Annotated in this window: 53 protein-coding genes and 1 pseudogene (1 of these 54 running past the window's edge); 30 read left to right on the top strand and 24 right to left on the bottom strand. The window is 70.9% G+C overall.

Annotated elements, in window-relative coordinates; genetic code table 11:
• The 3 genes from ACFY0D_RS01375 to ACFY0D_RS01385 form a co-directional block, all read right to left on the bottom strand.
• Positions 1–248 carry the beginning of a PP2C family protein-serine/threonine phosphatase gene (locus ACFY0D_RS01375; RefSeq protein WP_390796391.1) on the bottom strand. 589 nt of this gene lie to the left of the window's left edge, so only the first 248 of its 837 coding nucleotides appear in the window; the start codon lies at positions 246–248; the stop codon falls past the left edge of the window.
• A 202-nt stretch (positions 249–450) separates the two neighbouring features.
• Entirely contained in the window at positions 451–939 is a 489-nt protein-coding gene (locus ACFY0D_RS01380) for a carboxymuconolactone decarboxylase family protein (protein ID WP_390796392.1), read from the bottom strand.
• A gap of 159 nt (positions 940–1098) precedes the next feature.
• The gene (locus ACFY0D_RS01385) at positions 1099–2382 is read right to left on the bottom strand and encodes an adenylosuccinate synthase (protein WP_390796393.1); all 1284 of its coding nucleotides are present in this window, start codon (positions 2380–2382) and stop codon (positions 1099–1101) included.
• A gap of 184 nt (positions 2383–2566) precedes the next feature.
• Between ACFY0D_RS01385 and ACFY0D_RS01390 the strand changes: the two genes are divergently transcribed.
• Together ACFY0D_RS01390 and ACFY0D_RS01395 are read left to right on the top strand one after the other, a co-directional pair.
• Positions 2567–3400, top strand: a complete 834-nt coding sequence (locus ACFY0D_RS01390) for a diacylglycerol kinase (protein ID WP_390796571.1) — start codon at positions 2567–2569, stop codon at positions 3398–3400.
• Positions 3397–3966, top strand: a complete 570-nt coding sequence (locus ACFY0D_RS01395; protein ID WP_390796394.1) for a hypothetical protein — start codon at positions 3397–3399, stop codon at positions 3964–3966. The genes ACFY0D_RS01390 and ACFY0D_RS01395 overlap by 4 nt, the downstream gene beginning before the upstream one ends.
• On the opposite strand, the gene ACFY0D_RS01400 is transcribed toward ACFY0D_RS01395, so the two are convergent.
• The 5 genes from ACFY0D_RS01400 to ACFY0D_RS01420 all read right to left on the bottom strand — a co-directional run bounded on the left by ACFY0D_RS01400 (position 3929) and on the right by ACFY0D_RS01420 (position 8752).
• The gene (locus ACFY0D_RS01400; protein ID WP_390796395.1) at positions 3929–4627 is read right to left on the bottom strand and encodes an alpha/beta hydrolase; all 699 of its coding nucleotides are present in this window, start codon (positions 4625–4627) and stop codon (positions 3929–3931) included. The two genes, ACFY0D_RS01395 and ACFY0D_RS01400, sit on opposite strands and share 38 nt — an antisense overlap.
• 133 nt (positions 4628–4760) lie before the next feature.
• Positions 4761–7157: an ATP-binding cassette domain-containing protein gene (locus tag ACFY0D_RS01405; RefSeq protein WP_390796396.1), complete on the bottom strand. Its 2397-nt coding sequence runs from the start codon at positions 7155–7157 to the stop codon at positions 4761–4763.
• Positions 7158–7215: 58 nt separating this feature from the next.
• Complete coding sequence (locus ACFY0D_RS01410) at positions 7216–7632, bottom strand: VOC family protein (RefSeq protein WP_390796397.1); 417 nt, start codon at positions 7630–7632, stop codon at positions 7216–7218.
• 10 nt (positions 7633–7642) lie between these two features.
• On the bottom strand, positions 7643–8062 hold the full coding sequence (locus tag ACFY0D_RS01415; RefSeq protein ID WP_351147871.1) for a helix-turn-helix transcriptional regulator: 420 nt from the start codon (positions 8060–8062) through the stop codon (positions 7643–7645).
• 171 nt (positions 8063–8233) lie between these two features.
• Complete coding sequence (locus ACFY0D_RS01420) at positions 8234–8752, bottom strand: GbsR/MarR family transcriptional regulator (protein ID WP_390796572.1); 519 nt, start codon at positions 8750–8752, stop codon at positions 8234–8236.
• 84 nt (positions 8753–8836) lie between these two features.
• On the opposite strand from ACFY0D_RS01420, the gene ACFY0D_RS01425 reads away from it, so the two are divergent.
• Together ACFY0D_RS01425 and ACFY0D_RS01430 are read left to right on the top strand one after the other, a co-directional pair.
• Positions 8837–9730 carry an ATP-binding cassette domain-containing protein gene (locus ACFY0D_RS01425; RefSeq protein ID WP_390796398.1) on the top strand — a complete coding sequence of 298 codons (894 nt, stop codon included), beginning with the start codon at positions 8837–8839 and terminating at the stop codon, positions 9728–9730.
• Positions 9727–11328, top strand: coding sequence for an ABC transporter permease (locus ACFY0D_RS01430; protein WP_390796399.1), 1602 nt, complete (start codon positions 9727–9729; stop codon positions 11326–11328). The genes ACFY0D_RS01425 and ACFY0D_RS01430 overlap by 4 nt, the downstream gene beginning before the upstream one ends.
• Before the next feature lie 22 nt (positions 11329–11350).
• Here the strand turns inward: ACFY0D_RS01430 and ACFY0D_RS01435 are convergent, their stop codons facing one another.
• From ACFY0D_RS01435 to ACFY0D_RS01485, 11 genes are all read right to left on the bottom strand, one after another.
• The gene (locus ACFY0D_RS01435; protein WP_390796400.1) at positions 11351–12559 is read right to left on the bottom strand and encodes a cytochrome P450; all 1209 of its coding nucleotides are present in this window, start codon (positions 12557–12559) and stop codon (positions 11351–11353) included.
• Positions 12560–12587: 28 nt separating this feature from the next.
• Positions 12588–13247, bottom strand: a complete 660-nt coding sequence (locus ACFY0D_RS01440; RefSeq protein ID WP_390796401.1) for a response regulator — start codon at positions 13245–13247, stop codon at positions 12588–12590.
• Positions 13244–14521 (bottom strand): sensor histidine kinase, encoded by a 1278-nt coding sequence (locus tag ACFY0D_RS01445; RefSeq protein WP_390796402.1) that lies wholly within the window; start codon positions 14519–14521, stop codon positions 13244–13246. Before ACFY0D_RS01445 ends, ACFY0D_RS01440 begins: the two co-directional genes overlap by 4 nt.
• 149 nt (positions 14522–14670) lie before the next feature.
• A complete protein-coding gene (locus ACFY0D_RS01450; protein WP_030383691.1) occupies positions 14671–15342 on the bottom strand; it encodes a response regulator transcription factor in 672 nt (223 codons plus the stop codon).
• Positions 15339–16658, bottom strand: a complete 1320-nt coding sequence (locus ACFY0D_RS01455; protein ID WP_390796403.1) for a sensor histidine kinase — start codon at positions 16656–16658, stop codon at positions 15339–15341. Before ACFY0D_RS01455 ends, ACFY0D_RS01450 begins: the two co-directional genes overlap by 4 nt.
• A gap of 22 nt (positions 16659–16680) precedes the next feature.
• Entirely contained in the window at positions 16681–17883 is a 1203-nt protein-coding gene (locus ACFY0D_RS01460) for an acyltransferase (protein ID WP_390796404.1), read from the bottom strand.
• Positions 17876–18934: an alpha/beta hydrolase gene (locus ACFY0D_RS01465; RefSeq protein WP_390796405.1), complete on the bottom strand. Its 1059-nt coding sequence runs from the start codon at positions 18932–18934 to the stop codon at positions 17876–17878. The genes ACFY0D_RS01460 and ACFY0D_RS01465 overlap by 8 nt, the downstream gene beginning before the upstream one ends.
• Before the next feature lie 199 nt (positions 18935–19133).
• Entirely contained in the window at positions 19134–19766 is a 633-nt protein-coding gene (locus ACFY0D_RS01470; protein WP_390796406.1) for a LysE family translocator, read from the bottom strand.
• A gap of 5 nt (positions 19767–19771) precedes the next feature.
• Positions 19772–20161: a nuclear transport factor 2 family protein gene (locus tag ACFY0D_RS01475; protein ID WP_351147899.1), complete on the bottom strand. Its 390-nt coding sequence runs from the start codon at positions 20159–20161 to the stop codon at positions 19772–19774.
• Between the two features lie 165 nt (positions 20162–20326).
• Positions 20327–20788, bottom strand: a complete 462-nt coding sequence (locus ACFY0D_RS01480; protein ID WP_390796573.1) for a MarR family winged helix-turn-helix transcriptional regulator — start codon at positions 20786–20788, stop codon at positions 20327–20329.
• Positions 20789–20948: 160 nt separating this feature from the next.
• Positions 20949–21578 (bottom strand): DJ-1/PfpI family protein, encoded by a 630-nt coding sequence (locus ACFY0D_RS01485; protein ID WP_390796407.1) that lies wholly within the window; start codon positions 21576–21578, stop codon positions 20949–20951.
• 178 nt (positions 21579–21756) lie between these two features.
• Here ACFY0D_RS01485 and ACFY0D_RS01490 point away from each other — a divergent pair, with 178 nt between their 5' ends.
• The 3 genes from ACFY0D_RS01490 (at position 21757) to ACFY0D_RS01500 (ending at position 24748) form a co-directional block, all read left to right on the top strand.
• Entirely contained in the window at positions 21757–23118 is a 1362-nt protein-coding gene (locus ACFY0D_RS01490) for an aspartate aminotransferase family protein (RefSeq protein ID WP_390796408.1), read from the top strand.
• Between the two features lie 216 nt (positions 23119–23334).
• Complete coding sequence (locus tag ACFY0D_RS01495) at positions 23335–24000, top strand: GntR family transcriptional regulator (RefSeq protein ID WP_390796409.1); 666 nt, start codon at positions 23335–23337, stop codon at positions 23998–24000.
• 97 nt (positions 24001–24097) lie between these two features.
• Positions 24098–24748 (top strand): hypothetical protein, encoded by a 651-nt coding sequence (locus tag ACFY0D_RS01500; protein ID WP_301368553.1) that lies wholly within the window; start codon positions 24098–24100, stop codon positions 24746–24748.
• A 180-nt stretch (positions 24749–24928) separates the two neighbouring features.
• Here the strand turns inward: ACFY0D_RS01500 and ACFY0D_RS01505 are convergent, their stop codons facing one another.
• Positions 24929–25675 carry an SLATT domain-containing protein gene (locus ACFY0D_RS01505; protein ID WP_030726452.1) on the bottom strand — a complete coding sequence of 249 codons (747 nt, stop codon included), beginning with the start codon at positions 25673–25675 and terminating at the stop codon, positions 24929–24931.
• A 268-nt stretch (positions 25676–25943) separates the two neighbouring features.
• Between ACFY0D_RS01505 and ACFY0D_RS01510 the strand changes: the two genes are divergently transcribed.
• The 7 genes from ACFY0D_RS01510 to ACFY0D_RS01540 all read left to right on the top strand — a co-directional run bounded on the left by ACFY0D_RS01510 (position 25944) and on the right by ACFY0D_RS01540 (position 32046).
• The gene (locus ACFY0D_RS01510) at positions 25944–26288 is read left to right on the top strand and encodes a YbaB/EbfC family nucleoid-associated protein (protein ID WP_094744798.1); all 345 of its coding nucleotides are present in this window, start codon (positions 25944–25946) and stop codon (positions 26286–26288) included.
• A 38-nt stretch (positions 26289–26326) separates the two neighbouring features.
• Complete coding sequence (recR, locus tag ACFY0D_RS01515; protein ID WP_390796410.1) at positions 26327–26926, top strand: recombination mediator RecR; 600 nt, start codon at positions 26327–26329, stop codon at positions 26924–26926.
• Positions 26919–27566, top strand: a complete 648-nt coding sequence (locus ACFY0D_RS01520) for a DUF5063 domain-containing protein (RefSeq protein ID WP_390796411.1) — start codon at positions 26919–26921, stop codon at positions 27564–27566. The genes recR and ACFY0D_RS01520 overlap by 8 nt, the downstream gene beginning before the upstream one ends.
• A 129-nt stretch (positions 27567–27695) precedes the next feature.
• Positions 27696–28970, top strand: coding sequence for an aspartate kinase (locus ACFY0D_RS01525; protein ID WP_390796412.1), 1275 nt, complete (start codon positions 27696–27698; stop codon positions 28968–28970).
• Complete coding sequence (locus ACFY0D_RS01530; RefSeq protein ID WP_390796413.1) at positions 28967–30040, top strand: aspartate-semialdehyde dehydrogenase; 1074 nt, start codon at positions 28967–28969, stop codon at positions 30038–30040. The genes ACFY0D_RS01525 and ACFY0D_RS01530 overlap by 4 nt, the downstream gene beginning before the upstream one ends.
• 222 nt (positions 30041–30262) lie before the next feature.
• Positions 30263–30964 (top strand): SigE family RNA polymerase sigma factor, encoded by a 702-nt coding sequence (locus ACFY0D_RS01535; protein ID WP_390796574.1) that lies wholly within the window; start codon positions 30263–30265, stop codon positions 30962–30964.
• Positions 30961–32046 carry a hypothetical protein gene (locus ACFY0D_RS01540; RefSeq protein WP_390796414.1) on the top strand — a complete coding sequence of 362 codons (1086 nt, stop codon included), beginning with the start codon at positions 30961–30963 and terminating at the stop codon, positions 32044–32046. Before ACFY0D_RS01535 ends, ACFY0D_RS01540 begins: the two co-directional genes overlap by 4 nt.
• A 147-nt stretch (positions 32047–32193) precedes the next feature.
• Here ACFY0D_RS01540 and ACFY0D_RS01545 read toward each other — a convergent pair whose 3' ends face one another.
• Positions 32194–32958, bottom strand: coding sequence for an SURF1 family protein (locus tag ACFY0D_RS01545; protein ID WP_390796415.1), 765 nt, complete (start codon positions 32956–32958; stop codon positions 32194–32196).
• Positions 32959–33001: 43 nt separating this feature from the next.
• Positions 33002–34807 (bottom strand): prolyl oligopeptidase family serine peptidase, encoded by a 1806-nt coding sequence (locus ACFY0D_RS01550; RefSeq protein WP_390796416.1) that lies wholly within the window; start codon positions 34805–34807, stop codon positions 33002–33004.
• 97 nt (positions 34808–34904) lie between these two features.
• Between ACFY0D_RS01550 and ACFY0D_RS01555 the strand changes: the two genes are divergently transcribed.
• The 5 genes from ACFY0D_RS01555 (at position 34905) to ACFY0D_RS01575 (ending at position 38182) form a co-directional block, all read left to right on the top strand.
• The gene (locus ACFY0D_RS01555) at positions 34905–35072 is read left to right on the top strand and encodes a hypothetical protein (protein ID WP_390796417.1); all 168 of its coding nucleotides are present in this window, start codon (positions 34905–34907) and stop codon (positions 35070–35072) included.
• A gap of 35 nt (positions 35073–35107) precedes the next feature.
• Positions 35108–36409 carry a cytosine deaminase gene (codA, locus tag ACFY0D_RS01560; RefSeq protein WP_390796418.1) on the top strand — a complete coding sequence of 434 codons (1302 nt, stop codon included), beginning with the start codon at positions 35108–35110 and terminating at the stop codon, positions 36407–36409.
• 6 nt (positions 36410–36415) lie between these two features.
• Positions 36416–37012 (top strand): HD domain-containing protein, encoded by a 597-nt coding sequence (locus ACFY0D_RS01565; RefSeq protein ID WP_351147941.1) that lies wholly within the window; start codon positions 36416–36418, stop codon positions 37010–37012.
• Positions 37013–37286: 274 nt separating this feature from the next.
• The gene (locus ACFY0D_RS01570) at positions 37287–37799 is read left to right on the top strand and encodes a DUF5956 family protein (RefSeq protein WP_390796419.1); all 513 of its coding nucleotides are present in this window, start codon (positions 37287–37289) and stop codon (positions 37797–37799) included.
• A gap of 104 nt (positions 37800–37903) precedes the next feature.
• Positions 37904–38182, top strand: a complete 279-nt coding sequence (locus tag ACFY0D_RS01575; protein WP_390796420.1) for a hypothetical protein — start codon at positions 37904–37906, stop codon at positions 38180–38182.
• 9 nt (positions 38183–38191) lie between these two features.
• On the opposite strand, the gene ACFY0D_RS01580 is transcribed toward ACFY0D_RS01575, so the two are convergent.
• Positions 38192–38692 carry a MarR family winged helix-turn-helix transcriptional regulator gene (locus tag ACFY0D_RS01580; protein ID WP_390796421.1) on the bottom strand — a complete coding sequence of 167 codons (501 nt, stop codon included), beginning with the start codon at positions 38690–38692 and terminating at the stop codon, positions 38192–38194.
• 95 nt (positions 38693–38787) lie between these two features.
• Between ACFY0D_RS01580 and ACFY0D_RS01585 the strand changes: the two genes are divergently transcribed.
• Positions 38788–39387 (top strand): SgcJ/EcaC family oxidoreductase, encoded by a 600-nt coding sequence (locus ACFY0D_RS01585; protein ID WP_390796422.1) that lies wholly within the window; start codon positions 38788–38790, stop codon positions 39385–39387.
• Positions 39388–39412: 25 nt separating this feature from the next.
• Here ACFY0D_RS01585 and ACFY0D_RS01590 read toward each other — a convergent pair whose 3' ends face one another.
• On the bottom strand, positions 39413–39718 hold the full coding sequence (locus tag ACFY0D_RS01590) for a hypothetical protein (protein ID WP_390796423.1): 306 nt from the start codon (positions 39716–39718) through the stop codon (positions 39413–39415).
• Between the two features lie 508 nt (positions 39719–40226).
• Between ACFY0D_RS01590 and ACFY0D_RS01595 the strand changes: the two genes are divergently transcribed.
• The 10 genes and pseudogenes from ACFY0D_RS01595 to ACFY0D_RS01640 all read left to right on the top strand — a co-directional run bounded on the left by ACFY0D_RS01595 (position 40227) and on the right by ACFY0D_RS01640 (position 56489).
• Positions 40227–40799 (top strand): hypothetical protein, encoded by a 573-nt coding sequence (locus ACFY0D_RS01595; protein ID WP_390796424.1) that lies wholly within the window; start codon positions 40227–40229, stop codon positions 40797–40799.
• A gap of 78 nt (positions 40800–40877) precedes the next feature.
• Complete coding sequence (locus ACFY0D_RS01600) at positions 40878–41582, top strand: ABC transporter ATP-binding protein (protein ID WP_390796425.1); 705 nt, start codon at positions 40878–40880, stop codon at positions 41580–41582.
• 53 nt (positions 41583–41635) lie between these two features.
• Positions 41636–43756, top strand: coding sequence for an FtsX-like permease family protein (locus tag ACFY0D_RS01605; RefSeq protein WP_390796426.1), 2121 nt, complete (start codon positions 41636–41638; stop codon positions 43754–43756).
• 1017 nt (positions 43757–44773) lie between these two features.
• A complete protein-coding gene (locus ACFY0D_RS01610) occupies positions 44774–46816 on the top strand; it encodes a hypothetical protein (RefSeq protein WP_390796427.1) in 2043 nt (680 codons plus the stop codon).
• Entirely contained in the window at positions 46803–48434 is a 1632-nt protein-coding gene (locus tag ACFY0D_RS01615; protein WP_390796428.1) for an N-6 DNA methylase, read from the top strand. The genes ACFY0D_RS01610 and ACFY0D_RS01615 overlap by 14 nt, the downstream gene beginning before the upstream one ends.
• Positions 48431–49687, top strand: a complete 1257-nt coding sequence (locus tag ACFY0D_RS01620; protein WP_390796429.1) for a restriction endonuclease subunit S — start codon at positions 48431–48433, stop codon at positions 49685–49687. Before ACFY0D_RS01615 ends, ACFY0D_RS01620 begins: the two co-directional genes overlap by 4 nt.
• The gene (locus ACFY0D_RS01625) at positions 49684–52911 is read left to right on the top strand and encodes a type I restriction endonuclease subunit R (RefSeq protein WP_390796430.1); all 3228 of its coding nucleotides are present in this window, start codon (positions 49684–49686) and stop codon (positions 52909–52911) included. Before ACFY0D_RS01620 ends, ACFY0D_RS01625 begins: the two co-directional genes overlap by 4 nt.
• A 243-nt stretch (positions 52912–53154) precedes the next feature.
• A pseudogene (locus tag ACFY0D_RS01630) lies at positions 53155–53520 on the top strand (ATP-binding protein); the annotation flags it as partial.
• A gap of 159 nt (positions 53521–53679) precedes the next feature.
• Positions 53680–56133 carry an AAA family ATPase gene (locus ACFY0D_RS01635; RefSeq protein WP_390796431.1) on the top strand — a complete coding sequence of 818 codons (2454 nt, stop codon included), beginning with the start codon at positions 53680–53682 and terminating at the stop codon, positions 56131–56133.
• Complete coding sequence (locus ACFY0D_RS01640; protein ID WP_390796432.1) at positions 56130–56489, top strand: hypothetical protein; 360 nt, start codon at positions 56130–56132, stop codon at positions 56487–56489. Before ACFY0D_RS01635 ends, ACFY0D_RS01640 begins: the two co-directional genes overlap by 4 nt.
• Positions 56490–56870: the final 381 nt, after the last annotated feature.

The raw sequence follows: 56870 nt of genomic DNA on the forward strand, positions 1-56870 counted from the left end.
GGCAGCCGGAAGCCGTCGTACCAGTCGCCGCCGATGTCCAGGCCGTGCCGGGCCGGCGCGTACCGGGCGGCGGTCCGCAGGCCCGGCAGCGCGGGCAGCGAGGCGGGCAGCATCTCGCTCTGCAGCGCCTCGGCCAGGTCCACCCGGGCCTGCTGCAGCTCCACCCCGCGGCGGGCCTGGTCGGCGAGCCGCCCGAGCGTGCTGAGCAGGTCGGCGCTGGCCGCCCGCGGGGCACGGCGAGGAGTCACGGAACGCTCCGAGGTGCATCCATTCGTCCCTGCTTCCGCTGCGCGAAAAGCCCGTGGACATCATATTTCCGGCCACCCGGAAACCGCCCCCCGAGACCGGGCCCGCCCTGCGGGGGCGGGCGGTGGCCTTGCCGGGGCCCGCGGTGGCCTTGCCGGGGCCCGCGGTGGCCTTGCGGGGGCCTGCGGCGGCCCACGGGCCGCCTCAGCCCCACTGCTCGTCGGCGAGCGAGGTGACCGGCTGCGGCTTGCCGATGACGGCCAGGGCGATGAAGAAGCCGATCTGCCCGATCGCGATGGTGAGGGTGGCGAGGGCCTTCTCGTCGTAGTGCGCGGCGACCTCGGCGTACAGCTCGTCGGTGACCCGCTCCCGGCCGTGCGGGGCGGGCTGGAGGGTGGCCTCCACCAGGGCGAGGGCGGCGCGCTCGGCGGCCGTGTACCAGGGGGCGTCCTGCCACGAGGAGACGGCCGTGATGCGCTCCTCGGACTCCCCGGCCTTGCGGAGGAAGCCGGTGTTCAGGACGGTCAGGTAGGTGTTGCCGACGATCTGCCCGGCCCGCAGGTGGACCAGGCTCATCGTGGTCCGCGGCACCGAGCAGTTGCCCGTGGCCCGGAAGAGGGCGGCGCTGATGTCGTTCAGTTCGGGGACGAATTCGGCCGGGTTCGGCATCCGCGAGATGGAGGTGTTCGTCATGGCTGCTGCTCTCCTTCGGTCGGTGTCTGCACAGCACTGACGGAGGGGAGCGCACGGATGTGACAGGCGCGGGAGATTTCTTTTCCCGGAAAACGCCGGAGGGGCGGCGGGCGCGGGTGCGCCTGCCGCCCCTCCGGGGGGACCGGGTCTGCGGGTCTCCTAGAGGAACGAGTTGATCTCGATCGTCTCGGTACGGCCGGGGCCGACGCCGATCGCGGAGATCGGGGCGCCCGACATCTCCTCCAGGGCCTTGACGTACGCCTTGGCGTTCGCCGGGAGCTCCTCGAAGGTCTTGGCCTTGGTGATGTCCTCGGACCAGCCGGGGAGGTATTCGTAGATCGGCTTCGCGTGGTGGAAGTCCGTCTGCGAGTACGGCAGCTCCTCGACGCGCTTGCCGTCGATCTCGTACGCGACGCAGACCGGGATCTGCTCCCAGCCGGTCAGTACGTCCAGCTTGGTGAGGAAGAAGTCGGTGAGGCCGTTCACGCGGGTGGCGTAACGTGCGATCGGCGCGTCGAACCAGCCGCAGCGGCGGTCACGTCCGGTGGTCACGCCGCGCTCGCCGCCGATGCGGCGCAGGTCCTCGCCGTCCTGGTCGAACAGCTCGGTCGGGAACGGGCCCGCGCCGACTCGGGTCGTGTAGGCCTTGAGGATGCCGATGACGCGGCTGATCTTCGTCGGGCCCACGCCGGTGCCGGTGCAGGCGCCGCCGGCGGTCGGGTTGGACGAGGTGACGAAGGGATAGGTGCCGTGGTCGACGTCGAGCAGGGTGCCCTGGCCGCCCTCGAACAGCACGACCTTGTCCTCGTCCAGCGCGTTGTTGAGGATCAGGGTGGTGTCGGCGACGTACGGCTTGATCTGCTCCGCGTACTGGAGCATCTCCTCGACGATCTGGGCGGCGTCGATCGCGCGGCGGTTGTACAGCTTCGCGAGGAGCTGGTTCTTGCCCTCCAGCGCCGCTTCGACCTTCTGGATGAGGATCGACTCGTCGTAGAGGTCCTGGACGCGGATACCGATGCGGTTGATCTTGTCCGCGTACGTCGGGCCGATGCCGCGACCGGTGGTACCGATCTTGCGCTTGCCGAGGAAACGCTCGCCGACCTTGTCGAGGGTGACGTTGTACGGCGTGATCAGGTGCGCGTTGCCGCTGATGAGCAGCTTGGAGGTGTCGATGCCGCGCTCGTTCAGGCCGCGCAGCTCGGAGAGCAGGACGGCCGGGTCGACGACGACACCGTTACCGATGACCGGGGTGCATCCGGGGGAGAGGATGCCGGAGGGGAGAAGGTGCAGCGCGTACTTCTGGTCGCCTACGACGACCGTGTGGCCGGCATTGTTGCCGCCCTGGTAGCGCACTACATAGTCAACGGATCCACCGAGCAGGTCGGTGGCCTTTCCCTTGCCCTCGTCACCCCACTGAGCTCCGAGCAGCACAAGAGCGGGCACAGGCGTACACCTCTTCCGGATGGGGCATGTCCAAGGTCAGGGGGCGTACGACGATGTACACCGCAGGCTGAGCCGTCGGACCGGTACCCCGGAATAGACGAAGGCCCTGGCGCAATAGCGCAAGGGCCTCTTGCACAAAGATGCTACCCGAGGAAGGACCGAGGTGTCGGCTCCAGAGCCCACCATGAGCCAAGCGGGCGCGCCGGTAGGCGGCCTGCTCGTGCTCGTCGACCCGGTCGCCCGCCGTCTTGACGGCGAGTCCGTGCGGATCGCGAAGGATGTGTTGTCAGCGGGCGCGGCAGCGAAAATCTGCCTCCCGGATTCGCAGGAGGAATTTGCGCGGGCTCTTGCCCGCCGGGGTCATCGGCGGCTGGTGATCGTCGGTGACGACCGGGCCCTGGTGCGCGCCGTGGGGCTGCTGCACCGCGAGCGCGGGCTGGGGGAGGGACCCCTGGCGCTGGTTCCGGTGGGCCCGGTGGGGTCGCTGGGGCTGGCGAGGTCCCTCGGCGTGCCGCTTTCGGCCGTCGCCGCGGCCCGGGCCGTCCTCGACGGGTCGGTGCGGATCTGCGACCTGCTGGTCGACGACAGCGACGGGGTGGTGCTCGGTGCGCTGCGGATCCCGCCGGTGCACGGGGTCCCGCGGCCCGCCGGGCCGTCGGTGTGGAGCGCGTACCGCTCGCTGGTCCGGACGCTGGTCCGGCCGGTGGCGGCGGCCGGCGGCGCGGCCACCGGCCGGCACCGGCTGCGGGTCGAGGCCGACGGGGTGCTGCTGGCGGACGTGGACCGGCCCGTGGAGGACGTCTCGGTTCGCACCCGGGACGACGGCGGTCCGGCGGAGGTCGTGGTCCGGACGGGTGGCGGCAGCTCCGCCGAATCGACGGTCACGGCGCGGGCGAAGACGGTGACGGTGTCGGGCGCGGATTTCCGCTACCGCGCCGACGCGGCGCTGACCGGCCCGGTCCGCCGCCGTACGTGGACCCTGCGTCCCGGGGCATGGACGCTCACCGTGCCCCGGTGACCACACCGGGTGCACGGGAACGGTGTGAACGGGGTGCACCGGACGCACCGGATCCGCGGGACGCGCTGGACGACTGGCGGCGCGACGCGCTGCTGCTGTGCCTGCTGCCGGTGTTCTGCTGGCCGGTGGTGGTCGCGGCCCTCCTCGGCCGGCCGCCGGCGCCGGCGGCCGCGCTGGGCGTGGTGCTGAGCCCGGTGCTGCTCGGGGCGCGGGAGCTGCTGGCCGTCCGGCGGGTCCGGCGCCTGCTGCGGGACCCCGCGGTGCGCTGGACCCCGTACGAGGCCGTGGTCGTCCGGGCGGGGTGGCGGCCGCCGGTGCTGGTGCTCGCCGGCGGGCGGCACGTGCTGACCCTGGGCCTGCTGGGCCGGCGGGTGCTGCCGCCGCGCCCGTGGCCCCGTACGGCCGCCGCCCCGGCCACGGTGGTGGTGCGGCTCGCGGGTGACCCGGCCGCGGGTGGGGCCCTGTGGGCCTCGCACTCCGGCGCTCTGGGCCACGCCCGGCCCGCGCGCCGCGGGCGCGCGCTCCCGGTCAGGGCGTGGACAGGGCGAGCGCGGCCTCTTCGATGAGATGGGCGACCGGCGCGGGCTGAGGGGCGAGCGACGCGTGACCCGCGTCGAGCTCGATCACCTTGCGCGGCTTCATCCGCTCGGCCATCCGCCGCTCGTTGTCGGGGTGGATCATGCGGTCCGCGGCGGACACCTGGTACCAGCCGGGCTTCGCCCGCCAGGCCGGCGCGGTGACGGTGTCACCGAAGGTCGAACCGAGGGGAGCCTTCTGCGTCACGGCCATGACCAGCGCCTCCTCCGGCGAGAGGTCCTGCGCGAAGCTCTCGTGGAACTTGTCCTGCTTGATCCACAGGTAGCCGTCCGAGTCGGGTGCGATGTTCTCGAAGGCCGCGGGCGGCAGCTCCTGGCTGATCTGCCCGGGGCTCTCCCCGGCATCCGGGGCGAACGCCGCCACGTAGACCAGCCCGGCCACGTTCGGCAGGTCACCGGCCTCGGTGATGACCGCGCCACCGTACGAGTGCCCCACGAGCAGCACCGGACCGTCGATCCGGCGGACCATCTTGCGGGTGCGCTCGGCGTCGTCGGCCAGTGAGGTCAGCGGGTTCTCCACCGCGTGCAGGGAGCCGAACCCGCGCCGGTGGAGCTCGGGGATGACCTTGGCCCAGTGGGCGGCGCCGCCCCAGAATCCGTGGACCAGGACGATGGCGGGCTTGTCTGTCATGGAGGTCGCACTTTCGGTCGTGGGGGCGGGACTGATCCGTCCGCCGACCACGCCAGGCAGCGCCCCGGACCCCTGCCACCGCAGCGGCCAGGGGCGCCGGGACCCGACCCGGGTCGGGTCCCGCGACGGCGGATCAGGCGCCGACGTACGCCGCGAGGTGCTCGCCGGTGAGGGTGGAACGGTCTTCGACGAGGTCGGCGGGGGTGCCCTCGAAGACGATCCGGCCGCCGTCGTGACCGGCGCCGGGACCGAGGTCGATGATCCAGTCGGCGTGCGCCATGACCGCCTGGTGGTGCTCGATGACGACGACCGACTTCCCGGAGTCGACCAGCCGGTCGAGCAGGCCGAGCAGTTGCTCCACGTCGGCGAGGTGCAGGCCGGTGGTCGGCTCGTCGAGCACGTAGACGCCGCCCTTCTCCGCCATGTGGGTGGCCAGCTTGAGCCGTTGCCGCTCGCCGCCGGACAGCGTGGTGAGCGGCTGGCCGAGGCTGAGGTAGCCGAGCCCGACATCGGCGAGCCGGGTGAGGATGCGGTGCGCGGCGGGCGTGTGCGCCTCGCCCGCGCCGAAGAACTCCTCGGCCTCGGTCACCGACATCGCGAGCACCTCGCTGATGTCGCGGCCGCCGAGGTGGTACTCCAGCACCGACGCCTCGAACCGCTTCCCCTCGCACTCCTCACAGGTGGTCGTGACCCCGGCCATCATCGCCAGGTCGGTGTAGATGACGCCGGCGCCGTTGCAGTTGGGGCAGGCACCTTCGGAGTTGGCGCTGAACAGCGCCGGCTTCACCCCGTTGACCTTGGCGAACGCCTTGCGGATCGGGTCGAGCAGCCCGGTGTAGGTCGCCGGGTTGCTCCGGCGCGAGCCGCGGATCGCGCCCTGGTCGATGGAGACCACGTCCGCGTCGGGGGAGAGCGACTTGTGCAGCAGCGAGCTCTTGCCGGAACCGGCGACGCCGGTGACGACCGTGAGCACCCCGAGCGGGATGTCGACGTCGACGTCGCGCAGGTTGTTCGCCGTGGCCCCGCGGATCTCCAGCGCGCCGGTGGGCGTGCGTACCGACGGCTTGAGCTTGGCCCGGTCGTCGAGGTGGCGGCCGGTGATGGTGCCGCCGGAGCGCAGCCCCTCGACGGTGCCCTCGTAGCAGACCGTGCCGCCCGCGGTGCCCGCGCCGGGGCCGATGTCGACGACGTGGTCGGCGATCGCGATGGTCTCCGGCTTGTGCTCCACGACGAGCACCGTGTTGCCCTTGTCGCGCAGCCGCAGGAGCAGGTCGTTCATGCGCTGGATGTCGTGCGGGTGCAGGCCGATGGTGGGCTCGTCGAAGACGTAGGTGACGTCGGTGAGCGAGGAGCCGAGGTGGCGGATCATCTTGACGCGCTGTGCCTCGCCGCCGGACAGGGTCCCGGAGGCCCGGTCGAGCGAGAGGTAGCCGAGGCCGATCTCCACGAACGAGTCGAGGGTGAGCTGCAGTGCGGTGAGCAGCGGGGCCACCGAGGGCTCGGCGAGGCCGCGTACCCACTCGGCCAGGTCGCTGATCTGCATGGTGCAGGCGTCGGCGATGCTGATCTTCTTGACCTTCGAGGACCGGGCGCCCTCGCTGAGCCGGGTGCCCTCGCACTCGGGGCAGACGGTGAAGGTGACCGCCCGTTCCACGAAGGCCCGGATGTGAGGCTGCATCGCTTCCTTGTCCTTGGACAGGAAGGACTTCTGGATCTTGGGGATGAGGCCCTCGTAGGTGAGGTTGACGCCCTCGACCTTGACCTTGGTGGGCTCCCGGTAGAGGAAGTCCTGCATCTCCTTCTTGGTGTACTTGCGGATCGGCTTGTCCGGGTCGAGGAAGCCCGACTCGGCGTAGACCCGCACGGTCCAGAAGCTGTCGGACTTCCAGCCGGGGATGGTGAACGCGCCCTCGGCGAGCGACTTGGAGTCGTCGTAGAGCTGGGTGAGGTCGATGTCGGAGACCGAGCCGCGGCCCTCGCAGCGCACGCACATGCCGCCGGTGCGGGAGAAGGTCGCCTTCACGGTCTTCGTCTTGGCGGCGCCGCGCTCGACCGTGATGCCGCCGCTCGCCCGGACGGAGGCGACGTTGAAGGAGTAGGCGCTGGGCGGGCCGATGTGCGGCTTCCCGAGCCGGCTGAAGAGGATGCGGAGCATCGCGTTGGCGTCGGTGGCGGTGCCGACCGTGGAGCGGGGGTCACCGCCCATGCGCTGCTGGTCGACGGTGATCGCGGTGGTGAGTCCGTCGAGCACGTCGACCTCGGGGCGGGCCAGCGTGGGCATGAAGCCCTGTACGAAGGTGCTGTAGGTCTCGTTGATCATCCGCTGGGACTCGGCGGCGATCGTGTCGAACACCAGCGAGCTCTTGCCCGAACCGGAGACCCCGGTGAACACCGTCAGCCGGCGCTTGGGGATCTCGATGCTGACGTCCTTGAGGTTGTTCACGCGCGCGCCGTGCACGCGGATCAGACCGTGGCTGTCGGCGGCGTGCGGCGTGTGCGGCGTGGGGTCCGGCTCGGTGGCCCTGCTCATCGTGTCTCCATCTCTCGGGCGGGCCGCCTGCGCGGACTCCTGCGGCTGTGGACGGCCCCTAGGGCTTGCGGGGCTGGTTGAAGCGGAGCATGTTGCCCGCCGGGTCCCGGAAGGCGCAGTCGCGGACGCCGTACGGCTGGTCGACGGGCTCCTGCAGCACCTCCCCGCCGGCGGCCCGGATGTGTTCGAAGGTGGCGTCGACGTCGTCGGTGGAGAAGATCACGCCGCGCAGCAGGCCCTTGGCCAGCAGCTCCGCCATGGCCTGCCTGTCGGCCGCCGAGGCGCCCGGGTCGGCGAGCGGCGGTTCGAGGACGATCTCCACGTCCGGCTGCGTGGGAGAGGCGACGGTCACCCAGCGCATCCCCTCGAACCCGACGTCGTTGCGGACCTCCAGGCCGAGGACGTCGCGGTAGAAGGCGAGCGCCTTGTCGTGGTCGTCGACTGCGATGAAGCACTGCGAGAGGTTGATGTCCATGCCGTCGACGCTACGAGGAGGGTGCGGATTTCGCTTCTCCGATCCTGACCGGTCGCGTGAGGATCTTGGCGACGCACGCCGGGATCGCCGCGCCGTCGGCGTGGCTGCGGGCCCGGTAGGCGCTGGGGGTCTCGCCGACGAGCTCGGTGAAGCGCGAGCTGAAGGAGCCCAGCGAGGTACATCCGACGGCGAAGCAGACGTCCGTCACGCTCATGTCGCCGCGTCGCAGCAGCGCTTTCGCGCGTTCGACGCGGCGGGTCATGAGGTAGCTGTACGGGGTTTCCCCGAAGGCGGTGCGGAAGCTGCGGGAGAAGTGTCCCGGCGACATGAGGGCGACGTTCGCGAGTGCCTGAACGTCCAGCGGCTCCGCGTACTCGCGGTCCATCATGTCCCGGGCGCGGCGCAGCCGTACCAGGTCCTCCAGGTTCATGCGTTCCAGCATGGCACGCGTGGGGTGTCCCGTCTGCGGGTATCGGTGCTTCCGGATCTGATCATCGGGTGATCGGCCGGCCCGAACCCGCTCGGGCCGGTTCAGGCCCGCCCAGGCCGGCTCCGGCCCGCTCCGGCCCGCCTAGGCCCGCTCCGGCCCGTTCCGGCCGGCTCAGCCGAGGCCGATCGCCGCCTTGTGGACCCGCCAGCGGTCCATCAGACCCAGCAGCTCGCCCTGCATGAACTCGAAGAAGGCCGCTGTCTCCGCGACGCGCGCCCCGGCGGGGGAGTCCGTGCCGAGGGTGGCCGCGCCCTCGCGCAGGGTCTTCTCCCACAGGGTCAGGACCTGGTCGCGGCGCGTGAAGGTCTCGTACCAGAGCTCGTTGTGCAGGACGTACCGGTCGCGGCGTGAGCCCGGTTCGCGTTCGCGGCTGACCATGTTGACCTGGGTCAGGTAGGACACGGCGCCCGACACCGCGGCCGGGCTGATCTGCAGGGCCTCGCCCAGCTCCGCCGAGGTCATCGCGCCGCCGTCGCTGGCCAGCAGCTGGGCGAAGACGCGCGCGGCCATCCGCTGCATCCCGGCCTCGGTCAGCTGCGCGGCGAACCGCTCGACGAAGCGGGAGACGGCGTCGCCGTCCCGGGCGCCGACAGCGGTGCCGGTTTCGGTCCCCGCGTCCACATTCACCATGTCATCTGCCACCTTCCCGACTTTACGCGATTCTTGAGATTCTCAAACTTCACAAATTTGTGAAGTTAGCGTACGTTCGGAAGCATGACGAAGGCAATCAGCGTTGCCGGCCTCCACAAGGCATTCGGCCGCACCCGCGCACTGGACGGACTCGATCTCGCGGTCACCACCGGCGAGGTCCACGGCTTCCTCGGCCCCAACGGCGCCGGCAAGTCCACCACCATCCGGGTCCTGCTGGGCCTGCTGCGCGCCGACTCCGGCACCGCCGAGCTCCTCGGCGGCGACCCCTGGGCCGACGCGGTCGCCCTTCACCGCCGCGTCGCCTACGTCCCCGGAGACGTCACCCTGTGGCGCGACCTCTCCGGCGGCGAGGTCATAGACCTCTACGGACGCCTCCGCGGCGGCCTCGACAAGACCCGGCGCGCCGAACTCGTCGAGCGGTTCGAGCTGGACCCCGCCAAGAAGGGACGTACGTACTCCAAGGGCAACCGGCAGAAGGTCGCCCTCGTCGCCGCCTTCGCCTCCGACGCCGAGCTGCTCGTCCTCGACGAACCCACCTCCGGCCTCGACCCGCTGATGGAGGAGGTCTTCCAGGGCTGCGTCGCCGAGGCCCGCGCCGCCGGACGCACCATCCTGCTCAGCTCGCACATCCTCAGCGAGGTCGAGACCCTCTGCGACCGGGTCAGCATCATCCGCAAGGGCCGCACCGTGGAGACCGGCACCCTCGCCGAACTCCGCCACCTCACCCGTACGTCGATCAGCGCCGAGCTGGCCGGCCCGCCGAACGGCCTCGCACACCTGCCGGGCGTGTACGACGTCCAGGTGCAGGGGCTGAAGGTCCGCCTCCAGGCCGACACCGACAAGCTGGACGCGGTACTCCGCTCCCTCACCGCGTCGGGCGTGCGGTCGCTGACCTCGACCCCGCCCACCCTCGAAGAGCTCTTCCTGCGCCACTACAGCGAAGAGGCGACCCGATGAGGAACCAACTGGCCGGCACCGGGGCGCTGCTGCGGCTCGCCCTGCGCCGCGACCGCGTGATGATGCCGGTGTGGACGCTGGTCACCACGCTCATGGTGGTGAGCATGCCCGGCTCGCTGGGCAGTGTGTACGCCACCGCCGCCGAACGCGCCCGGGCCGCCGCCTCGATGAACGCCAACAGTTCGATGCGCGCCCTGTACGGACCGGTCTTCGACGATTCGCTCGGCGCCCTGGCCGCCTGGCGGGGCGGTGTCTACGCCGCCGTCCTCGCGGCCGCCATGAGCCTGATCATCGTCGTCCGGCACACCCGCGAGGAAGAGGAGACGGGCCGTCAGGAACTGCTCTCCGCGGCGATGGTGGGGCGGCGGGCCCCGCTGACCGCCGCCCTGCTGGCCGCCCTCGTGGCCAACTCCTGCATCGCCCTGCTCGTGGCAGTCGGTCTCGCGGGTCAGGGCGCGCCCGGCGCGGTCGCTCTCGGCCTGGCCGTCGCGGCGACCGGGATGCTCTTCGCCTGCACCGCCGCCGTCGCCGCCCAGCTGACCGGGAGTGCCCGCGCCGCCAAGGGGATCACGGCCGCCGTGCTCGGTGCCGCCTTCGTCCTGAAGGCCGCGGGCGACGCCGGTACGGAGGGCGGGCGGTCGGCCCTGACCTGGGCCTCGCCGCTCGGCTGGGTGGAGAACGTACGGGCCTTCGCCGCCGAACGCTGGTGGGTGCTCCTCCTGTTCGCCGCCGCCGTCACCGTGCAGGCGGGCGCCGCCGTCGCCCTGGCCGACCGCCGTGACCTGGGCATGAGCTTCCTGCCGTCGCGGCCGGGACCGGCGGAGGGGCGCCTGGGCACGGCGGGTGCGCTGGCCTGGAGGCTGCAGCGCGGCAGCGTATGGGGCTGGAGTGCGGGCTTCCTGATCGCCGGTGTCGTCTTCGGCGGGATGGCGGACGGCGCCGCGGACCTGGTCGGCGACAACGACCGGACCCGCGAGATCATCGAGCGGATGGGCGGGCAGAGCGGGACGGGTGGGCAGGGTGCGCAGGGTGCGCTCACCGACGCCTTCCTCGCGACGATGGCAGGCATGTTCGGCATGGTCGCCGCCCTGTACGCCGTCTCGGCCGTACTGCGCCTGGGCGGCGAGGAGTCGGGCGGCCGCGCGGAGCCGCTGCTCGCGAACGCGGTCGGCCGGCTGCGCTGGGCCGGCGGCCACCTGGCCGTGGCCTTCGGCGGCTCGGCGCTGATCCTGCTGCTGGCGGGCCTCGGTCTCGGCCTCGGGCACGGCCGGGAGCCGGGCGCGGCGATCGGCGCCACGCTCGCCCAGCTCCCGGCGGTGTGGCTGATCGGGGCGCTGGCGGCGCTGCTGTACGGCGCGGTCCCGCAGTACGCGGCGGCAGCCTGGGCGGTGGCCGGCGGTGCGCTGGCCCTGGGCTGGGTCGGCCCGGCGCTGAACCTCCCGCAGGCCGTCCTGAACCTCTCGCCCTTCGCCCACCTGCCCCGGCTCCCGGGAGCGCAGGCCCTGGATCCGGCCCCGCTGCCGGCCCTGACCGCCCTGGCGGTGGCCCTGACGGCGGCGGGCCTCGGAGCCCTGCGCCGCCGCGACATGATCGCCTAGGAGCCGGCCGGCGGAGACCGGGCTAGAACTCCACCAACAGTTGCTCCAGCCCCCGGATGACGTACCCGTCCCGCCACTGCGGCTCCTCGACGAGCCGCAGCGGCGGGACTCCGTCCGCCAGCAGCGCCCCGAACGAGGCCTCCAACTCCCGCCGCGCCAACGGCGCCCCGAGGCAGTAGTGGATCCCGGCCCCGAAGGCCAGGTGCGGGTTGTCGGCCCGTACGAGGTCCAGCGCGTCGGGATCGTCGAAGCGCGCGGGATCCCGGTTCGCGGACCCGAAGAGCAGCGCGACCTCGGCTCCGCGGGGGACGACGGTGTCACCGATCCGGATGTCGTCGAGCACCCAGCGTTCGAACATCTGGAGGGGAGTGTCGTACCGCATGAGTTCATCCACAGCTGTGGACAACTTTTCGGGATCGTGGCTCGCGCGGAGCGCGGCGAGCTGCGCGGGGTTGCGGAACAGTGCCCACCAGCCGTTGACGGTCGTGTTGACGGTGGCCTCGTGCCCGGCGTTCAGCAGCAGCACACAGGTGGAGATCATCTCCTGCTCGCTGAGCCGCCCCTCCTCATCGTGGGCGGCGATCAGCCCGGAGATCAAATCCTCCCCGGGGCGGCTCCGCCGCTCGGCGATCAGCCCCCGGAGGTAGGCGCTGAAGTCGACGCTCGCCCGCACCGCGCGTCGCGCCGTCTCCTCGTCCGGCCGGAGCTCGAACATCCCGCAGATGTCCGCCGACCAGGGCCGCAGCAACCCCCGGTCCGCCTCGGGCACGCCCAGCAGCTCCGCGATCACCGCCACCGGCAGCGGCTCGGCGACCACGGTGAGCAGATCCCCGCCCCCGTCCGCACGCAGCCGCCCCACCAGCTCCCCGGCCAGCCGCCGCACCGCGGGCACGAGCCGCTCCACCGTCCGCGGGGTGAAGGCCTTCGCCACCAGCCTGCGCACCCGAGCGTGCGCGGGATCCTCCAGATCCAGCAGGCCGTTGCCGTTGAGCACGTGGAAGGGCTCGTGCTCCGGCGGCGGCGCCTCGCGGCCGAACTCCTCGTGCGAGAACCGGTGGAGGTAGGTCCGCCCCAGCCGCCGGTCCCGCAACAGCGCACTCACATCGGCGTAGTGCGGCACCAGCCACTGCCCGGTGGCCTCCCACCACACTGCGCGCCCCTGCTCCCGCAACTCCCGGTACGCCGGATACGGATCGGCGACGAACTCGGCATCCCACGGATCAAAGCCCATCCCCGCACCCTAGGGGGTGTCCTGCCGATCAGGCGGGTGTCACCAAGCGGGTCTCGTACGCGTACACGGCCGCCTGTGTCCGGTCCCGCAGGCCCAGTTTCACCAGGATCCGGCTCACATGGGTCTTGATCGTGGACTCGGCGACGACCAGCCGGTCGGCTATCTCCGCATTGGACAGGCCCTGCGCGATCAGTACCAGCACCTCCGTCTCCCGCTCCGTCAGCTCCCCCACACCCGCCGGGTCCGCCAGCTTGCGGGCCTCGGAGATCTTCGAGAACTCCACGATCAGCCGCTTGGTCACCGAGGGCGCCAGCAGAGCCTCCCCGGCCGCCACCACCCGTACTCCGTCGGCCAGCTGACGGGCCGACGCGTCCTTGAGCAGGAACCCGGAGGCCCCGGCCCGCAGTGCCTGGTACACGTACTCGTCGAGGTCGAAGGTCGTCAGGACCAGCACCTTCGCGTCCGTGTCGGCGGCCACGATCTCCCGTGTGGCCTCCAGCCCGTTCATCCGCGGCATCCGGATGTCCATCAGCACCACATCCGGCCGCAGCGCCGCCACCTGCTCGATGGCCTCCCGGCCGTCGACCGCCTCGCCGACCACCTCGATGCCGTCCATCGCGTTCAGCAGAACGGAGAACCCCTCGCGCACCATCGCCTGGTCGTCGACGATCAGGACCCTGATCGTCATACCGTCCCCTCCCGCGGCTCCGGCGCCGGCTCCGCGCGGTGGGGCACCGGTATGAACACCGCCACCTCGTACCCGCCCGCCGCCGTCCCGGCGGCCGTCATCTCGCCCTCCAGCATGGCCACCCGCTCCCGCATCCCGGTGATCCCGTGCCCGGCCCCCGGCGAGGGCCGCGCGTCCCCGGTCGCCCGGTCGTTGACGATCCGTATGCCCAGACCCCCCAGCACGTAGGAAACCTCCACCTCGGCAGCGGCTCCCGGCGCGTGCCGCAGCGTGTTGCTGAGGGCCTCCTGGATGATCCGGTACGCCGACAGCTCCACACCCTGCGGCAGCTCCCGCACCGAGCCCGTGATCGTCTTCTCCACGCTCAGGCCGGCATCCCGCACATTGGCCAGCAGCCCCTCCAGCGAGGCCAGCGTCGGCTGCGGGGCGTCCGGTGCCTCGTAGTCCGCGGAGCGCACCACACCCAGCACCCGCCGCAGCTCCGTCAGAGCCGCCACCGCGTTCTCCCGGATGGTGACGAACGCCGCCTCCAGCTCCGGCGGCGGGTTCTTCACCCGGTACGGCGCGGCCTCCGCCTGGATCGCCACCACCGACATGTGGTGGGCCACCACGTCGTGCAACTCCCGCGCGATCGTGGTCCGCTCCTCCAGCAGCGTCCGCTTGTCCCGCTCGACGGCCGTGACCTCCTGCTGCGCGCTCACCTCGGCCCGGGCGTCACGGCGTATCCGGATACTGCCGGCGATCACCAGGGCGAAGGCCGAGGCCACCGCCATCTCGGGCAGGTTCGTCCCCCAGTGGCCGTTGAACACTACGGAGATCGCCGATCCCAGTACGAGGGTGAGCGTCCACATCCAGGCCGCCACCCGGGCCCCGGTCCGCAGCGTGACGAGGAACATGACCACGATGTACGCGAGGAAACTGCCCTCGGTCCAGGGCCAGTTGTAGCCACTGTCGATGCCGGCCGTCACCAACGTCATCGCGATGGCCGCCCACCACGCTCCGACCGGCCGCACCAGCGTCATCAGGACCGGGGCCGCGGAGAGCATCGCCACGGCTATCGGCCCCAGGTCGCCCCAGGCGGCCGACTGCGTGTTGAGCGCGGTCAGCCCGACGAGGAAGGCCAGGGCCGCCACCGTCGCATGCCGCCGCCACGGCGCGTACCGGCGCAGCACGCCGGGAAGACGGCGCACGAAGCGCCCGGAGGTCTCCGCCAGGGGTAGCGGCCGGTAGGCCAAGGCATCGGTGATGAGATCCCGGCGAAGGGTCGCGATCACCTCAGATGCCAGTCGGAACTCAGGTGCCCGGGATGTCCCCCCGGTGGTCGTCTCGGTCATACACACCACCGTAGGTCCGTACCGGCCTCGTCCGCGTCGCCGCTGATGGGGATTTCCCGGGGTCCCTCTCAAGTACTACCCGGGTCCGCTCAGTAGCCCGTCGGGCGGATCAGACCCGTCTCGTACGCGAACACCGCGGCCTGCGTACGGTCCCGCAGCCCCAGCTTCACCAGGATCCGGCTCACATGCGTCTTCACCGTCTGCTCGGCCAGTACCAGGTGCTCCGAGATCTCGGCGTTCGACAGGCCCTGGGCGATCAGCGACAGCACCTCCGTCTCCCGCTCGGTCAGCGCCTCGATCCGGGCCCGCGACGGCGCGCGCGGAGCTCCGAGCCGAGAGAACTCCGTGATCAGCCGCTTCGTGATGTTCGGCGAGAGCAGCGCCTCACCGGCTGCCACCACCCGCACCGCCTCGGCGAGCTGGTCGGCGGACGCGTCCTTGAGCAGGAACCCGGAGGCCCCGGCCCGCAGCGCCTCGTACACGTACTCGTCGAGATCGAAGGTGGTCAGCACCAACACCTTCACAGCGGCGTCCGGGACCGCGGTGATGACGGACGTGGCCTCGATCCCGCCCATCCCCGGCATCCGGATGTCCATCAGCACCACGTCCGGAGCCAGCTCGGCGACCTTCGCCACCGCGTCCGCCCCGTCCACCGCCTGCCCCACGACCTCTATGTCGGGCTGCGCGTTGAGAAGCACGGTGAAGCCCTGCCGGACCATCATCTGGTCGTCGGCGATCATCACCTTGATCGGGGTGCTCATGAGGCCCTCTTCGTCTCGGGGTGGGGGACCGCGGGCAGATCCTGCGGATCCATCGGGAGTACGGCGCTCACCTCGTACCCCCCGTCGGGGCGCGGGCCGGCGGCCAGTTCGCCCCCCAGCATGCCTGCCCGCTCCCGCATCCCCAGCAGCCCGTGCCCGGCACCGGGCGAGGGCGGGGCCGACCGCGTCGGCGCGCTGTTCGCGACGCACAGGTGCAGATCACGCGGCCCGTACGCGATGCCCACCTCCACCCGCGAACCGGGCGCATGGCGCAGAGCGTTGCTCAGCGCCTCCTGCACGATCCGGTACGCGGTGAGCTCCACGCCCGGGGTCAGCGGCCGCCGTATCCCCGCGATCTCGGTCGTCACGTCCAGCCCGGCCCCCCGCACGTTGTCCACGAGGCCTTCCAGCTCGCCGAGGGTGGGCTGCGGATGATGGGGGTTCGCGGGATCGTCCGGCCGCTCGGACCGCAGCACGCCCAGCACCCGCCGCAGCTCGGTCAGCGCCTCCAGCGCGTTCTCCCGGATGCCGGCCAGATTCTCCTTGAGCTCCTCGGACGGGTTCTCCACCAGGTGCGGGGCGACCTGCGCCTGGATGGAGATCACCGACATGTGGTGGGCGACGACGTCGTGCAGTTCGCGGGCGATCCGGCTGCGCTCCTCCAGCAGGGTGCGCCGGGCCCGCTCCTCCTCGGTGAGGGTTTCCTGCTCGACGAGTTTGCCCCGGGCGAGGCGGGTGGCCCGCAGGGCGTAGCCGAGGATCCCCACGAACGCGAAGAGGAGGGCCGCGCCGCCGATGATCGTCTGGCTCTGCGGCGGTCTGAGGGAGATGTCGGCCAGTCCGTTGAGGATCAGCGTGATGCCGATGACCGAGGCGGTCACCCGGGGCGGCACCCGCAGGGCGACCATCAGGAGCACGGGCGCGAGCGTGAACGGCCCGGCGGGGGTCCAGGGCCAGGACTGCCCCTGGCCGACGTGGTCGTGGATGGCCCAGGCGACCAGGCCGGAGGTGACGAGCCCGAGCCACCAGGCGGCGACCGGCCGGAACATGCTGAGCACGACGGACGCGGAGGTCAGCAGCGACAGCCCCAGCACGGCCGAACCGAACACCCCGTAATGGTCGTTCAGCTGCATCCCCGTCAGGACACCGCAGGGAATGGCCACGTAGCAGAGGACCACATGTGGCAGCCAGGCCAGCCAGCGCGGCCGCGACATCTTCGGCAAGGGGTCCCGCCGCAGGGTGAACAACTCCCGGGCCAGGCCGCGCGGCAGGCGGATGCGGACTTCGGCGGCGGGTGGCTCGGTCTGCTGGTTCACGCCGTCCAGGCTAAGGCGGGCCCTAGACATGGGTGATCTCCCTGGCGGGGTCGGTCCTGGGGCGGGGGACGGCGGCGGTCCGGGCGGCGCTGGACGGCTTCGGACGGCGGGCGGCCTGCTCGTGGACACGGAACGCGGCCCAGCAGATCGACAGCGCGGCGGCGAACACGGGCAGCCACAGCAGCCGGGCCGCTATCCAGCCCGCCGAGTCGGGCACCGTGTGCAGCCCGGGCAGGTCGGCCGAGACCAGCAGCCCGAGGGCGGTGACGGCCATCATGGCGGTCTGGTGCCACAGGAAGACGGTCATGGCGGAGAGGTTCACCAGGGCCACCTTCGCCCAGGCCTTCGGGCGTCGCATGGCTCGGGCCAGCGGCTCGCGTACCAGGACAGCCAGCCCACACTGGGCCAGCCCGAAGGCGACCGCGGCCAGCGTCGGCGGGTTCAGATTCGATACGGCGGCCCCGGGGACACCCACCATCGAGGCCGGGTACCCGCCCCAGAGGATCAGCGCGGCCGTGGCCAGGACGCCCGCGCCGAGCAGGAGCAGCGCCCGGCCGCGCCGGGCGAACGCCCCGCGGGACCAGGCGGCGCCCAGGGTGAAGGGGACGAGCCAGCCCGCGGCCACATTGACCCAGCCGATCCACTCGGGGCCGTGAAACCCGAAGCGCCACACGTCGACGGCAGCGACCACGGCCAGCGGCCACAGCGGGCCGATCCGGGCCACGAGCGGGGTCGCGGCGGTGAGCGCGGCGAACACCAGCAGGAACCACAGCGGCGACAGCACCAGCTTGACCAGCGACCGGACGGTGTCGAACTCCGCCCCGCCGATCAGCATCCCGCCCGCGACGACCCCCCAGAGAACCAGCACCGCGGCGACCGGCCGGAACAGCCGCCCCAGCCGCTGCCCGGCCCACGCGCCGTACGAGAGGCCGCGCTCGCGCGCCGACGTGTACCCGCGGGCGGCGACATGGCCGCCCACCAGGAAGAAGACGGACAGCGTCTGGAACACCCAGGACACCGGGGCCAGCCACGGCATGTGCGCCAGCGGGCTGGTGGTGCTCAGAGCGCCGTCGCGGGCTGTCAGCGCGGTGACCAGCCAGTGGCCGAGGACCACGCCGAGGATCGCGAAGGCCCGCAGGGCGTCCACGGCCCGGTCACGGTCGGCCGGGGTGGCGGCGTCGATGCCTGCGGCCAGAGTGGACCAGCGGGCGCGGAACTCAACCATGGTCGGCCTCCGGTGCGGTGGTGGTGCCGAGGACGATGGCGGCCAGGCTGTCGAGGGACTCGGTGCCCGGCTTGAGGTAGTCGCTGTGCCCGACAGCGCCGGCGGCGAAGGCCCGGGCCCCGAAGGCGGGATCGACCGGATCGGTGCCGAAGCCGATCCCGCCGAGCCGGACATGCGGGACGTTGCCTATCCAGTCGCCGCTGCCCCGGCCGGCCCAGACCCGGGCCCCGGTCGGCAGCTCACGGGCGGATCCGGCCCCGGTGCCCGGGCTGCCGAACAGCGCCACGTCACTGACCGCGGACCCGGTGGCGGTCCGGGAGCAGACCACGGAGCCGTAGGAGTGGCACAGCAGGGAGAGCCGGGCGCCGGGCCCCGATATGCCGCGCAACCGTTCCAGGAAGGGAGCCAGTTCGGCAGCGGCCGCGTCGGCCCGGTCGGCGCTCAGCACGGTGGTGCTCACCGTGCCGGGGGTGTCGTACCCGAGCCAGGCGACCACGGCGGAGCGCGGATGCTCGGCCTGCAGGCGCTGCTGGAGGGAGACGGCCCCGGCACGGAACCGCTCATAGGTGTCCAGCGTGGTGTCGGACCCGGGCACCAGGACGGCGACCCGGTCGGCGCTCTCCAGCTCGCCGAACACCTCGACGGCGCGGCCCCTGCCGCGGCCGTCGAAGGTGAGGAACCGGGCTGCTCCGGCCGCCCCCATGGCGCGCAGCCTGGCTGCGCGGCCGGGGCGGTCGGCGTCCTCGGCGGTACGGGCCGCCTCGGCGAGGTTGGCGCTGTTGGCGGCGTACCGGCTCCGGGGCGTGGCGTCCTCGGAGAACGTGGCGGGCGCGGGGGCCGGGACGTTCGGGGAGGCCGCGGCGGACACGGGGACCACCACGGCCGAAGCGACCAGAGCGGCCAGCAGGCCGCGGCGCAGCCGGCCACCGCCGGACCCCGCCCCCCTCCCCGTGGCGAGCGCCGTGCCCGCCCCGCGGGTCTTTCCCGTGGTCCCGGTCCGCGTCCCCGTCTGCGGTCCTGTCCCTGCCCGTGTCCCCGTCCCCGCTGCCATGGTCCTCTTCCTCCGGTCGCCGGAAGAGCCGTGAACGCTCTTCTCTGCTAACGAAGTTAGGAATCCGGGCCCGTGGTCGGCGTCACGCCATGGAGCCGTGTTCGCGCGTAGCTCTCAGGTATGACGGGGGATACCTGCGAGGCAGGGCCACGACCGTCACGACGTCACGACAGTCCCGACCGTCACGAGGTCACGACCGTCACGACGTCGCCACCCGCACACCGAAGCCGATCAGGACGACACCCGTCGTCCGGTCCAGCGCCCGCCGGATCCGCGGCCGCGCGAAGAACCGCCCGGCGCGCGACAGCACGTACACGTACGTGCCCGGCCAGACCACCGTCAGCAGCACATGGACCAGAACCAGCAGCGCCATGCCGGCCGCCGGCCGCAGGCCCGCCGGGGCGAGGGCGGGCAGCAGCCCCGTGTAGAAGACGGCGATCTTGGGATTGAGGACGTTGGCGACCAGGCCGGTCCGCCAGGCCCCGCCGCCGCCCGGCTCAGGCCGCCCCTCCGCGGGCACCGCGGGTTCCTCCGGCACCGCGGGTTCCGCGCCCGGCCGCAGCAGGGCCTGGAGGCCGAGCCGGCACAGATAGGCGGCCCCCGCCAGCTTCACCACCAGGTACACCTCGGCCGAGGCGGCGAGCAGCGCCGCGAGCCCCGCCACGGTGAGGGCGCCCCAGATCAGCAGCCCGACGGCGATCCCGGCGACCGTGCGCAGTCCGTCACCGCGCCCCCGGGTGATGGCCCGTTTCGTGACGATCGCCATGTCCGGGCCGGGGACGAGGGTGAGGAGCGCCAGGACCCCGGTCGCGCCGAGAAGAGCGGTGAGCACGCGGCTCAGTCCGCCACCAGGGGTTCGACGTAGCCCGCCCGCCAGCGGGGTGCCGGGTCCTGGCCGGGGCTGGTCCAGTACTCCCTCGCCCCCACGATCTCCCCGTCGCGCACGGTCCAGAGGGAGACGGCCCGGTAGACGACGTGGTCCTGAGGTATCTCCACCTCGGTGACCACGAGGTTTCCGTCGGCCAGGATCCGCAGCAGTTCCACGGATCTCTCGTCCGCGTAGCCGTCGTCGCTGTTCACGGCTATGAAGTTGGCGCGCCCCACGATGCGCTCACCGCTCACGGGCCATTCGATGACCGCGTCCTCGGCGATGAGCCCGGCCACGCCGTCCCAGTCGCGTGCCTCGATCCGCTCCCACAGTTGTGCCACTACCGTCAACGGCTCCATGTGCCGCAGTGTCCGACAGCCCCGTTATACGTAACAAGCTTTGCCTGCAGGCTTATTGACCTCGACACAATCGTTCGCGGCGGGCCTTCGGGGCGCAGACAGAGAGCTGAAGGGCGCTGGCAGGGCGCAGGCAGGGCGCTGCGCGCGGTGCCGTCCGGGATTGGTTCACTCCGGCGCAGGTGCGGGAAGGGCGGCGGACGGCGCGGCGGATTCCAGCGCGTCCAGTGCCGTGGCCAGCCGTTCCAGGGCGCGGACCGTCTCCGCGAAGGCGGCATCGCCCAGCTCCGCCGTGAGGCGCGCCGCCAGGGCCGCGTGGCCCGGGCCGATCCGGTCCACCGCGTCGAGCCCCTCCTCGGTGGGCCGCAGCAGCTTCGCCCGCCGGTGGGCGGGGTTCGGGGCGTACTCCGCGAGGCCCTTGGCGACCAGCAGGTCCGCGATGCGCTGCACGCTCTGCCGGGTGATGCCCATGTTCCGGGCGATGCCCGCGACGGGCAGTGGCTCCCGCAGTACCGCGCCCAGGACCTGCCACCAGGCGGCCGTCAGTCCGGCCGGCCTGGCCAGCTCTTCCGAGATGGCGAGGAACTGGCCGTTCAGCCGGAACACCCCGAGCGCGGTGCGGCTCAGCAGGTCCTGCTGGGTACGGGCGTCCTTGAGGTCACCGGCGTCACCGACATCCCCGGCGTCCCCGAGGTCGACGAGATCCTCGACAACACCCCCGACACTCCCGACACCCCCGCCGCCCTCGACCTCCCGGACGCTTCCCTCGGCCAGCGGCTCGTGCGTCGCCTCACGCATCGCCGGCCGCCGATGCCGCCATCAGGACCGGGTACGCACTGACGTCCGAGTCGTGGAAGAGCCCGTACCAGGCGTCCAGGACCTCCGGCTTGTAGACGTCCAGGCGGGCGAAGACCTCGCGGGCGAAGGCCACCGGCTCCGTCGGCCCCGCCGTGATCAGGTCGCCGTCGGTCACCGCGTCGGCCTCGACGTAGCTCTCGGCGCCCCCGTAGCCGGGCTGCTCGGCCAGGTAGAAGGAGGCGGCGCTCGTGTGGGTCCGGCCGTCCAGCAGGCCCTCGCGGGCGAGGCCGGCGGTGGCTCCGCAGATCGCCGCGACCGGCACTCCGGCGGCCAGGAACTCCCTCGCCTTGGCCGCGAACGGTGTCAGGTCATCACTCGTGTCCCACAGGGACGCGCCCGTGAGGATCAGCAGCGAGGAGTCCTCCGGTCGCAGGTCGGCCAGGGCCAGATCAGGCTGGATGCGGACGCCGCCCATGGTGGTGACCGGCTGCGCGGCGCTCATGCCGACCGTGCGCACGGTGTGGCCGCGCTGGGTGAGGTGCGCGGTGGTGTGGCCGGTCTCCCAGTCCGCGTACGTGTCGTAGACCGCGAGGTGGACGGGCTTGCGCGGGGTCTCGCTCATGGTGCTTTCGCCTCCAGCGTGGTTCCTGCTCTATGACAATAGACTGTCATAACGACAGGATGCTGTCAATCTCGCAGGGGGTTCGAGCCCCCTCGCAGACAGATTGCCGAGAGCGGCCCCCCACCCCCATACAGTCCGCCGATATCCCGCCCCACCTGCGCACTTCTAGCGTGACGACATGACCCCTCATGTCACCTCGCACACCCTTGCCACCGTGAAGGACGCAGATCGGAAGCACGTCTTCCACTCCTGGTCCGCCCAGGCCCTGATCGACCCCCTCGCCGTCGCCGGGGCCGAGGGGTCGTACTTCTGGGACTACGAAGGCAAGCGGTTCCTCGACTTCTCCTCCCAGCTGGTCAACACCAACATCGGCCACCAGCACCCCAAGGTCGTCGCCGCGATCCAGGAGCAGGCCGCCCGGCTCTGCACCCTCGCGCCCGGCTTCGCCGTCGACGTCCGCTCCGAGGCCGCACGCCTCATCGCCGAGCGGACCCCGGGCGACCTGGACAAGATCTTCTTCACCAACGGCGGCGCCGAGGCCGTCGAGAACGCCGTACGCATGGCCCGTCTGCACACGGGCCGCGCCAAGGTGCTCTCCACCTACCGCTCCTACCACGGGGCCACCGCCGCCGCGATCAATCTGACCGGCGACCCGCGCCGCTGGCCCTCCGACACGGCCGCCGCCGGCGTCGTGCACTTCTGGGGCCCGTACCTCTACCGCTCCGCCTTCCACGCCACCACCGAGGCCGAGGAGTGCGCCCGCGCCCTCGCCCACCTCGCCGACACCATCGCCTTCGAGGGGCCGCAGACCATCGCGGCGATCATCCTGGAGAGCGTGCCCGGCACCGCCGGCATCATGACCCCGCCCGCCGGCTACCTCGCGGGCGTGCGCGAGCTCTGCGACCGCCACGGCATCGTCTTCATCCTGGACGAGGTCATGTCGGGCTTCGGCCGCACGGGCAAGTGGTTCGCGGCCGACCACTGGGGCGTCACCCCCGACCTGATCACCTTCGCCAAGGGCGTGAACAGCGGCTACGTCCCGCTCGGCGGCGTGGCGATCTCGGCCGCCATCGCCGAGACCTTCGCCACCCGCCCCTACCCGGGCGGACTGACGTACTCCGGCCACCCGCTGGCCTGCGCCGCCGCCGTCGCGACGATCAACACGATGGAGGAGGAGGGCATCGTCGAGCACGCCGCCCACCTCGGTGAGAACGTGATCGGCCCCGCGCTGGCCGAGATCGCCGAGCGCCACCCCTCGGTCGGCGAGGTCCGCGGGCTGGGCACCTTCTGGGCCCTGGAACTCGTACGGGACAAGCAGACGCGCGAGCCGCTGGTGCCGTACAACGCGGCCGGTGCGGACAACGCGCCGATGGCCGAGTTCGCGGCGGCCTGCAAGGCGTCGGGTCTGTGGCCCTTCGTGAACATGAACCGCACCCACGTGGTTCCGCCCTGCAACGTCACGGAGGCGGAGGCCAAGGAGGGCCTGGCCCTGCTGGACGAGGCGCTGACGGTCGCCGACCGCCACACCACGGCCGGCTAGACCCGCCCCCGCAGGGGGAACCCGACCGGTCGGTATCCGTGACGACATCCGTGATGACATCCGTGACGACATCCGTGATGGCGACCGTGACGACATCCGCACCCGGACACCGGGTGCGGATGTCGGATGTCGGATATCGGTTGGCTACCGATCGGTTTTCAGCCGCTCTGTCTGGCCTATGGTGTCCCGAAGCTCTACGACAGGAGACGGACCCCTATGCCAGGCAGCGGAGCTGTCACCCGCAACACACTTCGCCAGCAGATCGCGGACGCGCTGCGTGACGAGGTGCTCGCGGGACGCCTGCCTCCGGGGACCGAGTTCACCGTCAAGCAGATCGCCGAGCAGTACGAGGTCTCCGCGACCCCGGTGCGCGAGGCGCTCGTGGACCTCTCGGCCCAAGGGCTGCTCGAACTCGTCCAGCACCGCGGCTTCCGCGTGCGGATCTTCTCCGTGGACGACTTCCGGGGCATGATCGAGGCCCGCTCGCTCGTCGTGGACGGGATCTTCCGCCGCCTCGCCGAGCGGGGCACCGCCCCCGGCTCCGGCGAGCTGCTGGTCTCGGTCCGCCGCCGGGGCGAGGAGGCCCGGCGGGCCGCGCAGAGCGGTTCGCTCGAAGTGCTGATCGGCTACGACCTGCGCTTCTGGCGGGAGCTGAGCGGGCTGGTCGCCAACACCTACATCTCCGAGTTCCTGCACCGCATCCGCGTGCAGTGCTGGGTCTTCGCCGTCCCCCACCTCCAGCGCGAGCCGCAGCTGCGGGCGGCGCTGTGGGACGGTCACGGCGAGCTGGTGGACGCGGTGACGCTGGCCGACGCCGACGCGGTGCGCGGCATCGTCCGCGGCTACAACGAGCACGCCCTGGCGTGGGCCGCCCGACTCTGAGGCCTCAAGGGGAGCCCAGGTTCTGCGCACCCCTTCGCGGAGGGTGTCCGGCCCACTACGCTGGCCGGATCGGCGACAACGACTGATCGGAGGCCGAGTGGCCTGTGACCTGTGGCTGGTCCCCCTTGTCGACGTGCTGTGCCACAGCCCCGACAACCCCTTCGCGGAAGAGATCGCCTCGTACGACAGGGCGCTGGGTGCGGCCGGACTGCCGTCCGTGCCCGTGTTCGCGTACATGCCGGGCCTGAGCGGGGACGTCGCCCCGGTCGCCGGCTTCGACTACGACGCCCTGCATTTCCTGCGGCGGGCGTACATGCTCCAGCTCTGCGGGCTGCCCGTGACCCCGGTGGACGAGCTGGGCGGGGACTACGAGCAGCTGCTGGAGATGTTCGAGCCCACGGCCCAGCAGTCGCATCTGGTCTGGCACTACGACCACGCCGGGGCCTATGTCCCGGTGGACTTCGCGGCTCCGCTGGCGAACGAGGAGCTGCTGGCCGGGGGTGGGCCGCTGGGGTCCGTGCAGGGGCTGCTGCGGGAGCTGCTGTTCGTGGCCCCCGCCATCGGGATAGACCCGGGGAACCCGCCCGCCGCACCGGCGCCGCCGGGGCGGCCGACGCTGCTGGAGGAGCCGGCGGGGCCGATTCCGTATGACGACAGCCCCTTCGCCCGTGAACGGCACGTGTGGCTGGGACTGCACGCGGCCGCGACGCGGAGCCTCGGCCAGGGGTCGATGATCATCTTCAGCTGAGCGGGGCCGGTGGGCGGGGTACGGGTCCGCTGCGCGGAACCCCGGCCCCGCCCGTCTCCAGCGAGTCCCGCCCGTCTTCCGCGAGTCCCACCCATCCCTCGGCCGAGTCCCGCCCGTCCTCTGCGAGTCCCGCCCGTCCTCTGCGAGCCCCGCCCGTCCTCCGCGAGCCCCGCCCATCCCTCAGCGCGGCTGCTCCGGCGGCCGCTGCCGGGGCATGTTCGGTCTGGTGCCCGGCGGCAGCGGGAAGCGGGCGGGCGGGATGTTCGCGTCCGGGCGCCCCCCGGAGGCCCCCAGCGACTGCATCACCAGAGGCGCGGGCCCGGCCCGGAACTCCACCATCCAGTCCGCCGTCTCCGAGCGCACCAGCTCGGTGATGTCCTCCGAGAAGCGGCGCAGCACGGTCAGGCACCGCTCCGCGGCCTCGCTGGCCGTGCCCTCGGTGGGGCCGAGCACCTCGCGCACGTTCTCCGAGGCCCAGTCGAACTGGAGGGTCTGGAGCCGGCGCTGCACGGCCTGGGCCGTGGCGACGTCCCGCATCCACCCGGACGTCAGCCCGAAGAACCGGTCGCAGGCCAGCGCGGCCGCGCCCAGCAGCAGTGCGAGGTAGCCGTACGTGGAGGCACCAGGGATCGAGCCCGTCAGCTCCAGCAGCGGCATCGAGGCGCCCGTGACGGCGCCCACGGCCGCCCCGGCGCGCAGCACGCGCGCACCGCGCCGCTTCCACGCCCGGTCGGACAGGTACCACTCGGCGGTGCGCAGCGCGTCGGCCTCGACCCGCCGGTAGAGCTCGTCGAGCCGCTCGGCGGGCTCGCCCCAGTCCCCGAGGGGGAACGGCCGGCCGGTCAGATCGCCCGCCGCCATCGGTCCGCCGCCTTCCTCCCGGGGATCCCGGGGTGGCCCCTCGGGCTGCATCTCCGGCTGGCTCACCCGGCACTCCCTCTGCCTGCGCTGACGTGTGGTGGTGCGCGTGTGCGCAATGATGCGCATGCTCTTCCTACCTTCGAATGACGGGCGATGGGCGACGATTCCCGGGATTTCCGCCCGCAAGGAGGTCTCCATCAGGTACGCGCACGCCTCGTCTCTCACTCGAAAGAGTTGGTCCTCACGGCGTAGGGCGCGGCGCCCGGGGAGCACGTAGGCTCGGATTGACCAGCGTTCCGAAGGTCTCGAGTACGACGTATGGAGTGAGTGCCCTGTGATTCCCGGTGGTGGCCAGCCCAACATGCAGCAGCTGCTCCAGCAGGCCCAGAAGATGCAGCAGGATCTCGCGGCCGCGCAGGAGGAGCTCGCACGGACGGAGGTCGAGGGCCAGGCCGGCGGCGGTCTGGTGAGGGCGACCGTCACCGGATCCGGTGAGCTGCGCGCGCTGGTGATCGACCCGAAGGCCGTGGACCCCGAGGACACGGAGACGCTCGCCGACCTGGTGGTCGCCGCGGTGCAGGCGGCCAACGAGAATGCGCAGGCACTCCAGCAGCAGAAGCTGGGCCCCCTGGCCCAGGGCCTGGGCGGCGGCAGCGGTATCCCCGGCCTCCCGTTCTAGCCCGGCCATCCCCCTACCCGACGAAAGAAGGCAGTCCGTTGTACGAAGGCGTGGTTCAGGACCTGATCGACGAACTGGGCAGGCTGCCCGGCGTCGGGCCCAAGAGCGCGCAGCGGATCGCCTTCCACATCCTGCAGGCCGAGCCCACCGACGTCCGCCGCCTCGCGCACGCGCTGCTGGAGGTCAAGGACAAGGTCCGGTTCTGCGCGGTGTGCGGGAACGTGGCGCAGGAGGAGCGGTGCGGCATCTGCCGCGACCCGCGCCGGGACACCACGGTCATCTGTGTCGTCGAGGAGCCGAAGGACGTCGTCGCGATCGAGCGGACGCGCGAGTTCCGGGGGAGGTACCACGTCCTGGGCGGCGCGATCAGCCCGATCGAGGGCGTCGGCCCGGACGACCTGCGCATCCGCGAGCTGCTGGCGCGCCTGGCGGACGGCGAGGTGACCGAGCTGATCCTGGCCACCGACCCGAACCTGGAGGGCGAGGCGACCGCCACCTACCTCGCCCGCATGATCAAGCCCATGGGCCTGAAGGTCACCCGCCTGGCCAGCGGGCTCCCCGTCGGGGGAGATCTGGAGTATGCGGACGAGGTCACGCTCGGGCGGGCCTTTGAAGGAAGGCGACTTCTCGATGTCTGACGCAACGCTGCACGCCCTCGGCCAGGATCCGGACGACTTCGCCGCCTCGATCGCGGACCAGATCGAGTCGTTCATCGTTGCGGTCACCGAAGTGGCCAAGGGCGAGGACCCGGACAGTGCGGTGCCCTTCCTCCTCCTGGAGGTGTCCCAGCTGCTGCTGGCGGGCGGCCGGCTGGGCGCGTACCAGGACGTGCTGCCGGACGAGCGCTACGAGCCCGATCTCGGCCCGGAGCCGGATGTGGACGACCTGCGCGAGCGGTTCGCGATCATGCTGGAGCCGGTCGACGTCTACTCCGAGGTCTTCGACCCCTACGAGCCCCGCAAGGCCCCGGTGGCCCACCGGATCTCCGACGACCTGGCGGACGTGGTCGCCGACCTGCGGCACGGGCTCATCCACCACCAGTCGGGCCGCATCACGGAGGCGCTCTGGTGGTGGCAGTTCTCGTACTTCACCAACTGGGGTCCGACGGCCTCGGCCACCCTGCGCGCCCTCCAGTCACTGATCGCCCACGTACGCCTGGACCAGCCGCTGGCGGCGCTGGACGGCCTGGACACGGACGAGGACATGGCCGAGGAGGACCTCGCGGAACAGGCCGGACAGGTGATGGCCGAGGAGCTGGGCGGCCTCGGCCGTACCTGAGTGAACGCGGCGGCCGGACCGGGAACTCATTCTCTGATCTTCTCGTCTCATGATGTGGTACGAGACGGTCGGATCCCGGTCGCTCGTTACACTGCACCAGCAATGAGACGGACTGAGCGAGGAGCGCACGTGGGCCTTGTCGTGCAGAAGTACGGAGGCTCCTCCGTAGCGGATGCCGAAGGCATCAAGCGCGTCGCCAAGCGGATCGTGGATGCCAAGAAGAACGGCCACCAGGTGGTCGTCGTGGTTTCCGCGATGGGCGACACGACGGACGAGCTGATCGATCTCGCCGAGCAGGTATCGCCGATGCCTGCCGGGCGCGAATTCGACATGCTGCTGACCGCCGGGGAGCGGATCTCCATGGCCCTGCTGGCCATGGCGATCAAAAACCTGGGCCACGAGGCCCAGTCGTTCACCGGTAGCCAGGCAGGCGTGATCACCGACTCGGTCCACAACAAAGCGCGCATCATCGATGTCACGCCGGGCCGGATCCGCACCGCGCTGGACGAGGGCAACATCGCCATCGTCGCGGGCTTCCAGGGGGTGTCCGCGGATTCCAAGGACATCACCACCCTCGGCCGGGGCGGCTCGGACACCACCGCCGTCGCGCTCGCCGCGGCGCTGGACGCCGAGGTGTGCGAGATCTACACGGACGTCGACGGCGTCTTCACCGCGGACCCCCGCGTCGTGAAGAAGGCGAAGAAGATCGACTGGATCTCCTCCGAGGACATGCTGGAGCTCGCGGCCTCCGGTTCCAAGGTGCTGCTGCACCGCTGCGTCGAGTACGCGCGCCGCTACAACATCCCGATCCACGTCCGCTCGTCCTTCTCCGGACTGCCGGGCACCTGGGTCAGCAACGAGAATCCGCAAGGGGACGCGCAGGTGGAGCACGCCATCATCTCCGGAGTCGCGCACGACGTCTCCGAAGCCAAGATCACGGTCGTCGGTGTCCCGGACAAGCCGGGCGAGGCCGCGGCGATCTTCCGCGCCATCGCGGACGCCGAGATCAACATCGACATGATCGTGCAGAACGTCTCCGCGGCCTCCACGGGCCTCACGGACATCTCCTTCACGCTCCCCAAGGCCGAGGGCCACAAGGCCATCGAGGCCCTGGAGAAGGCGAAGGGCGCGATCGGCTTCGAGTCCCTGCGCTACGACGACCAGATCGGCAAGATCTCCCTGGTCGGCGCGGGCATGAAGACGAACCCGGGCGTCACCGCCTCCTTCTTCCAGGCGCTGTCCGACGCGGGCGTGAACATCGAGCTGATCTCGACCTCCGAGATCCGCATCTCGGTCATCACCCGCCAGGACGACGTCAACGAGGCCGTCCGCGCCGTGCACACGGCCTTCGGCCTCGACTCCGACAGTGCCGAAGCGGTCGTCTACGGAGGCACCGGACGATGACCCGCACCCGGTCCTCCGGCCCGGCACTCGCCGTGGTCGGGGCGACCGGAGCAGTCGGTTCGGTCCTGCTCCAGATGCTGTCCCAGCGGGCGGACGTCTGGGGCGAGATCCGCCTGATCGCCTCCGCGCGCTCGGCCGGCCGCATGCTGGCCGTCCGCGCCGAGGAGATTGAGGTGATCGCCCTCACCGAGGACGCCTTCGACGGCCTCGGACCGGGTGACATCGCCCTCTTCCTCACCCCGGCCGACGTCTCGGCCCGGTGGGCCCCCGTGGTCACCACGCGCGGCTCGGTCGTCATCGACCTGTCCGCCGCCTTCCGGGAGGACCCCGAGGTCCCGCTGGTGGTGCCCGAGGTCAACGGGCACGCCGTACGGATCCGGCCGCGCGGGATCGTCGCCGGCCCGGACTGTGTGACCGCCACCATGATCGCGGCCCTGGGCGCGCTGCATTCCGAGTACTCCCTCTGCGACCTGGCCGTCTCCTCGTACCAGGCCGCGAGCGCCGCCGGCCGGGCCGGTTCCGATGCGCTGCGCCGCCAGCAGGCGCTGGTCGCCGGGGCCTCCCTGGGCGAGCAGCCCGGGGACGTACGCCGTGCCGTCGGCGAGGACACCGGCCCCTTCGCGGCCCCGCTCGCCCTCAACGTCGTGCCCTGGTCCGGCGAGCTGCGCGCGGACGGCTGGTCCTCGCACGAGCTGGCGGTACGGGGGGAGACGCGCCGGATCCTGCAGCTGGAGCAGCTCCCGGTGTCGGTGACCTGCGTTCAGGTACCGGTGCTGACCGGGCATTCGCTGACCGTACGGGCCCGGTTCGAGCGCGAGGTGGACGCCGCGCACGCCCGGGAGATCCTGGAGGCCGCGCCCGGCGTGGTGCTCGTGGACGACCCGGCGGCCGGGGAGTTCCCCACTCCCGTGGACGCCGCCGGCACGGATCCCGCCTGGGTGGGGCGGGTGCGGGCCTCGCTCGACGACGGTCACGCCCTGGAGTTCTTCGTGTGCGCCGACAATCTCCGCAAGGGCGCAGCGTTGAATGCCACACAGATCGCGGAACTGATCGCAGGTGAATTTGCGTAATTCGCTTTGTAGGATCGGTGCTGATCCCTTGATCAAGGTGATGGCCCGACTGCCGTCTCGATAAAGACGGGGCAATCGGGAAGAGCGGGTACGCATGAGGGCAATAGGGATTTTGCTGGTGAGGCTGCCTGGCGCGTACAACCCTGATGGGGGGACGCGTGTCCAACCGGCGTGGCAGACACACTGCTCGAACCGGCCGTCCGGCCGGCGCAGATCGGGATCATCCCGTCGCGCCGGGGTCTCCGCGTGCCCGGCGACGGTTTTCCCGTGATCGTGCCCGTCCCGCCGGCGGGGCCGTCGGCGGCGCCCGTGAGGACCGCCGTAACGATCCGGGGCGGCCTCGTGCCCGCGCCGCGCGACAGCGCTGAGACGGACGGGAGCAGCAAGAGCGAGGCGGCCGAGACGGCCGGGACGGCCGAGGTAGTGGCCGGCACCACCGTCGACCACCTCACCGCGACCTACCAGGCGCACTACCGCTCGCTCCTGGGCCTGGCCGCACTGCTCCTCGACGACACCGCCTCCTGCGAGGACGTGGTCCAGGAGGCCTTCATCCGGGTGCACTCCGCCCGGAACCGGGTCCGCGACCGGGAGAAGACCCTGGCGTACCTGCGCCAGACCGTCGTGAACCTCTCGCGGTCCGCCCTGCGCCGCCGCATCCTCGGCCTCAAACTGCTCTCGAAGCCGATGCCGGACATGGCGAGCGCCGAAGAGGGCGCGTACGACCAGCTGGAGCGGGACGATCTGATCAAGGCGATGCGCGGACTGCAGCGCCGCCAGCGCGAGGTGCTGGTGCTGCGCTACTTCGCGGACATGACGGAGGCCCAGGTCGCCGAGACGCTCGGAATATCGCTCGGCTCGGTGAAGGCGTACGGATCGCGGGGCATTGCCGCGCTGCGGGTGGCGATGGAGGCTGCGCAGTCATGATGGACGACCACACTCCGCCGGGCGGGGCGAGCGGGGAAGAAGAGCTGCGCATCCTCCTGCGCGGGGCCGTCGAGGGCCTGCAGCCCTCCGAGGACGCGCTGGAGCGACTACGCGACGCCGTCCCCGCGCGCCGGACCCGCAACCGCCGGGCCGCCTTCGTCGGCGCCGCCGCGGCCGTGCTGCTCGCCGGGACGGCGATCCCGGCCGCACTGCACCTGTCCGCGGCCGAGGGCGGGGCCACGGACCGCCCGGCGATGGCCGGGCACGGCGAGGCCACCGGCGAGAAGCCGGACTCGCAGGCTTCCGACCCGCACCAAAATGGCTTCGGGTCCCAGCCGAGGCCGCCCCACTCCTTCGGCGAGGTCCCGTCCGTGGGCGGGATCACCGGGCAGCCGAACGCCACGGCGGGCCCCTCGGCGGACGGTCTGACGGCAGGCCCGTCGGGCGCCGGGACCTCCGCCGGACCGGGAGGTCCCGGCGGCTCGGTGGCGGGCTCGGGCCCGCTGCCGCCGGTGGCGGCGCCAGGAGTGCCCGGGTGCGGCGCGGACCAGCTCGGGGTGGTGGGCTCGGCCCGGTCCCGGGAGACCGACGGCAGGGTGTACGGCAGCTTCCGGGTCACCAACGTCTCGGCGCAGGGCTGCGCCGTCACCGGCCAGGACACCCTGACGGCGGCCGCGGCACCCGGTACCGGGGCCGGTTCGGGCTCCGGGGTCGCCGTGGTCGGCCACACGGCGGGGGATCCGGCGAGCGGGCTGCTGCCCGACCCGGCGGCGGCGGCTCCGGCGCTGGTGCTCCCCCCGAACACGGCCTACGAGGTCCGCTTCGCGTGGGTGCCGTCGGGGGAGACCTGCACACCGGCGAACCCGGACGCGGGCGGGAAGTCCCCGCAGACCGAACCGGCGGGCACCACGGGCGGTACGGGGAACGGACCGGCCGTCGAACCGCAGGCGGGCGCGTCCCCGGCCCCGGCCGGGGTGGCGGTCTCGCACACCCCGCAGTCGGGGGCCACGACCACGCGGACGACGATCCCCGAGGCCTGCGGCGGAACGGTCTACCGGACGGGCGCGATCCCGCTGTCCTGAGGGCTGTCCCGGCAAGTTCCGCAGGGAGCGTCCCGGAGTCCCCGGAGTCCCCGGAGTCCTCGGAGTTCTCGGAGTCCCCGGAGCCCCGAACCCGGAGCGACCCGGAGTCCCGGGGCCTCCTACGAGGCGTCCCGGGCGGCGGCAGGGCTACCGCGCGGCGGGCTCCAGCAGGCCCGCCTCGGCGTCGCGGATGGTCTCCACCTCGCGGCGGTAGAGCCGGAACCACATGAAGAGCACGAAGGCGACGAAGACGAACCACTCGCCGGTGTAGCCGAGGTTCTGGAAGGCCTTGAGGTCGAGCCCGGTGTTGGTCGGTGCCTGCGCAGGCACCGGAATCATCCCCTCGGACGGGGTCTGCACGGTCAGCCAGGCGTCGTACAGGTCGTACGGGACGATGTTGACCAGCGAGGCCGCGCTGATCACCCCGAGCTGTCCGGACGGCAGCCCGCCCTGGGAGTGGACCCCCTTCGTGCCGGCGTTCTCCGCGGCCTGCAGGGCCCCGCTGACCTCGACCCGGCCGGCCGGCGGGGCCGGCGCCTTCGCGGGATCCGCCACTCCCGGCAGCCATCCCCGGACCACCGGGACGCTCTTGCCGGAATCGGTCTTCAGCAGCGTCAGCACGTAGAACCCGGACCGGCCGTCCAGCCGTCGCTCGGGCACCAGCAACTGGTCGCCGTACTCCCCGGCCGTGGAGGCCAGCCGCCCGGAGGTCGTCTTGTCGACCGGAAGCAGCGACTCCAGGGGCGCGGCCACCTGGTCCGCGGGCCGCTCCGCGCTCGCTTCCCGGTGGCTGTCGACACGGTCCTCGAACCGGCCGAGCTGCCAGGACCCCATGAACAGGCAGAAGGGCACGGCGAGCGCGACGAAGACGTTGATCCCCCACCAGCGCGGGGTCAGGAGAAACCGGTGCACCCCACCACCGTACGGGGGGTGCACCGGTCGCCCTCCCGCAGGGTCAGTGCGGCAGGTGCTTCAGCGCGAACTCCAGCTCCATCCGGACCTGCTTGATCCGCTCCTCCACCACCAGCGAACCGTGTCCGGCGTCGTACCGGTACACCTCGTGCACGGCCCCGCGCGCGACGAGCCGGTCCACGTAGTTGTCGATCTGGCGGATCGGGCAGCGCGGGTCGTTCACGCCGGCCGCGATGTGGACCGGCGCCTTCACGGCGTCCACGTACGTCAGCGGCGAGGACGCCTCGAAGCGGTCCGGGACCTCCTCCGGGGTACCGCCGAAGAGGGTGCGGTCCAGCGCCTTCAGCGCCTCCATCTCGTCGTGGTACGCCGTCACGTAGTCCGCGACCGGTACGGCGGCCAGGCCCACGGCCCAGGCGTCGGGCTGCGTGCCCAGGCCCAGCAGCGCCAGGTACCCGCCCCAGGAACCGCCCGACAGCACCAGGCGAGCCGGGTCCGCGAGGCCCGAGGAGACCGCCCACTCCCGGACCGCCTCGATGTCCTCCAGCTCGATCAGCCCGACCCGGTGCTTGAGGGCGTCGGTCCACTCGCGGCCGTAGCCCGTCGAGCCGCGGTAGTTGACCCGCACCACGGCGAAGCCGTGGTCCAGCCAGGCCGCCGGAGCCGACGCGAAGGAGTCGCTGTCGTGCCAGGTCGGCCCGCCGTGGATCTCGAAGATCGTCGGGAAGGGCCCCTCGCCGTGTCCCGCCGGCCGCTGCGCGAGCGCGTGGATCCGTCCGCCCGGGCCCTCCACCCACACGTCCTGGACCGGCACGGAGCCGGGCGCCCGGAAGCCGGGCGGGTCCAGGACGATCCCGCCCGCGGTGGACCGTACCGCCGAGGGCTCGGCGGCCGAGGACCACAGGTACTCCACCGTCCCGTCGGGCCGCGCGGTGGCCCCCGACACCGACCCCGCGGGCGTGTCCACGCGTACGAGCTCCCGTGCGGCCAGGTCGTAGCGCCACAGCTCGCTGCGCGCCTCGAAGCTGTGCGCGACCAGCAGCGCGGACCCGTCCGGGTACCACTCGGCGCTGACGTCGCCCGGCAGGTCGATCGCGAGCTCGTGCTCGGCGCCGGTGGCCACGTCCCACACCATCGGCTCCCAGCGGCCACGCCGCTGGTGGCCGACGAGCAGCCGGGTGTCGCCCGCGACCGGCGCGAAACCGAGGACCTCCAGGCCCAGCTCCTCGGACCCGCCCCGGGAGTCGTCCAGCTCGGCGAGGGTGGTCCCGTCCAGGGTCAGGACGCGCAGGGCGGAGTGCATCGCGTCGCCGTGCTCGGTGTGCTCGACGGCCACCAGCGTTCCGTCGCGGGACAGGTCGCCGACGCCGGCCGACTCCCGGTGCCGGTAGATCACGGTGGGCGCGGAGCCGTCCGGCCGGACCACGTGCACGGTCGAGCCGTCCTCGTCGGTGGAGCGCCCCACGACGGCCGTCCCGTCCCGCCCGATGGCCAGCCCCGCGGGGTACGAGGGCTCCAGGCCCGGGGTGGCCGGTTCGTCGGGGCCGCCCGCGAAGGGCTGGCGCACCCAGGTGCCGAACTCGTCGCCGTCGGTGTCGGAGAACCACCAGATCCACTCGCCGTCGGGGGAGAGGGTTCCGTCGGTGGTGCCGTTGGGGCGGTCCGTGGCCTGCCGCTGCTCGCCGGTGGCGCGGTCCCACGCGTAGATCTCGTAGGTTCCGGTCGCGTTGGACACGAAGAGCGAACGGTCCGGGGCGTCCTCGGCCCAGTCGGGGAGCCCGACGCGCGGTGCCCGGAACCGCTTCTCCCAGTCGGGCATGTCGGGGGTCATCTCGCTGTCGCTGGTCATGCGCCCCATTGTGGCCGCAGCGCTCCCCGGGATGCCGACCGCTTCGAACGGGCGCACAGTGGAACGCGTCGGCCGTCCCGTCCGAGGAGGAACGATCATGGCCAAGAAGGCCCGCACCGGGCACCACAGCCACCAGGACTCCGAGCGCGCGCTGGCGAAGAACACGGCCGCGGAGGCCCGCGCCAGGGCCGCGGTCCGGGACGTCCACAGCATCGCCGCGAAGACGCGCGGCATGCAGCAGAAGGCCCAGGCCAAGCGCGGCTAGGCCCGTTCCGCCGGATGTCTCTCTAGGCTGGCGCCATGCGGATGATCGTCCGGGGCGCCCGGCTGCTGCACACCCACGGCCTGTCCGACGTCGAGGTCGCGGAGGACGGCCGCATCGCGCGGGTCGTCCCGTACGACGATCAGAAGGAACCACCGGTCACCGGCATCCTCATCGAGGCCCACGGCGGCCTGCTCACGCCTCCCTTCGTCGAGCCGCACATCCACCTCGACACGGCGCTGACCGCCGGCGAGCCCCGCCCCAACGCCTCCGGCACCCTGTGGGAGGGCATCGCCTGCTGGAGCGAGCGCAAGCGGACCCTGACCCGCGAGGACGTGATCGCGCGGGCCACCGAGGTGCTGCGCTGGCAGGCCGCCCACGGGGTGCTGCACGTGCGGACGCACTGCGACGTCACCGACCCGGACCTCACCGCGCTCGAAGCGCTGCTGGAGGTGCGCGACCGGGTGCGGGACCTCATGACCCTGCAGATCGTGGCCTTCCCGCAGGAGGGCATCGTCTCCTTCCCGGGCGGCGAGGGACTGATGCGCGAGGCCGTCGCCCGCGGGGCGGACGTCGTCGGCGCGATCCCGCACTTCGAGGACACCCGCGAGGACGGCCTCGCCTCGCTCCACACGGCCTTCGCGCTGGCCGAGGAGCACGGCCTGCGGGTGGACGCGCACTGCGACGAGATCGACGACGAGCAGTCCCGTTTCGTGGAGGTGCTGGCCACCCTGGCCCTGCGCTCGGGGCTGCGGGGGCGCGCCACGGCCTCGCACACGACGGCCATGGGCTCCTACAACGGCGCGTACAGCTTCAAACTCCAGCGGCTGCTCGCCCGCTCCGGCATCAACCTGGTCTCCAACCCCTTCGCCAACCTGGGCCTCCAGGGTCGCTTCGACGCCTATCCCAAGCGGCGCGGCCTCACCCAGGTCAAGGAGATGCTGGCGGCCGGGGTCAACGTCGCCTTCGGCCACGACGACGTGATGGACCCCTGGAACGCGCTGGGCACCGCCAACCCGCTGCAGACCGCCCTCGTCGGGCTGTACGCCGCCCAGCTCACCGGCGCCGACGAGATCCCGCTGGCCTTCTCGATGGTGACGGAGCGTGCTGCGCGGGTGCTCGGCCTCTCGGAGACGGAGTACGGCATCACCGCGGGCGCCCCCGCCTCTTTCGTGCTGCTCCCGGCCCCGTCGCCCGAGGAGGCGATCCGCCGCCAGGTGCGCCCGCGGTACGTCGTCTCGCGCGGGACCGTCCTCGCCGAGACCCCGCCCGCCCCGACCCGGCTGAACTGGCCGGGGGAGGCCCCGTCCGAGATCGACTTCAGCCGCCGCCTACGCTGACGCCCCATGAAGACGTGGACGCTTGACACAGCATCGGCCCGCGCAGCTCTGGAGATCGCCTCGGAGTACGCGGACACGACCCTCCTGAACCACTCGGTCCGTTCCTACGCCTTCGGAGCCCGGTACGCGGAGCAGCACGGGCTGGCGTACGACGCGGAACTCCTCTACGTCAGCGCCCTGGTGCACGATCTGGGCCTGACCGCGCCCTTCGACAGCCACACCCTGCCCTTCGAGGAGGCGGGCGGCCATGTCGCGCGCGTCCTGACGGCGGGCCTGGGCTGGCCGGCGGCCCGCCGGGCGCGCGCCGAGGAGGTCGTCGTCCTGCACATGCGGGACGACGTGAGCGCGGCCGAGGACGTGGAGAGCCACCTGCTGCAGGTCGGTACGAGCGCGGACGTGTCGGGACTGCGCGTCGCCGAGTTCGATCCCGCCTTCACGGCCGACCTCCTCGCCGCGTACCCGCGGGGCGACTTCGGCGCCGCGTTCCTCGCGCTGGTCGAGGACCAGGCCGTACGCAAGCCCGACTGCGCGGCGGCCGCATACGTGGCCGGCGGTGCGGCCGGCCGGATCGCCGCCAACCCGCTGGACCGGCCGCGGGCGTAGGGGGTGTCTGGCCGGTCAGGCCGGGCTCGCGGGGTCCGGTGCCGGGCCTCGCCGCGTTGTCCTCGGCCGGCGGCGCTCCGCGTTGTCCTCGGCCGGCGGCGCTCCGCGTCGCCTCCCTCGTCCGCCTTGCGAGCCTTCCCCTCGGCCCTGGCGGGCCTGGGGAGACCCCATGGCACCGGCCGCCGCTCCTGATCCGGCCTGATCGACAAGACACCCCCTGGCCCCGTACGCGGGGGTCACGCATATCGGGCACCGTGCCGGATACCGTGCCCGCATGTCGTGGGACGAGGACGGAACACCGCACCCGCTCGCACTGCGCCGCACCGGCCGCAGCGAACTGGAGCCGGACCGGCTGCCGGAGATGCGGGAGCTGGAGGTGCTCGGCTGGGAGCCGGCTCCCGAGGACCTGCGCTGGGTGTTCCTCCCGTACGTCTGGCCCCCCGCGGACCGCACCTGGATCCCCGACCGGTCCACCCACTGGGCGGTGGACACCGCCCTCGACGGCCACGGCCACATCACCGGCGTGGAGTGCGCCCCACTGCCCGAGCCCGACCTCCGGGACCTCGACCGCGAGGCCGACGAGGTCCTCGCCGGGCTCGGGCTCCCGCCCCGCCCGCGGGGGCGCCTGTGGCTGCTCCGCCCGGTCGGCCCCTTCACCGCCCTCGGCGCGCTCCTCGACCACCTGGACGACCTGGCCGAGGCGCGCGCCGTGCCCGCCTTGCCCTCCGCGGCCTTCCTCGCCCTGGCCCGGGCCGAACTCGCCGGGCTCGCCGCCCCTGAGGAGTAGGGCCCCCCACCGCCGCACGCCGGGGTGCCCGCGGTCACGACAGGGCCGTCCCGGGCTCCCGTGGCTACCCTGGTCGTGAGGGGGTAATGCCGGGAGGCGATCTCATGGGTCGGCGCCATCACTTCCACATCGACCACGACGGGCACTCGGTCAGCGCCACGGTCCAGACCGGGCACCATGCCGTCGTGGAGGTACTGGTCGACGGCAAGGAGACCGGACACGCCACGACACACGACGACCACCCCGTGACCGTGCATGTCGAGCTGCCGACGGATCCACCGACACAGGTCTCCGTCCGCGCGACGCCCGGGCCGGGTGTACCCCGCTGCATCTTCGAGGCCCCGGCCATCGAGCCGCACATCATGTCCCCCCGCCCCTACTGACGGCGGTGGCTACCGGCTTCCCTTGCGCTCCTGCGTCGCGGACCGGATCTCCTCCGTCGCCTCCCGGAACGCGGGGGCCGCGCGCCTGAAGTAGTCGAAGAGCAGCTCCTGCTGCTCCGGCGAGTACCCGGCGAGCACTTCGCCGATCCGCCTCCGGGCCGGCGCCACGGCGGCCTCGACCTGCGCCAGCGCCCCCGGCACGGCCTCGACCACGACCTTGCGCCGGTCGCCGGGGTCGGCGGTGCGCCGTACGTACCCCGCACGCTCCAGCCGGTCGATCAGCCGCGTCGTCGCCCCCGTCGTGAGCCCCGTCCCGGCCGCGAGCTCGCCGGAGGTGAGCCCGCCGGCCAGGGTGATCCGGCTGAGCGCGTACCACTCGGACGCCTGGAGGCCCGCCGCCTCCGCGCCCGCCGTGCCGTGCAGCCCCACGGCGTCGACGTAGTCCCGAAAGACCGCCCGCCGGTCGTCCTGCTCCGCCATCGCGAACCTCCCCTTGTCATTTATCTGCATGCATGCAGATAATGCATGCGTGCAGTTGTTGCGTCAGTGTAATCAACGCGGCGGCGGCCGTCATCCGCTCGTACCCGTCGACCGAGAGGCACCCCATGAACACCACGACCTTCAAGCGCGCCGCCCTCGTCACCGCCGCCCTCCTCGCCCTCGGCGCCGGCGGCGCGTACCTCTACCTCGACACCACCTCCGACGTCCGGCGCACCGGCACGGAAACCTGCGCGGATGTCATACCGGCGGACGCGAACCGCGCCGACGGCGAGGCCATCTGCGCCACCATCGACGCCCTCACCGCAGCCTGGGCCCGCGGCGACGCGGACGCGTACGGCGGCCTGTTCACCGAGAACGCCACCTACACCACCTACATCGGCAGTCACTACGAGGGCCGCTCCGACATCACCGAAGGCCACCGCGCGCTCTTCAAGGACTTCGTCAAGGGCACCGCGCTCGCGGCGACCTTCCTCGACCTGCGCTTCCTCGGAACCGACGCCGCCGTCCTGACCGGCCGCGGCGACGACTACACGGGTGCGAAGCCCGGCCCCGCCGAGCTCTCCAAGGTCCAGACGTACACCCTGGTCCGCGACACCGACGGCACCTGGCGCATCGCCGCCTTCCACAACACCCAGCGCCGGAACGTGATGGAACGCTTCTCGTTCCTCTACTCGCCCGCGACGGCCCCGAAGGCGGAGAGGTGACCCCGCACACCGCGGGCAAGCCCGGTCAATCGCAGCGCTCGACGGCGCCCGGCTGCAGCCTCAGCTCCTGGACCTGGTAGCAGTCCGAGTAGACGGTGGCGATGACCGTCCCGCACGCGCACACCAGGTTGGGCCCCCATTCGCCGTCCATCCCACAGCAGTAGCCGCGGCGCATCGCGAGGTCCGGATGCCCTTGCAGGCCGATGCCATCGCCGGGGTTGAGCACGACGGTGCGGCTCGGACCGGATTCGACGAGCAGGCCGGACGAGTCGTCCAGTACGTACGGCGGGCCGGAGGGATCCGGGTCGACCGCGAACGTCCCCGGGGCCATCCGCACGATCGGCCGGTCGGTATGACCGTTCGCATCGCTGGGCCCGGCCTCAGGCCGGTACCACCCGTCATCCGTATGCGGGTCCGGCAGGGGCCGCTCGGCGACGGCCGGCGTCACCGCACGGTGGCAGTCACGGCACTGGAAGACCGTCATCGGGCACCTCGTTCGCAAGGCCGGCGCGCAGGCCGAAGCAGGAAGGCCCCCTATTGAATCAGCAGGCGGTCTTCGCGCGATCGGCCTGATATCGCATGTATGGCTCGAAATCTTCCGCCATGCTCAGGGAAACCTCAAGGAATGGGTATTTCTCTTGATCCGATTCGCCTGGGCATGGAACTGTCATGCATGTGCAGGGAGTTGAAGGGGGGCGGGGGCCTCTGTGCGGGGGAATCGAGGAGTTGCCGACGGCGTGAGCCGGGAGGCTGTCGCCTGTCGCCCCGTTCTATTCACCTGATATGGAATGCGCATTCCATCGTCGGCCATTCGGCCATCCGGCTATCCGCTTGGTCGAGTGGGATTGCCGGAATTTCCAACGATATTCAAGCGGCCGCTTTGGGTCCCGGATTTCCGCGCGCTCGCCTTCGAGCCGGCCGGGTTCGGCCGCATGGGCAAGGTGCCGCGCCCCGTGCCCATCGAAGGACTGCTGAAGTGCGCGCAGACGACTCATCGGTTGACCGGCCGCTGCATTGTGTCGAGCCCTCTGTGGGCTCTCCGAAATGAGGAGGGATCTTTCATGCACCGCATCGCCAAGGTGGCTGTTCTCGCGACAGCCGCCATTGCCTTCAGCGCCCCCGGCGCGACCGCAGCACAGTCCTGGATCTACAACAGTTTCAGTCAGGACCTCGACCGCCATGGGGTGAGCTGGGCGTCCGTGATGGCGTGCGACGGCGACCAGGACGGGAACTGGGTGAAGGCTCACTACTCGCGGGACAACGGGTCTTCGAACTGGACCGCGACGACGGGTGGGCAGGGAACCTGCACCGAGAGCGGGGTCGACACCAGCAACCGGATCACCAAGCACCGCTCACAGCAGATCCGTGACTGGGCGACCGACCCCTACGGCCCCTGGAAGTACCGGCCCTGATCCAGCACATGTCCATCGCGCGGAGCCGGAATGTCCGGCACATCCGGCTCCGCGCCACCCGGCCGAGAATGAGGAAGCATGAGTACCGACCTGCACAGCCGCAAGACGGCCGCGGTGGAAGTGGAAGACCTGCACTACAGCATCGGCAATCGCCGTCTCTTGAACGGTTTGACCCTTGGTGTTGCGGCCGGGTCGTCCGTGGCTGTCACAGGCCCCAGCGGATCGGGGAAGACAACCCTCCTCTGCTGCCTCAGCGGTCTGATCGCCGCCTCTTCCGGCGTCATCCGCATCGCCGGCGTTGATATCGCCCAGGCATCTGCCGGCGAGCGAGCCGCCATGCGGCTGCGCACCGTGGGTACCGTCTACCAGTTCGGAGAGCTGATTCCCGAGCTGTCGCCTCTGGAGAATGCCGCACTGCCGGTTCTGCTGGCCGGAGGCAACGCGAAGAAGGCGTATGCGGACGCGCAGAGTCTGCTGGAAGACCTGGGCGTGCGGGAATCCTCGTCCAAGAACACCGCATCTCTGTCGGGCGGAGAACGTCAGCGGGTCGCCGTCGCCCGCGCGCTGATCGGCAGGCCTTCTGTGGTGCTCGCGGACGAACCCACCGGTTCCCTCGACCAGCGCACGGGCGAAGTGGTCGCCGACCTGCTGTTCGGCCTCCCTGATCGCTTTGAGTGCGCGCTGATCGTTGTCACGCACAATCCGCACATCGCCGCCCGTGCCGACCGAACGCTCGAACTCGCCGACGGGCGTCTGATTGCGGACTCGGAGGGGAGCAGGTGAGCGGGCATGTACGCATGCTTCGGCTGGGGCACCGGGTGGGGATGTCCAGCGGCGTGTCTGCACTGGTTCACCGCTTCGGACTGTTCGCAGCGTCCTTCCTGATCCTGTGGGTGGCCTGGAGCCTTCTTGCGGTGGATGCCGGCTTGGGCGCTCGCCAGGAGCGACAGGACGCTCGTTCTCCTGTCATGACCCAGCAGAGCCAGGAGGCCGTGGCCCGCTGGTTCGAGCGACCGGACTACGCCGGCGGTCAGGCGATATCGGTCGTCTTCCTGGAACCACTTCGACCGGATGCCAGTCCGCCCCCGGGCCTTGACAGGTGGCCCGAGCCCGGCGAGGCGTTTCTCTCACCCCGGGCCGCCGAGCATGCGGGCGGAACGCTTGTCTCCCGCTACGGCACCATGGCCGGGACCATTGGACGAACCGGCCTTGCCGAGCCTGGTGAGTTGCTGGTGTACACCCGGTCCCCCGTCGAGGGAATCTTCGGCGAAACACGCCACAGCACACTCGTATCGGGCTTCGGACGTCCGGATTCCCAGTTCATCGACTACTTCACCGTAAGCCACCAGTTCGAACGCTCATCCGGTGATCTCTGGGTGCTTCTCATGCTGTTCACCGTGATGCCGGCCGCGGCCTCTCTCATGGTCGTGGTGCGCGGCGGGGCCGAACTGAGGGACCGCCGAATCTCGATGCTTGAGGCGCTGGGCGCTTCGCGTGCGTCACGACTGCTGGTGGTCATAGGTGAAGCCGCCGTCCCTGTGCTGGCAGGCTCACTGCTGGCAGCAGCGGCGGCGTGGGCCACGACCCTCTGGGACACCAGCCTCCCCTTCACCGGGCACTGCGTCTCGGCCGCCGACCTGATGCCACTGCGCATGTGGACCCCGCCGCTGATTCTTGCCGCGTCCGCGCTTGTGCTGGGGATCAGCGCGCTGCGCTACGCCAGGCCTCGCAAGCGGACTACCACCCGCCCACAGCAGACGAAGGACACAACCGGCCGGACCGTATGGATTCTGAGCGTGAGCGGTTCGGTCCTGTGCCTGTACGGAACGTGGCGGGCAGACGGTCCGGGACGGGTCGTCTTCTTCTTCGGAGCCATGCTCGTCATCGGAGTCCTCCCCAGTCTCGGGGGTCGCCTGTCCGGCTCTCTCGGATCGGCGATCGCCTCCCTTTCGCTCCGCAGGGGCGATGCGGCAGGGCTCATCGCCGGGCGATGGCTCGCTGCCAGGCCCGCCGTCCTTGCCGTACTCAGCGCGGCCATGGTGGTGGGGCTCGGCCTGACGACACTGGGCCAAGTCGTCACCAGCCAGCTCGAAGGACCTGAAATCGTTGCCAAGCGCTTGGCAGGCGCCACCGACCGCAACGCCGTCCTGATCAGGGCCTCGGGAAATCCCGCCCGCTTCGACATGCTGCGCCGACAGCTGGCCGACCATCCCTCGGCACTTGTGTACCGCGAAGGCGACCGCACGATGCTGTCTGCCGACTGCAGGTCATTGGCGTTCTTCGGCGCCCTGACCACCTGCCCGGAGGCGGCGACAGAGCTTACGGAGGCGGTCAAGGACGTCGGGGTCACGCCCCGCACGGCGCTGGCTGTCCTCGGCCTCTCGCCGGACAGGGTAAGCATCACCACTCGTCACCCTGGTATCACCGACCCCGAAGGCGTCTCCCTGGTCGTCTTCAACACCTCGGGCGGGGCCGGAGCCGATCGGATCTGGGGCGCCGCGTACCGGACGTTGGGCTTTCCGATGCTTGAAGTGCCGGTGGAGTCGGGGATGCTGGGTGCGCAAGCCCGGGCCGACTACGTCAAGTGGGTGCTGGATACAGCTCTGATCGGCCTGCTTGCCCTGGCCCTCGCCGGAATCGTGGGCGCGGCCTCGGTCTTCGACGACCAGGCACGAGGCCTCGGCCCTGTCGCTTCGTTCCGGAGCGACAGGAAGTTCTACATGAGAGTGGCCTTCTGGAACCTCTCGGTTCCCCTCGCGGCAGTGGGGGCAGGCGCCGGTGTGGCAACGTACCTACTCGGCCAGATGCTGCTCTCCATCGGAGACGGAGGCGAACTCTCCGGCAGCCTCGTCGCGGCCGGTTCACTCAGTATCGCCATCGGCGGTGTCATCGTCGCCGTCGTCTGCGCAGAGATCGCAGTACGCCGTAGCCGAACCTGGCTCCCTACAGGCGACTGAACACGGTCGTCGGCCCGACAGCGCCATGTGATCGCTTGAGACCAGCCAGACTCTTGCGGCGCTCCCTCAGGGAGTACGTGGCGCCCTCGGGGCCGCTGCGGCTCCACCCGACAGAGGCGGCTACGGCCAGCGTGCCGAACACACCGAGGCTCTCGATCTTGCACCCGCGGTCCAGCGAGGCCTCGATGTCGATGTACGGGCTGCGAGGATCTCTTCCTGGATTTCTCCCCAAACGATGACCGAAAACGCAGGAAGGGCCTGATCCGCAGTGCGGATCAGGCCCTTGACCTGGTCTTACGAAGTCGGGGTGGCGGGATTTGAACCCACGACCTCTTCGTCCCGAATGAGGTCCACCCAAGATCCCCACCTGCGCGGATGCCGATGTGCCTGGTCAGCGGCAAAGGGCCGGTTGGTTTGACGTGGTACGAACAGGGCTCTGGGAGCGGTTCGGCTCCCCAACGACTCCCACAGTTCGCGGGTCTGGCATTGGCTACTGACGCGATGCCGAGGGCTTCGCTCCTCCTGGGCCGGGACCAGGTGAACGGCGCCTGTCGACCAAGCGGTCCCGGCCGATACCGAGAGCCGGAGCCCGGTGGCTGGTCGCAGATGCCGGCTAGGGGAGCAAGGCTCCCAGCTGGCTCACGTGGACCGGGATGGCATCCTGGGAGCCAGTAGCATTGCGGAGCTCGATAACCCCCGTTATCGAGAGCCCGTGGCAGCTCCATGGAAGAGCGGCCGTAGTTTTTGGATACGCGGGAGGCGGTACCTGCCGACGGGGCAGTCAGGGTGTCCTGCGAACAGGGTCTTGAAGGGGGGTGGGGCGCCGTGGTTCACCGTAGGGTTTCCGTGCCGGGCTCATCTCACCCCTTCGCGGCTGTGCCGTACGTCTCCATGTCCGAGATCGCAACGCTCGCGCGGGTGAAGCGTCCCGTGGTCTCGACGTGGCGGCGACGGTACTCGCATTTCCCGGCACCCGTCGCGGGAAATGCCGGCCGGCCCTTGTTCGACGGCGGGCAAGTGGCGGAGTGGCTGATCTCCTCGGGTCTGGGAAACACCGACCATGCGGAGCTTCGTTCTGATGTGGCCCTCTTCGGCATCGTGGCACTGACGGACCGATTCAGTGGGTGGCAGCTCATTGAGGTCCTGGGCAGCCTGCTGTGCCTGCGCAGGCTCGACGGCCGCCCACTGGCCGGTCCTGACGTCGGCGCTGACGACGACGATGACCGGACGCTGTGGGCCGCGGTGATGCACCGAGCTGAGCGGATGGACGCCGAGGACGAGTTCGTCTTGCGCGAGCTGCGCTCAGTCGACGCTGCCGCCGCCCCGCTCGTCCGGTTCGCAGAGGACCTGGCTGACGCCGCCTACAACGAGCGAGGCGCGTACGAACGGCTGCTGGCTGCCCGCGCCCGGCTCGGCGTGGACGCTCTCGCCGCAGATGCCGTGTCCCCCGAGCTTCTGAGCCTGATCACCCAGCTCGCGGACCTGCCTGTCCGCCTGGAACGCGACCAATCGATCACCCTCGCCGACCCGCACGCACGCGCCGGCGACCTGCTTGCCGCGCTGCTGCGCGAGGCCGACGACGGCGAGAACATCACCGCCTTGGCCGCCGAGCCGGACGAGCGCCTGGCCCGCATCGCCCGTCGCCGCTTGCTGCTCGCGGGCGTCGACGAGCTCGCACTCGACGTGCAGACCGGCAACGACCTCGAGGAACGCCTCGCGGACCCCGACCTCATCGTGACTCAGCTCCCGTACCGCCCCGGTGAGGACCGCTCGGCCCTCGCCGCCCTTGAGGGCATCGAGCGCGTGGCCGACCTTCTCGCCTCCGGCTCCACGGCCCTCGTGCTGGGCCCCGCCGACGCCCTCGTCGACGCTCTGCGGGGCACGGAGGAGTCCCAGCTGCGGTCGGAGCTGCTGCGCAGAAATATCGTCGAGGCCGTCATCGCTCTGCCCGGCGGCGTGCTTCCCTACCGTCCCGGCTACCGTCCGGCTCTTTGGGTACTCACCCGCGACCCCGTCTCGGCAGCGGACGGCAAGGTCTTACTCGCCGACATCAGCGCCGTCTCCTTGACCGAAGATGTATGCGCCCGGCTGGCTGAAGACGTACTCCTCTGGCGCGCCGAAGGCTTCCGCGCACTCGACGGCCACGACCCCCGCTACGGACGCGCGGTGGACGTCGCTGTCCTGGACCGTTCCTTCGGCGGCCCGCTGACCCCGCCCGCGCCGCCTGCCTCCGCGATCTGGTCGCGGACGACGACAGAGCGTCCCGCACTTATCGCTGAAGCCGAGGCCTGCCTGGAGCGTGCGGCCGACGAGGCCGGGTCGTACGAGGACACGCACGGTCCGTACCGCGGGCGCGTGCTGCGCCGCGTCGGCCGGATGCCCCGGCGGACCACTCTCGGCGCGCTCATCGCCGAGGGCAGGGTGAGCAGGCTCAAGGGCCACCGGATCGACGAGGACCATCTGGTCCGGGACGGCCATCACACCGTGCTCGGCCCCGAGGAGATCACCGGGGCCGACGCCGTCGGGGCGCGGCGCATGGACCGGCTGGTGCTGGCCACCGCGTACGACCGCGTGGCGCTCACCGAGCCGGGGGATGTCGTCTACACGCTTGCGCCGCGACTCGGCCTGTACGTCGACCACGATGGCTTCAGCGTGGTCGCCTTCCCGGCCCGCGTGCTCCGCGTCAACCGCGCCGCCGAACGCCCGCTGACCCCGCGCGTGCTGGCAGCCCTGCTCGGCGTCGCTCGCAACACCGGCCGCAGCCCGAGCGCCGTGCGGGCCGCCCGCCGCATCGAGGACTACCAGTTGCCCGACCTCGACCCGGAGGACGTCGAGCGTTTCGACGCCCTGCTGGCCGAGACCGAGCGCCGGGAGCGGCTGTTGCGCGCGCAGGCCGACGCGCTCGCCGAGGCCACGAGCCTGACGGTCGCCGGCCTCGCGGACGGCACCCTCACTCTCGACCGAAACGTGAACCAACCACCGTACGCAATGCATACCTTGACCATGGACGAGCTGTCGTCGAGCAGTCACGCAGGAAGAAGGAACGATGCCCCCGCGTAAGCGAGCCGCCGCCGGACAGGGCGAACTGCCCGGCGTCTCCAGCACCAAGGAGATTCAGGACATCCTGTGGAAGGCCGCGGACAAGCTCCGCGGTTCCATGGACGCCGCTCAGTACAAAGAGTTCGTGCTGGGCCTGGTCTTCCTGAAGTACGTCTCCGACGCCTTCACCGAGCGCCGCGAGGAGCTGGCCGCCGACCCGGAGCTGGCGGCCATCCCGGAGCACCGGCGGGCGGCGTTCCTGGAGGAGAAGGACGAGTACACCGAGAAGAACGTCTTCTGGGTGCCCCCGACCGCCCGCTGGGACCACATCAAGGAGAACGCGTCGAGCGCGGAGGGTGGCGTCGGCAAGCTCCTCGACGAGGCGATGGACGAGGTGATGAAGGCCAACAAGGCCCTCACCGGCGTCCTCCCCAAGATCTTCAACCGCGACAACGTCGACCAGAAGCGCCTGAAGGAACTGGTCGACCTCATCAGTGATGCCCGCTTCACTGGGCACGGCGACCGCCCAGCGCAGGACGTGCTCGGCGAGACGTACGAGTACTTCCTGGGGCGGTTCGCGAGGGCGGAGGGCAAGCTCGCCGGCGAGTTCTACACCCCGGCGAGCGTGGTGCGGCTGCTGGTGGAGGTCCTGGAGCCGTACGAGGGCCGGGTGTACGACCCGGCGTGCGGCTCGGGCGGCATGTTCGTGCAGTCGGGCAAATTCGTCGCCAGTCGGCGCGGCAAGGACCACACCCACGACATCGCCGTGTACGGCCAGGAGGCCAACGAGCGCACGTGGCGGCTGGCGAAGATGAACCTCGCCATCCACGGGATGGACCCCAAGGGTGTCGGAGAGCGGTGGGCGGACACCTTCGCCGACGACAAGCTGCCTGACCTCAAGGCCGACTTCGTCATGGCCAACCCGCCGTTCAACATGTCCGACTGGGCGCGCAAGTCGGACGACCCCCGCTGGCGGTACGGCGTCCCGCCGCAGTCGAACGCCAACTACGCCTGGCTCCAGCACATCGTCTCCAAGCTCGGCGACCGGGGCAGTGCAGGTGTCGTCCTGTCCAACGGCTCCATGTCATCGAAGCAGTCGGGCGAGGGCGAGATCCGCGCGGCGCTGGTCGCGGCGGACCTGGTCGCCTGCATGGTCGCTCTGCCGGCCAACCTGTTCCGGACCACGGCGATCCCGGCGTGCCTGTGGTTCCTCACGAAGGACAAGTCCCCGCAGGGCACAAAGGCACTGGAGGACCGCCGAAGCCGGGTGCTGTTCATCGACGCGCGGGCCATGGGCACGATGCTCGACCGCACGGAGCGCATCCTCACGGACGAGGACCTGGAGAAGATCTCCGACACGTACCACGCGTGGCGCGGCACCAAGTCGGCGAAGGACAAGGGGCTCTCGTACGAGAATGTATCCGGGTTCTGCTACAGCGCGACGCTGGAGGAGCTTGAGAAGCACGATTACGTGCTGACTCCGGGGCGGTACGTGGGGGCGGCTGAGGCTGAGGACGACCCGGAAGCGGAGTCGGTGGACGCGCGCATCACGCGGCTGACAAAGAAGCTGTTCGCGCATCTGGATGAGTCGGCACGACTAGATGCGGTGGTGCGGGAGCAGTTGGGGAGGACCCTGTGAGCGGCTGGACGGCGGTGAAAATCGGTGATCTAGGAGAGGTCGTGACAGGAGCCACCCCGAAGGGCTCCGAGTCGGACTCCTGGGGTGACTATATAGACTTCGTAACACCCAGCGACCAAGAGATCGGAAAGCGGGTCGCGCATCCGGCCCGGCATCTGTCCGAGGTAGGAGCGGACCGCCTCGCCCGGAGAGTCGTGCCTGCTAATTCCACATGCTTCACCTGTATTGGCAGCACGATCGGGAAGGTCACTCTCACTAGCGATCGAGTTGTCACGAACCAGCAGATCAACTCCGTCGTGCCAAACTCAGACTACGACGGCAGATTCGTCTACTACCTTCTGCTGCACCGGTCCCCGGAAATCACGCAGATCGCGAGCGGGTCTGCGACTCCGATCATCAACAAGACGCATTTCTCGCGCTTCATTGTCCATGTGCCAGACCTCTCCATCCAAAGGAGGATCGGAGAAATTCTGGGGGCGCTAGATGACAAGATCGCGATTAATGAGTGCATCGCCATCGCTGCCGAGTCTCTTGGGGGTGCTCTCTTTGATCGGTACTTCGCAGTGGGGATCCAGTACTTGGTTGATGGATTGACCCTGCCGGCTGAATGGAAGAGCACTGACCTGGGTTCGGCCACAACAATCATCGAGACCGGCACCCGACCCAAAGGGGGCGTGGCCAAGTACACGTCGGGTGTTCCTAGTATTGGCGCCGAGAGCATTGTGCGGCTTGCGCATTTCGATTTCAGTAAAGTCAAGTATGTGCCCGAAGAGTTCTTTGCAGGCATGAGGCGAGGAGTTCTTCGAGACCGCGACATCTTGGTCTATAAGGATGGCGGAAGGCCTGGCGACTTTAAACCGCACGTATCCATGTTCGGCAGCGGCTTTCCATTCGCTCAGATGTGCATCAATGAGCATGTTTATCGAGTGCGTATGAATCCTGACCTTGGGCAGGAATTTGGATACTACTGGCTTTCCTCGGCGCCTATTATGGGGGAAATGCGTCGGCGTGGCACAGGCGCCGCTATCCCGGGCATTAACTCGACCGCGGTCAAGGGAATCCCAGTGGTGGAGCCTCCAGCCGACCAGCTCTCCGAGTTCAGGAGTGCAGCCGCACCACTTGTAGAACGGGCGCTTCAGGCGGCTGGCGAGAACCGCACCCTCGCCACCCTCCGCGACACCCTCCTCCCCCAGCTCATGTCCGGCAAGCTCCGCGTCCGCGACGCCGAGCGCATCGTGGAGGACGCCGTATGACGATGACCAACGACAGCGCCAAGCTCGACGGCAAGATGACCGAGTCCACCTGGGAGCACCTCGCCATGGACGAGCTCGCCGAGCTCGCCTGGGAGGTCAAGGAGGGCAAGGCCATCGCCCCCGGCTCCGGGCATCGCAAGGACTGGGACGACCTGATCCTGCACGACCAGCTCCAGGCGGCCATCGAGCGGCTGAACCCCGAGCTGTCGGCCACCGCCGTCCACGAGGCGCTCCGCATCGCCACCGACCCCGCCTCCACCGAGGCGTACCCGGAGAACAAGCAGGCGCACGCCCACCTCACCGCCGGCGTCCGGCTCACCTACACCGACGAGTTCGGCGCCGAGCAGACCCCGACCGTCCGGCTCGTTGACTTCAACGACCCCGACGCGAACACCTACCTCGCCGTCAACCAGGTCACCGTCCGGGACACCGACGGCCGCCACCGCCGCTTCGACGTCGTCCTCTATGTCAACGGCCTGCCCCTCGCCGTTATCGAGCTGAAGAGCGCCTCCGCTGAGAACGCGACGCTCAAGGACGCGCACGCCCAGCTCCAGACCTACGTCGCTGAGTTCCCCATCGCGTTCCGCTACAACGTCCTGAGTCTGGTCTCGGACGGCATCACCGCGAAGTACGGCACCGTCTTCACCCCGTACGAGCACTTCGCGCCGTGGAACGTCGACCACGACGGCGACCGCGTCGACACCAACGCGCCGGACTACGACGGCCTGGAGGCGCTGAGCCTCGCCCTCCACGGCCTGTTCACCCAGTCCCGCTTTCTCTCCCTCACCCGCAACTTCGTCAACTTCACGCCCACCGGCAAGCGCATCGCAAAGCCCCACCAGTACTTCGCGGTGACCAAGGCCGTCGAGGCGATCGTCACCGCCTCACAGAGCAACGGCCAGGCGGGCGTCGTCTGGCACACCCAGGGCGCCGGCAAGTCCGAGGAGATGGTGGAGACCTCCGCCCTCGTCTCGCGCCACCCGGCCTTGAACAACCCCACCGTCGTCGTCGTCACCGACCGCAACGACCTCGACGACCAGCTCTACGACACCTTCCGGGACAGCCAGACCCTCCTCGGGCAGGAGCCCCGCCAGGTCAACACCCGAGAAGAGCTCCGTACCGAGCTGAAGAGCCGTACCGTCGGCGGGATCATCTTCACCACGCTGCAGAAGTTCGGTCTCAGCCAGGAGGAGAAGGACTCGGGCGCGGGCCACCCCCTCCTCTCCGAGCGCCGCAACATCCTGGTGGTCGTCGACGAGGCGCACCGCTCGCACTACGACAGCCTCGACGGTTACGCCCGCCACCTGCGCGACGCGCTCCCGTACGCCACGCTCATCGCCTTTACGGGCACCCCGATCTCGAAGGCCGACGCCGACACCCGCGCGGTGTTCGGCGAGTACATCGACATCTACGACCTCAAGCGGGCCGTCGACGACGAGGCCACCGTCCGCGTCTACCACGAGCCTCGCGTCATCGACGTGTCCCTGCCGCCCGACGTCGACCCGTCCACGATCGACGAGCAGGCCAACGCCCTCACCGAGGGCATGGACGACGCCGAGCGCCGCCGCGCCGTGCAGTACGCCGCCACCATGAACACGGTCTACGGCGCGCCCGACCGCATAGCGACGCTCGCCGACGACCTGATCTCCCACTGGGAGAAGCGTCGTGAGCTGATGAAGCCGGACATCGGCGGCCCCGGCAAGGCAATGATCGTCTGTGCGACGCGGGAGATCTGCGTCCGGGTGTACGACGCGCTGGCCGAGCGCCGTCCCGAGTGGGCGAGCGGCGAGGTCGACCAGGGCGTCATGAAGATCGTCTTCCACGGCGACCGCACCGACGAGGAGCACCTGCGCAAGCATGCCCTGCTCAAGTCCCAGCAGAAGACGGTCCAGGCCCGGGCCAAGAACCCGGAGGACGCGCTCGAACTGCTCATCGTGCACTCGATGCTGCTCACGGGCTACGACGCACCGCCCATCCACACCCTCTACATGGACCGCCCCATGCGGGGCGCCAACCTGATGCAGGCCCTGGCCCGCGTCAACCGCCGCTTCCGCGGGAAGCAGGACGGTCTCCTCGTCGGATACGCGCCGCTCACCGACAACCTCTCCAAGGCCCTGGAGGAGTACTCCCGCCAGGACCGGCAGGACAAGACGCTGGGTGCGGACATCTGCCGGGCCATCACCGAGGTCAAGAACGAACTCGCCACCATCAGGGGCCTGCTGGCCGGCTCGCGCTGGCGGGAACTGCTCGCAGACACCGCCCACCCCGAGCCGCGCAAGCGAGCCCTGCGCCTGACCTCCAACTTCCTGCGCGACCCGAAGACTCCCGGAAACAAGGTGGAACCCGGCACCAAGCCGCTGTCCGTCCGTTTCAAGGACAGTGCCGCCCGCCTGGACCGCTTCTACCGGATCTGCGCGATGAGCAAGGAGATCGCCGAGCGCTGCGAGGACCTGGAGGACTGGCGGCGCGACATCGCCTTCTTCAGCGAGGTGCGCGCTTGGATGATCAAGCTCGATGCCGCCGACCGCGAGGCCACCGGTCAGCCGGTGACCGCCGAGATCCGGCGTTACCTCGAAGCGCTCGCCGCCTCGGTCGTCGACGCGGACGAGATCACCGACCTGTACGAAGAGGCCGGGATCGGGCGGCTGGACATCACCCGCCTCAACGACGCCCAGCTGCGGAAGCTGGAGAACTCCGAGACCCCGCACCTGGTCGCCGAGGCCCTGCGCCGCATGATCGAGCAGAAGATGCGCGAGGTGACGAAGCACAACGTCGTCCGGCACGAGAGCTTCTCCGAGCGGCTGAACGACCTGATGACGCGCTACATGCTCCAGCAGCTCACCAGCGCCCAGGCGATCGCCGAACTTGCCGCGCTGGCACGGCAGGTGTCGGATGAAGCCCGTCGCGGTGAGCGCTTCGACCCGCCGCTCAACCACGCCGAGCTGGCCTTCTACGACGCGGTCGCCCATCGCGACATGGCCGAGCTGATGGAGGGCGGCGACGACAAGCTCGCGCAGATCGCCCGGGCCCTCGTTGCGGACGTCCGCAAGAACCTGTCCGTTGACTGGCTCTCCCGCGAGCCGGTGCGCGCCAAGCTGCGCACCCGCATCCGCCGGGTCCTGGCCATGTTCGACTACCCGCCCGAGGAGGAGCTGGAGGCCATCGACCTAGTCCTCAAGCAGATGGAGACCTTCGCGGCCCAGTGGGCACCCGGCGCCAAGTAGTCCTCAGCAGGCGGGCCGCCATGCGGCCGGCCCGCCTGTTGAGGTCGGCGATCAGTCCCGCACGTGCGAGTTGAACGGAGGTGCCGTCGTCGCGGCAGCCCGCCGTCCCGGCCAAGTGCGCTCAAGGCACGCTAGACGCAAGCAGCGGTGCGGCCGCTCGGCGAGGCAGCGTGCGACCCAGGGGAGGAAACCGGGTCCGCATAGGAGGAGTTCGCCGCGTAGTTCACCTCGACACCCCGAGGTGCGCATCTCGCTCTGCGGCTCGCAGTGCGGGTCCTGGAGGAGTGGGGGCATCCGCCTGCCTCGGACGTCTCCTGCACCGTCGCCCTGTTGGTGGCGGAACTTGCCGCCAACGCCGTACGCCACGGGCGTGTGCCAGGGCTCGACTTCCGGCTTCGCCTGACCTCTGATGCGCGGCGGCGTCTGATCCGTATCGAGGCGGGGGACGCGTCCTCGGACTGGCCCCCGGCCCCTGCGCCTGCGCCGTCCCCCGACGATGAGGCGGTGCGCGGCCTGCTTCTCGTGGACGTGCTGGCCACCCGCTGGGGTGTGACGCCCCGTGTTCCGATCGGCAAGGTCGTCTGGTCGGAAGTGGCGGTGGAGCCCTGAGGCCTTCGACTGAACTCAACCCTGTTCCATGTCGACCAGTTACCGATAAGAGGGGTTATCGGTGAATCAATAGGTTGGAGCCATCCAGTCTTCCTACTGTTCCTTTACACCGAGCCCCCACGAAGCGGCGGGCCGGACACCGGAGCAGAGGAGCTGACCGTGACGGCACAACCCGCGCAGAGCACTCACGCTGAAGCCGCACCGTCGGCAGAAGCCGAGGACCCGCAGACGCTCTCCGGCCTCCTGGAGACCCGCCTCGCCGCCTCGGTGCTCTCCGACGCGACGAAGGCGATGCTCCGGGAGGCGCTGGGAGACGTCGAAGGGGCCGCCGCGGCCGCCGCGCCTCGCCGCGTCTATCTGGACTCCGTCTCCGTCGCCGGCTTCCGGGGCATCGGCCCCAAGGCGTGGCTCTCCCTCGCCCCCAAGCCCGGCGTCACCCTTGTCGTCGGACGCAACGGCTCCGGCAAGTCCAGCTTCGCCGAGGCCATCGAGACGGCGTTCACCGGGAAGAGCGCCCGGTGGGACGGGCTCAACCCCGTGTACCGCAGCAACTGGCGCAACCTGCACGACGGTGCGGCGCCGAAGATCGAAGTCAAGCTGTGTGAGGAAGGAGACACCAAGCCCACCACCCTGACCTGCACCTGGGCGGGGGACGATGTCACGCTGCCCGACACCGAGTTCAAGCGTCCGGGGCACGGGCGCGGCGCCTTCGGCGAGGCGGGCTGGCAGCAGCCGCTGACCGACTACCGCCCGCTCCTGTCGTACTCCGACCTCGACCGGATGATCAGCGGGAAGCCCAGTCAGATGTACGACGCGGTCGCCAAGATCCTCGGTCTGGGCAAGCTGACTGGCGCCGACGACCTGCTCCAGCTCCTGGAGAAGGAGCTGAACACCGCGCTGAAGAGCGCTGAAGCGGAGCTGCCGGGGCTGGTCGAGATGCTGTCCGGTCTGGAGGACCCCCGGGCGGATGCGGCGATCGCGGCTCTCGGCCGGACCGGAGCCCCCGACTTCGACGCGCTGACCGTGCTGGTGGAGGGCCTGCCCACCGCCGACGCCGGCCACCTCGACGGGCTGCGCGCCGCCGCTGCCCTGACCGGACCCGACCTTGACGAGGTCGGCCCGGCGGTGGACCGTCTGCGCGAGGCCGTCGCCGTCCTGGGCGACGTGCGCGCATCGGGCGCCGAGGACGCTCACCAGCGCGCCGAACTGCTGGCCAAGGCCCTGGACCACAGCCGCCGTCACCCCGGCGAGGAAGCCTGTCCCGTCTGCGGCTCGGCCCGGCTGCTGGACGACGCCTGGGCAGAGCGTGCGGCCGACCAGATCGCCGCCCTTCGGCAGGAGGCCACCGCCGCCGAGGAAGCGCGGAGCGCCCTGCGCCGCTCTGTGGATGCCGTGCGGTACCTCGTTACCCAGGCCCCCAACTGGCTTCCGGCCGCGCTGGTCGATCCGTGGGAGGAGTGGACGGCCTGTCGCGGGATCGCTGATCCCGAGCAGCTCGCCGGGCGGGCCGAGAACAGCGCCCTCGTCCTGGCCGACGCCTGCGCCGTCCTCAGGGAGGAGGCGGTCCTGGAACTGGAGAAGCTGGACGAAGGCTGGCGCCGGTGCGTCGCGCGGCTCGCGGGCTGGCTCGACCGGGCGCGTACCGCCCATGCCGGAAAGCCCCGGCTGCGTCAGGTGAAGGCGGCCCGCAAGTGGCTCAAGGACGCCGGCGGGGAGCTGCGGGAGGAGCGGCTGCGGCCCTTCGCCGACCACACGCAGAGGATCTGGGAGCAGCTGCGGCAGCAGAGCAACGTCGACCTGAGGTCCGTGCGCCTGAACGGCACCGAGAAGGCCTCCGTGCGCAAGCTCGTGATGGACGTGTGCGTGGACGGTACGGACGCGTCGGCCCTCGGGGTCATGAGCCAGGGGGAGCTGCACTCCCTCGCGCTGTCACTCTTCCTGCCCCGCGCCGCCGCGCCGGACAGCCCGTTCGGCTTCGTGGTGATCGACGACCCGGTGCAGTCCATGGACCCGGCGAAGGTCCACGGCCTCGCGAAGGTCCTGCACGACCTCGGCCAGAGCCGGCAGGTCGTGGTCTTCACCCACGACACCAGGCTGCAGCGTGCCTTCCACGACCAGGAGCTCGCCGTGACGGTGCTCCAGGTCGAGCGGGGTGACCGGTCCATCGTCAAGGTCGAGCGGGAGACCGATCCGGTCGCTCAGGCGCTGAAGGACGCGCGGGCCCTCGCGAGCACGACGGACCTCCCGGCCGTGGCGATGACCCATGTCCTGCCCGGCATCTGCCGGACCGTGCTGGAGCGCGCGTTCACCGAGGCCGCCTGGCTGAGTATGCACCGGGCCGGCATCGCGGAACACGAAGCACAGGCCGCGATCACCGACGCGAACACGCTGAGGGAGATCGCCTCTCTGGGGCTGTTCGGTGACGCGTCCAGGGCGGGGGACATCTACCGGGAGCTGAGCAGGCGCTGCGGGCCGCAGGCCGTGGGACTCGTCAGGCAGTGCCAGGAGGGTGCGCATCCCACGGGCGCTTCCATGCCGGCCCCGCACCGGTTCGTGGACGCCATCGCAGTCATTGCCGAGAACGTACGGAAGCCGGAGGACTCGACGCTGTGAACGCCACCATCCCCCTGTTGCTCGCGACCGCCGACCGGCTCCTCACCGACCCGCCCGCCGCGATGGCGGCGGGCAGGTACCGGGGAGCCGCCTTCGCCCTCCGGACCGCACTGGAGATCGCGGTCTCCGACGCGCTGCTGGCCGCGACGCCCGCAGTCCGGGCCAGGTCCACGCGAGCGAAGCTCCTCTGCCTGCGCTGCTGCACCGAAGCCGAGACTGCCCGACGGGCCAAGGCCGTATGGAAGCTTCTCTGCCTGGGCTGCCACTACCACCACTACGAGATCGGCCCTACCGCAAGCCAGCTGGAGCTCTGGCGGAGCGAAGTCAATCTCGTTGTCGCCCGATTGGGGAATTGAGTCAGTCTTTGCACACCGATTTCTGCTAATCCTATGACCGGGGTTCCGGGCGCCAGCCCGTCGCAGCGCCAGTATGGCGAACCGCTGCTTGCGGCGGGACCAGCCTGACTGGCTGAGCGTGTGGCAGATGCTCGGATGCCCTGACGACGGCCGGTTGCGTTTCCTGCGGGATCTTGCCCAGAGCGTTCGCGACGTCGAAGGGCCCATTGCGAATGGTGGGCCCTCCGACATCGTGGCCGGTGAGGCACTGGCGGAGGTGCGAGATTCGAACTCGTGAGGGGTTGCCCCCAACACGCTTTCCAAATGTTCTTACGGGGGTTCTGGGGCGTGCGGGGGCGTTCTGACCTGCGGCGAAGCCGCTGGTTGACAGTCCTCTGGACG

Source organism: Streptomyces sp. NPDC001502 (assembly GCF_042894785.1).
Lineage (GTDB): Bacteria > Actinomycetota > Actinomycetes > Streptomycetales > Streptomycetaceae > Streptomyces > Streptomyces kutzneri.

Excerpts from the sequence above, each read along its gene's own strand:
- ACFY0D_RS01380 (WP_390796392.1), bottom strand. The coding sequence starts at position 939 with ATGACGAACACCTCCATCTCGCGGATGCCGAACCCGGCCGAATTCGTC.
- ACFY0D_RS01390 (WP_390796571.1), top strand. The coding sequence starts at position 2,567 with ATGAGCCAAGCGGGCGCGCCGGTAGGCGGCCTGCTCGTGCTCGTCGAC.
- ACFY0D_RS01400 (WP_390796395.1), bottom strand. The coding sequence starts at position 4,627 with ATGACAGACAAGCCCGCCATCGTCCTGGTCCACGGATTCTGGGGCGGC.
- ACFY0D_RS01405 (WP_390796396.1), bottom strand. The coding sequence starts at position 7,157 with ATGAGCAGGGCCACCGAGCCGGACCCCACGCCGCACACGCCGCACGCC.
- ACFY0D_RS01410 (WP_390796397.1), bottom strand. The coding sequence starts at position 7,632 with ATGGACATCAACCTCTCGCAGTGCTTCATCGCAGTCGACGACCACGAC.
- ACFY0D_RS01415 (WP_351147871.1), bottom strand. The coding sequence starts at position 8,062 with ATGAACCTGGAGGACCTGGTACGGCTGCGCCGCGCCCGGGACATGATG.
- ACFY0D_RS01420 (WP_390796572.1), bottom strand. The coding sequence starts at position 8,752 with ATGGTGAATGTGGACGCGGGGACCGAAACCGGCACCGCTGTCGGCGCC.
- ACFY0D_RS01425 (WP_390796398.1), top strand. The coding sequence starts at position 8,837 with ATGACGAAGGCAATCAGCGTTGCCGGCCTCCACAAGGCATTCGGCCGC.
- ACFY0D_RS01430 (WP_390796399.1), top strand. The coding sequence starts at position 9,727 with ATGAGGAACCAACTGGCCGGCACCGGGGCGCTGCTGCGGCTCGCCCTG.
- ACFY0D_RS01435 (WP_390796400.1), bottom strand. The coding sequence starts at position 12,559 with ATGGGCTTTGATCCGTGGGATGCCGAGTTCGTCGCCGATCCGTATCCG.
- ACFY0D_RS01440 (WP_390796401.1), bottom strand. The coding sequence starts at position 13,247 with ATGACGATCAGGGTCCTGATCGTCGACGACCAGGCGATGGTGCGCGAG.
- ACFY0D_RS01450 (WP_030383691.1), bottom strand. The coding sequence starts at position 15,342 with ATGAGCACCCCGATCAAGGTGATGATCGCCGACGACCAGATGATGGTC.
- ACFY0D_RS01460 (WP_390796404.1), bottom strand. The coding sequence starts at position 17,883 with ATGGTTGAGTTCCGCGCCCGCTGGTCCACTCTGGCCGCAGGCATCGAC.
- ACFY0D_RS01465 (WP_390796405.1), bottom strand. The coding sequence starts at position 18,934 with ATGGCAGCGGGGACGGGGACACGGGCAGGGACAGGACCGCAGACGGGG.
- ACFY0D_RS01475 (WP_351147899.1), bottom strand. The coding sequence starts at position 20,161 with ATGGAGCCGTTGACGGTAGTGGCACAACTGTGGGAGCGGATCGAGGCA.
- ACFY0D_RS01485 (WP_390796407.1), bottom strand. The coding sequence starts at position 21,578 with ATGAGCGAGACCCCGCGCAAGCCCGTCCACCTCGCGGTCTACGACACG.
- ACFY0D_RS01490 (WP_390796408.1), top strand. The coding sequence starts at position 21,757 with ATGACCCCTCATGTCACCTCGCACACCCTTGCCACCGTGAAGGACGCA.
- ACFY0D_RS01495 (WP_390796409.1), top strand. The coding sequence starts at position 23,335 with ATGCCAGGCAGCGGAGCTGTCACCCGCAACACACTTCGCCAGCAGATC.
- ACFY0D_RS01520 (WP_390796411.1), top strand. The coding sequence starts at position 26,919 with ATGTCTGACGCAACGCTGCACGCCCTCGGCCAGGATCCGGACGACTTC.
- ACFY0D_RS01530 (WP_390796413.1), top strand. The coding sequence starts at position 28,967 with ATGACCCGCACCCGGTCCTCCGGCCCGGCACTCGCCGTGGTCGGGGCG.
- ACFY0D_RS01540 (WP_390796414.1), top strand. The coding sequence starts at position 30,961 with ATGATGGACGACCACACTCCGCCGGGCGGGGCGAGCGGGGAAGAAGAG.
- ACFY0D_RS01550 (WP_390796416.1), bottom strand. The coding sequence starts at position 34,807 with ATGACCAGCGACAGCGAGATGACCCCCGACATGCCCGACTGGGAGAAG.
- ACFY0D_RS01555 (WP_390796417.1), top strand. The coding sequence starts at position 34,905 with ATGGCCAAGAAGGCCCGCACCGGGCACCACAGCCACCAGGACTCCGAG.
- codA (WP_390796418.1), top strand. The coding sequence starts at position 35,108 with ATGCGGATGATCGTCCGGGGCGCCCGGCTGCTGCACACCCACGGCCTG.
- ACFY0D_RS01565 (WP_351147941.1), top strand. The coding sequence starts at position 36,416 with ATGAAGACGTGGACGCTTGACACAGCATCGGCCCGCGCAGCTCTGGAG.
- ACFY0D_RS01570 (WP_390796419.1), top strand. The coding sequence starts at position 37,287 with ATGTCGTGGGACGAGGACGGAACACCGCACCCGCTCGCACTGCGCCGC.
- ACFY0D_RS01575 (WP_390796420.1), top strand. The coding sequence starts at position 37,904 with ATGGGTCGGCGCCATCACTTCCACATCGACCACGACGGGCACTCGGTC.
- ACFY0D_RS01580 (WP_390796421.1), bottom strand. The coding sequence starts at position 38,692 with ATGCAGATAAATGACAAGGGGAGGTTCGCGATGGCGGAGCAGGACGAC.
- ACFY0D_RS01585 (WP_390796422.1), top strand. The coding sequence starts at position 38,788 with ATGAACACCACGACCTTCAAGCGCGCCGCCCTCGTCACCGCCGCCCTC.
- ACFY0D_RS01590 (WP_390796423.1), bottom strand. The coding sequence starts at position 39,718 with ATGGCCCCGGGGACGTTCGCGGTCGACCCGGATCCCTCCGGCCCGCCG.
- ACFY0D_RS01600 (WP_390796425.1), top strand. The coding sequence starts at position 40,878 with ATGAGTACCGACCTGCACAGCCGCAAGACGGCCGCGGTGGAAGTGGAA.
- ACFY0D_RS01615 (WP_390796428.1), top strand. The coding sequence starts at position 46,803 with ATGCCCCCGCGTAAGCGAGCCGCCGCCGGACAGGGCGAACTGCCCGGC.
- ACFY0D_RS01625 (WP_390796430.1), top strand. The coding sequence starts at position 49,684 with ATGACGATGACCAACGACAGCGCCAAGCTCGACGGCAAGATGACCGAG.